Origin of the sequence: Candidatus Galacturonatibacter soehngenii (genome assembly GCF_008830185.1) — a bacterium.
GTDB classification, from domain to species: Bacteria; Bacillota; Clostridia; order Lachnospirales; family Lachnospiraceae; genus Lachnotalea; species Lachnotalea soehngenii.
Genome location: NZ_WAGX01000004.1, coordinates 980,412 through 1,033,779, shown reverse-complemented (window position 1 = coordinate 1,033,779; position 53,368 = coordinate 980,412). Strand labels below are relative to the sequence as shown.

General features: G+C 33.7%; 48 protein-coding genes and 1 rRNA gene (1 of these 49 running past the window's edge). 45 read left to right on the top strand and 4 right to left on the bottom strand.

Features of this window, described 5'->3' with window-relative positions; translation table 11 throughout:
- The 7 genes from F7O84_RS07370 to ung form a co-directional block, all read left to right on the top strand.
- A 23S ribosomal RNA gene (locus F7O84_RS07370) occupies positions 1-1,344 on the top strand; the annotation flags it as partial.
- A 354-nt stretch (positions 1,345-1,698) separates the two neighbouring features.
- The gene (locus F7O84_RS07365; protein ID WP_151143647.1) at positions 1,699-2,598 is read left to right on the top strand and encodes a chemotaxis protein; all 900 of its coding nucleotides are present in this window, start codon (positions 1,699-1,701) and stop codon (positions 2,596-2,598) included.
- Positions 2,599-2,677: 79 nt separating this feature from the next.
- On the top strand, positions 2,678-3,481 hold the full coding sequence (locus F7O84_RS07360) for a hypothetical protein (RefSeq protein ID WP_151143644.1): 804 nt from the start codon (positions 2,678-2,680) through the stop codon (positions 3,479-3,481).
- 40 nt (positions 3,482-3,521) lie between these two features.
- On the top strand, positions 3,522-5,228 hold the full coding sequence (locus F7O84_RS07355) for a hypothetical protein (RefSeq protein ID WP_151143641.1): 1,707 nt from the start codon (positions 3,522-3,524) through the stop codon (positions 5,226-5,228).
- Between the two features lie 157 nt (positions 5,229-5,385).
- Positions 5,386-6,006 (top strand): imidazole glycerol phosphate synthase subunit HisH, encoded by a 621-nt coding sequence (gene hisH, locus F7O84_RS07350; RefSeq protein WP_151143638.1) that lies wholly within the window; start codon positions 5,386-5,388, stop codon positions 6,004-6,006.
- Positions 6,007-6,768: an imidazole glycerol phosphate synthase subunit HisF gene (hisF, locus tag F7O84_RS07345; protein ID WP_151143635.1), complete on the top strand. Its 762-nt coding sequence runs from the start codon at positions 6,007-6,009 to the stop codon at positions 6,766-6,768. It begins immediately after the preceding gene.
- 22 nt (positions 6,769-6,790) lie between these two features.
- Positions 6,791-7,465 carry a uracil-DNA glycosylase gene (gene ung / locus F7O84_RS07340; protein WP_151143632.1) on the top strand — a complete coding sequence of 225 codons (675 nt, stop codon included), beginning with the start codon at positions 6,791-6,793 and terminating at the stop codon, positions 7,463-7,465.
- Positions 7,466-7,552: 87 nt separating this feature from the next.
- Here the strand turns inward: ung and F7O84_RS07335 are convergent, their stop codons facing one another.
- Entirely contained in the window at positions 7,553-11,803 is a 4,251-nt protein-coding gene (locus F7O84_RS07335; RefSeq protein WP_151143629.1) for a 2-hydroxyacyl-CoA dehydratase, read from the bottom strand.
- Positions 11,804-12,064: 261 nt separating this feature from the next.
- On the opposite strand from F7O84_RS07335, the gene F7O84_RS07330 reads away from it, so the two are divergent.
- From F7O84_RS07330 to F7O84_RS07190, 30 genes are all read left to right on the top strand, one after another.
- Positions 12,065-12,310, top strand: coding sequence for a LysM peptidoglycan-binding domain-containing protein (locus F7O84_RS07330; protein WP_151143626.1), 246 nt, complete (start codon positions 12,065-12,067; stop codon positions 12,308-12,310).
- Between the two features lie 317 nt (positions 12,311-12,627).
- Positions 12,628-13,569 carry a magnesium transporter CorA family protein gene (locus tag F7O84_RS07325; protein ID WP_151143624.1) on the top strand — a complete coding sequence of 314 codons (942 nt, stop codon included), beginning with the start codon at positions 12,628-12,630 and terminating at the stop codon, positions 13,567-13,569.
- 26 nt (positions 13,570-13,595) lie between these two features.
- Positions 13,596-14,405, top strand: coding sequence for a rhomboid family intramembrane serine protease (locus F7O84_RS07320; RefSeq protein ID WP_151143621.1), 810 nt, complete (start codon positions 13,596-13,598; stop codon positions 14,403-14,405).
- Between the two features lie 117 nt (positions 14,406-14,522).
- Positions 14,523-15,962 carry a pyruvate kinase gene (pyk, locus tag F7O84_RS07315; RefSeq protein WP_151143618.1) on the top strand — a complete coding sequence of 480 codons (1,440 nt, stop codon included), beginning with the start codon at positions 14,523-14,525 and terminating at the stop codon, positions 15,960-15,962.
- Between the two features lie 138 nt (positions 15,963-16,100).
- Positions 16,101-16,634, top strand: a complete 534-nt coding sequence (locus F7O84_RS07310) for a cyclic nucleotide-binding domain-containing protein (protein ID WP_151143614.1) — start codon at positions 16,101-16,103, stop codon at positions 16,632-16,634.
- Between the two features lie 482 nt (positions 16,635-17,116).
- Positions 17,117-18,502 carry an ABC transporter substrate-binding protein gene (locus F7O84_RS07305; protein ID WP_151143611.1) on the top strand — a complete coding sequence of 462 codons (1,386 nt, stop codon included), beginning with the start codon at positions 17,117-17,119 and terminating at the stop codon, positions 18,500-18,502.
- Positions 18,503-18,585: 83 nt separating this feature from the next.
- Positions 18,586-19,677 carry a glycoside hydrolase family 88/105 protein gene (locus tag F7O84_RS07300; protein ID WP_207708042.1) on the top strand — a complete coding sequence of 364 codons (1,092 nt, stop codon included), beginning with the start codon at positions 18,586-18,588 and terminating at the stop codon, positions 19,675-19,677.
- 29 nt (positions 19,678-19,706) lie between these two features.
- On the top strand, positions 19,707-20,642 hold the full coding sequence (locus tag F7O84_RS07295; RefSeq protein WP_151143606.1) for a carbohydrate ABC transporter permease: 936 nt from the start codon (positions 19,707-19,709) through the stop codon (positions 20,640-20,642).
- Between the two features lie 6 nt (positions 20,643-20,648).
- On the top strand, positions 20,649-21,506 hold the full coding sequence (locus F7O84_RS07290; RefSeq protein WP_151143603.1) for a carbohydrate ABC transporter permease: 858 nt from the start codon (positions 20,649-20,651) through the stop codon (positions 21,504-21,506).
- 209 nt (positions 21,507-21,715) lie between these two features.
- Entirely contained in the window at positions 21,716-23,272 is a 1,557-nt protein-coding gene (locus F7O84_RS07285; RefSeq protein WP_151143600.1) for a glycoside hydrolase family 28 protein, read from the top strand.
- An 11-nt stretch (positions 23,273-23,283) separates the two neighbouring features.
- Positions 23,284-24,120: a sugar phosphate isomerase/epimerase family protein gene (locus F7O84_RS07280; RefSeq protein WP_151143598.1), complete on the top strand. Its 837-nt coding sequence runs from the start codon at positions 23,284-23,286 to the stop codon at positions 24,118-24,120.
- A 44-nt stretch (positions 24,121-24,164) separates the two neighbouring features.
- A complete protein-coding gene (locus tag F7O84_RS07275; RefSeq protein WP_151143595.1) occupies positions 24,165-25,172 on the top strand; it encodes a LacI family DNA-binding transcriptional regulator in 1,008 nt (335 codons plus the stop codon).
- Positions 25,173-25,424: 252 nt separating this feature from the next.
- Entirely contained in the window at positions 25,425-27,542 is a 2,118-nt protein-coding gene (gene nrdD / locus F7O84_RS07270; RefSeq protein ID WP_151143591.1) for an anaerobic ribonucleoside-triphosphate reductase, read from the top strand.
- Positions 27,543-27,711: 169 nt separating this feature from the next.
- Positions 27,712-28,200, top strand: a complete 489-nt coding sequence (nrdG, locus tag F7O84_RS07265) for an anaerobic ribonucleoside-triphosphate reductase activating protein (protein WP_151143588.1) — start codon at positions 27,712-27,714, stop codon at positions 28,198-28,200.
- A gap of 46 nt (positions 28,201-28,246) precedes the next feature.
- Entirely contained in the window at positions 28,247-28,678 is a 432-nt protein-coding gene (locus F7O84_RS07260; RefSeq protein WP_151143585.1) for a dUTP diphosphatase, read from the top strand.
- A 204-nt stretch (positions 28,679-28,882) separates the two neighbouring features.
- The gene (locus F7O84_RS07255; protein WP_151143582.1) at positions 28,883-29,536 is read left to right on the top strand and encodes a response regulator transcription factor; all 654 of its coding nucleotides are present in this window, start codon (positions 28,883-28,885) and stop codon (positions 29,534-29,536) included.
- On the top strand, positions 29,533-30,240 hold the full coding sequence (locus tag F7O84_RS19185; RefSeq protein WP_243140834.1) for a hypothetical protein: 708 nt from the start codon (positions 29,533-29,535) through the stop codon (positions 30,238-30,240). The genes F7O84_RS07255 and F7O84_RS19185 overlap by 4 nt, the downstream gene beginning before the upstream one ends.
- A complete protein-coding gene (locus F7O84_RS19180; protein WP_243140833.1) occupies positions 30,162-30,923 on the top strand; it encodes a HAMP domain-containing sensor histidine kinase in 762 nt (253 codons plus the stop codon). Before F7O84_RS19185 ends, F7O84_RS19180 begins: the two co-directional genes overlap by 79 nt.
- Before the next feature lie 82 nt (positions 30,924-31,005).
- A complete protein-coding gene (locus F7O84_RS07245) occupies positions 31,006-31,893 on the top strand; it encodes a hypothetical protein (RefSeq protein ID WP_151143579.1) in 888 nt (295 codons plus the stop codon).
- Between the two features lie 162 nt (positions 31,894-32,055).
- Positions 32,056-32,634 (top strand): hypothetical protein, encoded by a 579-nt coding sequence (locus F7O84_RS07240; RefSeq protein ID WP_151143575.1) that lies wholly within the window; start codon positions 32,056-32,058, stop codon positions 32,632-32,634.
- A 445-nt stretch (positions 32,635-33,079) separates the two neighbouring features.
- Positions 33,080-33,610, top strand: coding sequence for a GNAT family N-acetyltransferase (locus tag F7O84_RS07235; RefSeq protein WP_151143572.1), 531 nt, complete (start codon positions 33,080-33,082; stop codon positions 33,608-33,610).
- 391 nt (positions 33,611-34,001) lie between these two features.
- Positions 34,002-34,733 (top strand): CRISPR-associated endoribonuclease Cas6, encoded by a 732-nt coding sequence (gene cas6 / locus F7O84_RS07230; protein ID WP_151143569.1) that lies wholly within the window; start codon positions 34,002-34,004, stop codon positions 34,731-34,733.
- 15 nt (positions 34,734-34,748) lie between these two features.
- Entirely contained in the window at positions 34,749-36,434 is a 1,686-nt protein-coding gene (gene cas8a1, locus F7O84_RS07225) for a type I-B CRISPR-associated protein Cas8b1/Cst1 (RefSeq protein WP_207708041.1), read from the top strand.
- Positions 36,424-37,284 (top strand): type I-B CRISPR-associated protein Cas7/Cst2/DevR, encoded by an 861-nt coding sequence (cas7i, locus tag F7O84_RS07220; protein ID WP_151143566.1) that lies wholly within the window; start codon positions 36,424-36,426, stop codon positions 37,282-37,284. Before cas8a1 ends, cas7i begins: the two co-directional genes overlap by 11 nt.
- The gene (gene cas5b / locus F7O84_RS07215; protein WP_151143563.1) at positions 37,271-38,005 is read left to right on the top strand and encodes a type I-B CRISPR-associated protein Cas5b; all 735 of its coding nucleotides are present in this window, start codon (positions 37,271-37,273) and stop codon (positions 38,003-38,005) included. Before cas7i ends, cas5b begins: the two co-directional genes overlap by 14 nt.
- 498 nt (positions 38,006-38,503) lie before the next feature.
- On the top strand, positions 38,504-39,466 hold the full coding sequence (locus F7O84_RS07210; protein ID WP_151143560.1) for a beta-ketoacyl-ACP synthase III: 963 nt from the start codon (positions 38,504-38,506) through the stop codon (positions 39,464-39,466).
- A gap of 73 nt (positions 39,467-39,539) precedes the next feature.
- Positions 39,540-40,964: a spore germination protein gene (locus tag F7O84_RS07205; protein WP_151143768.1), complete on the top strand. Its 1,425-nt coding sequence runs from the start codon at positions 39,540-39,542 to the stop codon at positions 40,962-40,964.
- Between the two features lie 160 nt (positions 40,965-41,124).
- Complete coding sequence (locus F7O84_RS07200; protein WP_151143557.1) at positions 41,125-42,000, top strand: DegV family protein; 876 nt, start codon at positions 41,125-41,127, stop codon at positions 41,998-42,000.
- Positions 42,001-42,072: 72 nt separating this feature from the next.
- Complete coding sequence (locus F7O84_RS07195) at positions 42,073-42,762, top strand: CBS domain-containing protein (protein WP_243140832.1); 690 nt, start codon at positions 42,073-42,075, stop codon at positions 42,760-42,762.
- Between the two features lie 178 nt (positions 42,763-42,940).
- Positions 42,941-43,183 carry a hypothetical protein gene (locus F7O84_RS07190; protein ID WP_151143555.1) on the top strand — a complete coding sequence of 81 codons (243 nt, stop codon included), beginning with the start codon at positions 42,941-42,943 and terminating at the stop codon, positions 43,181-43,183.
- Between the two features lie 101 nt (positions 43,184-43,284).
- Here the strand turns inward: F7O84_RS07190 and F7O84_RS07185 are convergent, their stop codons facing one another.
- The 3 genes from F7O84_RS07185 to F7O84_RS19420 are packed head-to-tail and all read right to left on the bottom strand — an operon-like array spanning position 43,285 to position 44,412.
- On the bottom strand, positions 43,285-43,890 hold the full coding sequence (locus tag F7O84_RS07185) for a manganese catalase family protein (RefSeq protein WP_151143552.1): 606 nt from the start codon (positions 43,888-43,890) through the stop codon (positions 43,285-43,287).
- On the bottom strand, positions 43,890-44,141 hold the full coding sequence (locus tag F7O84_RS07180; RefSeq protein ID WP_151143549.1) for a spore coat protein CotJB: 252 nt from the start codon (positions 44,139-44,141) through the stop codon (positions 43,890-43,892). Before F7O84_RS07180 ends, F7O84_RS07185 begins: the two co-directional genes overlap by 1 nt.
- A gap of 19 nt (positions 44,142-44,160) precedes the next feature.
- Positions 44,161-44,412: a spore coat associated protein CotJA gene (locus F7O84_RS19420; RefSeq protein WP_320411219.1), complete on the bottom strand. Its 252-nt coding sequence runs from the start codon at positions 44,410-44,412 to the stop codon at positions 44,161-44,163.
- A 166-nt stretch (positions 44,413-44,578) separates the two neighbouring features.
- Here F7O84_RS19420 and F7O84_RS07170 point away from each other — a divergent pair, with 166 nt between their 5' ends.
- From F7O84_RS07170 to F7O84_RS07135, 8 genes are all read left to right on the top strand, one after another.
- Positions 44,579-46,387 carry a glycerophosphodiester phosphodiesterase gene (locus F7O84_RS07170; RefSeq protein ID WP_151143546.1) on the top strand — a complete coding sequence of 603 codons (1,809 nt, stop codon included), beginning with the start codon at positions 44,579-44,581 and terminating at the stop codon, positions 46,385-46,387.
- Between the two features lie 10 nt (positions 46,388-46,397).
- Positions 46,398-46,904: a VanZ family protein gene (locus F7O84_RS07165; RefSeq protein ID WP_151143543.1), complete on the top strand. Its 507-nt coding sequence runs from the start codon at positions 46,398-46,400 to the stop codon at positions 46,902-46,904.
- A gap of 5 nt (positions 46,905-46,909) precedes the next feature.
- Positions 46,910-48,247 carry an MATE family efflux transporter gene (locus F7O84_RS07160; RefSeq protein WP_151143540.1) on the top strand — a complete coding sequence of 446 codons (1,338 nt, stop codon included), beginning with the start codon at positions 46,910-46,912 and terminating at the stop codon, positions 48,245-48,247.
- 113 nt (positions 48,248-48,360) lie between these two features.
- Positions 48,361-49,359, top strand: coding sequence for a polysaccharide deacetylase family protein (locus F7O84_RS07155; protein WP_151143538.1), 999 nt, complete (start codon positions 48,361-48,363; stop codon positions 49,357-49,359).
- A gap of 236 nt (positions 49,360-49,595) precedes the next feature.
- Entirely contained in the window at positions 49,596-51,047 is a 1,452-nt protein-coding gene (gene gltX, locus F7O84_RS07150; protein ID WP_151143535.1) for a glutamate--tRNA ligase, read from the top strand.
- A gap of 196 nt (positions 51,048-51,243) precedes the next feature.
- On the top strand, positions 51,244-52,119 hold the full coding sequence (locus F7O84_RS07145) for a YitT family protein (RefSeq protein ID WP_151143532.1): 876 nt from the start codon (positions 51,244-51,246) through the stop codon (positions 52,117-52,119).
- 291 nt (positions 52,120-52,410) lie between these two features.
- Positions 52,411-52,794 carry a GntR family transcriptional regulator gene (locus tag F7O84_RS07140; protein ID WP_151143529.1) on the top strand — a complete coding sequence of 128 codons (384 nt, stop codon included), beginning with the start codon at positions 52,411-52,413 and terminating at the stop codon, positions 52,792-52,794.
- Positions 52,795-53,368: the 5' portion of an ABC transporter ATP-binding protein gene (locus tag F7O84_RS07135; RefSeq protein ID WP_151143525.1), read on the top strand. 284 nt of this gene lie beyond the right edge of the window; the window shows 574 of its 858 coding nt (coding positions 1-574); the start codon lies at positions 52,795-52,797; the stop codon falls past the right edge of the window.

Sequence of the window (53,368 nt, the reverse complement as noted above, 5' to 3'; positions counted from 1 at the left end):
GTGGACCGAAATTAAAGTAGGGAAGTGTGTGAGCTAGCTGCCAAGAAAAGCCGCTATTGTTTTTATTGTACCCGTACCGTAAACCGACACAGGTGGATGAGGAGAGAATCCTAAGGCCGACGGGAGAAGCATTGTTAAGGAACTCGGCAAAATGACCCCGTAACTTCGGGAGAAGGGGTGCCTGGTGAAAGCCAGGCCGCAGAGAATTGGCCCAAGCAACTGTTTAGCAAAAACACAGGTCTATGCAAAACCGAAAGGTGAGGTATATGGGCTGACGCCTGCCCGGTGCTGGAAGGTTAAGGGGAGAGGTTAGCGCAAGCGAAGCTTTGAACTTAAGCCCCAGTAAACGGCGGCCGTAACTATAACGGTCCTAAGGTAGCGAAATTCCTTGTCGGGTAAGTTCCGACCCGCACGAAAGGCGTAATGATTTGGGCACTGTCTCGACAATGCACCCGGTGAAATTGAAGTACCAGTGAAGATGCTGGTTACCCGTGCCAGGACGGAAAGACCCCATGGAGCTTTACTCCAGTTTGATACTGGGATTCGGTACTGCATGTACAGGATAGGCGGGAGACTAGGAAGGTATGACGCCAGTCATACCAGAGTCGTTGTTGGGATACCGCCCTTGCAGTATTGGATTTCTAACTAGCCACCATAAACTGGTGGGAGGACAATGTCAGGCGGGGAGTTTGACTGGGGCGGTCGCCTCCGAAAGAGTATCGGAGGCGCTCAAAGGTTCCCTCAGAATGGTTGGAAACCATTCGCAGAGTGCAAAGGCATAAGGGAGCTTGACTGTGACACCGACGGGTGGAGCAGGTAGGAAACTAGGACTTAGTGATCCGGTGGTATAAAGTGGGATTGCCATCGCTCAACGGATAAAAGCTACCCTGGGGATAACAGGCTTATCACTCCCAAGAGTTCACATCGACGGAGTGGTTTGGCACCTCGATGTCGGCTCATCGCATCCTGGGGCTGAAGTAGGTCCCAAGGGTTGGGCTGTTCGCCCATTAAAGCGGTACGCGAGCTGGGTTCAGAACGTCGTGAGACAGTTCGGTCCCTATCCGGCACGGGCGCAGGATATTTGAGAGGAGCTGACCTTAGTACGAGAGGACCGGGTTGGACGAACCGCTGGTGTATCTGTTGTCTACCAAAGGCATGGCAGAGTAGCCAAGTTCGGAAGGGATAAACGCTGAAGGCATCTAAGCGTGAAGCCCCCCTCAAGATGAGATATCCCATAGCGCAGGCTAGTAAGACCCCTTGAAGACTACAAGGTAGATAGGACAGAGGTAGAAGTGCAGTAATGCATGTAGCTGACTGTTACTAATCGGTCGAGGGCATGACCAAAGAGCTTAGCAGGTGAGAGCTTGTTAAGGGAGTCGTCATACATTATTCGAATTTCATGTGCAGTTTTGAAGGTATGTTAATATAGTAATTTATATTTAATAGATAGAAGCGGACATTCTTAATAAAATAAGAATGTCTATTTTTGTTATATCATCTGTATCTCAATATAATTTTTAGATTTTTTTTATGAAATACGTTACCAGTTTTTTGGGGAATCAAATCTCATAATTAGCAGAAAGATTAAATTATATTTTATAAATTGTTTATAAAATCGGATATATCTTTTCGCTTTTTTATGCTATAATAAGACAAATATGAGTTTTTGGAAAGTTACAAAGAGAGGAAGGTAGAGATATGGATACAAATATACTACTAGAGAATGGTACAAATGAATTAGAGGTATTAGAATTTACTCTTGGAGGTAATCATTATGGAATTAATGTTGCCAAAATCAGAGAAATTTTAACGTTTCAAAAAGTAACTCCGGTTCCAAATGCGCATCCTTGTATCGAAGGTGTGTTTATGCCAAGAGATACTATGATTTCTGTTATTAATCTAAAAAAGGCAATTGGTATAAATAGTAATGCAGATGACGAAGGATTATTTATTATAACCAATTTTAATAAATTAAATATTGCATTCCATGTGGATTCAGTGCTAGGAATTCACAGAATATCATGGGCAGATATAATAAAACCAGACCAGACGATTAATACAGCTGGAAATGGTGTATCAACCGGTATTATTAAAATAGAGGATAAGCTAATTATTATATTAGACTTTGAAAAGATTGTTACAGATATAAGTCCTGAAACAGGTCTTAAGATTTCAGATATTGATGCATTAGGTGAAAGGCAAAGAAATGATTCTCCAATACTCATTTCAGAAGATTCTCCCCTTCTTTGTAAATTAATTACAGATTCATTGAAGAAATCAGGATATAATAATTTAATTGTAACAGATAATGGACAAGAGGCGTGGGATAAACTATCGCAATTTAAAAGAGAAGGAACGTTAGATAAAAAAGTAAAATGTGTTATTACAGACATTGAAATGCCAATTATGGATGGACATAGATTAACCAAATTAATTAAGACAGATGAAAAATTATCAAGACTTCCAGTCGTTATCTTCTCATCACTTGTTAATGAAGAAATGCGAAGAAAAGGCGAACAGTTAGGTGCAGATGCACAGCTTTCTAAGCCAGAAATAGGTAATTTAGTTTCAGAAATTGATAAACTGTTAGCAAAATAGAGCTAGAAAAGTTCTTATCAGAAGTGAAAACGATAAGAACTTTTTTTGGTAAGAATAGTAATAAGAAAAGGAAAAAAGTATGTCAGCATCAAAAGAAGATATAGTTAATCGGATAAAAGAATCAAAAAAGATATTAATCGGAATTGGAGAAGAGTTTTCGAATAAAGATATCTCCTATCAATCCAGTAATGTATATCAGATTTTTAAAGAAAAAAAAGAAAAAGAGTTAGAAGATGACAAAGTTGACTGGATGATAGAAACAATAAAAAATTATTATATCCATTCTGAGATTGGTATTGATCATTTACAAACAGGACAAGCCTATCGAGAGTTGTTCAATATAATTCAAGATAAAGATTACTTTATAGTAAATATGAATACAGATGGATTACTTGAGAAAGTTGGATTTAATCATGAGAAAATTGTATATCCATGTGGTAGACATAATCAATATCAATGTTGCAACAATTGCAATAATAAGGTAGTAGACGCTGATGAAATTGATAAAGAAATAATAGCTTTGATTTGTGATAAACAAGTTAAGCTAAGAGATATTAAACAACCTAGATGTATTCAATGCGGCGAAAATCTAGTATATAACAGCGTTCAAAATAGTAATTACTGTGAAGAAGGATATCTAGAACAATGGAAGAGATATACAGAATGGACTTCACTAACACTGAATCAAGAGCTATGTGTTCTTGAATTAGGAGTTAACTTTAAGTATCCAACTGTGATTCGATGGCCTTTCGAAAAGATTGCATTTATTAATAATAAAGCTCATTTTATTAGAATAAATGAAAAATTTAACCAAGTTAGTAGTGAGTTAGCAAATAAGGCTATTACAGTAAAAGAGAGTGCGAAAGCTTTTTTATTAAGATAATATAGGGTATTAACTTGTTATATTGAGCGGAGGAAGATATATGGGACAAGAAGATTACTTAAATAATCTATTAAATTCTATTGTGGATGGAAAAGAAGAGAGCAAAAAAACAGAGAAAAAAGAAGAAGAAATGTTGGCAGATGCATTAACTAGTGAGAAAGCAGATGCGTTAAAAGATGAATTTACAGATTCTGAAGAAGGAATGGAAGATGTATTTGCAGATACGAAAGAAGAAGCACTTATAGATGTATTTGCAGATACGGAAGAAGAAGGAATGGAAGATGTATTTGCAGATACGGAAGAAGAAGCACTTATAGATGTATTCGCAGATACGGAAGAAGAAGGAATGGAAGACGTATTCGCAGATGCTGAGGAAGAAGGGTTGGTAGATATATTTGCAGATACTGAGGAAGAAGAAGGGTTGGTAGATGTATTTGCAGATACGAATGAAGACGAAGTATTAGAAGATGTAATTGCAGATACGAAGGAAGAAGGATTGGTAGATGTATTTGTAAATACGGATGAAGAAGTATTAGAAGATGTAATTACAGATACCAAGGAAGAAGAAGGATTGATAGATGTATTTGCAGATAATCAAGAGGAAGAATTGTTAGAGGACATATCTGTGAATGAAGGTGAGACTGTTGAAAGTGATATTTCTATAAAAGACGAAGAGGATATTAATAATGAAACAGTTGAGCTTGAAAAGGAAAGTGATACCTTATTAAACAGTATTGATGATATATTGGGAAGCCTTGATACAGAGGTAGAAGAAGGTGCTACGGATAGAGTAGAGGAAGAGTCTAATGAATCAAATGAAGAAGACATATTTGCCGTGTTAGGTGAATCACAAGACTCAATTGAGGTTTCGAGTCAATCAGAAGATTTTGCTGAACAAAGTCTTTTTGATGACGATTTGATGAAGTTATTAGGTGAAGAGGATCTTTCAGGGGAAGAAGTCTTTTTAAGTGTTGATGAGACAGAAGCAGAGCTTGCAAAGGACAAAGATGCGAAAGCACAAGAAACAAAAAGTTTGAAGAATGACAAAAAGCCTGGTTTGTTTGCAAAACTATTTAAAAACAATGAAGAATCGTCAAATGACCAACCCCTAGAAGAGATAACGGCTAAAGAAAAAAAGAAAAAAGAAAAAAAGGTTAAGCCTCCAAAGGAAAAGAAAGCTAAGAAAGAAAAAAAACCGAAGAAGCCAAAGGTAAAAAAACCAGAAATTATTGAAGAACCTTCAGTACCTTTACATAAAGGCCAGGTAATAGCTATATTTGTTTTGTGTATTTCAATTGTCATCCTAATTATATCTGGTTCCAATCTGATTCCTTATAGTATTAGTATTTCTACTGCAAAAGGTTATTATGAAAGAGAAGAATATACAAAGGCCTATTATGAACTAGAAGGATTAGAGATTCAGAAAAAGGATTTGACCTTTTATAATAAATTACAAACGATTATGTTTTTAAAAAATCAACTGGATTCCTTTTATACCTATGAAAGAATTGGGTTAAACCAAGAGGCGCTTAGTGCGTTATTAAAAGGTGTATCAAAGTATGACGAACATTATGCTAGAGCACAGCAATATGGAGCAGATGCTTTTTATGACCGTATATTAGGCCAAATCGAGAAAGAACTAACTGAAAAGTATAATGTATCGTTAGAAATGGCAAGAACGATAAATTTAGCTGAAGATGCTACGTCATATTCTGTACAAATAAAGAACATTACAAATAACCACTAAAATCATTTATAAAACAAAGCAGATGTCCATCTGCTTTGTTTTACGTTAGTACTTAAAAAAAAGCAAGAAAAATATAGGATTTTTAGAGAGAGTGTTTTATAATAAGTATAATTAATAAAAATATTGTATAATCACTCATAGGATTGTGGAGGTTAAAATGATAGGAATAATTGACTATGATGCTGGTAACTTAAAAAGCGTAGAAAAAGCCTTAAATTTTTTAGGAGAAGAGGTAGTTGTTTCTCGCGATGCAAAAATACTACTTGGTGCGGATAAAGTAATTTTACCTGGAGTAGGTGCATTTGGCGATGCTATGAGTAATTTGAGAAAGTTTGAACTAGATAAGGTGATTTATGAAATAGTGGAAAGTAATAAACCTTTTCTTGGAATCTGCCTAGGACTTCAATTATTGTTTGAACGAAGTGATGAGAGTACGGGTGAAGAAGGATTAGGGGTGTTAAAGGGAGAAATTCTTAGAATACCAGAGCAAGCAGGTTTAAAAATTCCTCATATTGGATGGAATTCCCTAACCCTTATGAATCAAGGGAAATTGTTTAAAGGAATTGAGAACGAATCCTATGTATATTTTGTACATTCCTACTATCTAAAGGCAATGGATGACAGGATTGTAACTGCAACTACAGAATATAGCACGACGATTCATGCATCGGTAGAACAAGAAAATGTGTTTGCGTGCCAATTCCATCCAGAAAAGAGTAGTAAGATTGGTTTGAAAATACTTGAGAATTTCGCAAAACTAAATAAGGAGGAAAAATAGATGCATACAAAACGAATCATTCCTTGTTTGGATGTGTGTAATGCAAGGGTAGTTAAGGGCGTTAATTTTGTAAATTTACAGGATGCAGGTGATCCGGTTGAAATAGCAGCAGCTTATGATAAAGCAGGAGCAGATGAATTAGTATTTCTTGATATTACGGCTACATCCGATGCAAGAAATACCGTGATAGATATGGTTAGAAAGGTTGCTAAGAAGGTTTTTATTCCATTCACAGTCGGTGGAGGGATTCGAAGCGTTGAGGACTTTAAAGCGATTCTTAGAGAAGGTGCAGATAAGGTTTCCATTAATTCATCAGCAATAAACAATCCCAATTTGATTCGTGAAGCGGCGGACAAGTTTGGAAGTCAATGTGTTGTGGTTGCAATAGATGCCAGAAAAAGAGAAGATGGATCTGGATGGAATATTTATAAAAATGGTGGAAGGCTTGATGTTGGAATTGATGCAATAGAATGGGCAATGCAAGTAGATAGGCTAGGAGCTGGTGAGATATTACTGACCAGTATGGATTGCGATGGGACAAAAGCAGGATATGATATTGAACTAACTCAGTTGATCGCACAAAAGGTGTCGATACCAGTCATCGCATCAGGAGGAGCTGGAACAATGGAACATTTTCATGAAGCATTAACAACAGGGAAAGCGGATGCTGCTTTAGCGGCTTCCTTATTTCATTATAAAGAATTAGAGATTAATCAGGTAAAACAATACTTAAGGGACAAAAATGTTCCAGTAAGGCTATAATTAAAGCAAGAGAGGTGATAATATGCCACCGATTACAAATGATTGGTTGGAACCATTAAAAGAAGAATTTGGCAAGGAGTATTACAAGAATTTGCATAAAAAGGTTGTGGAGGAATATAATACAAGACTGATATTTCCACCAGCAGATGATATATTTAACGCATTTCATCTAACCCCTCTTAGTAAGGTAAAGGTTGTTATACTAGGACAAGACCCTTATCATGATAATGGACAGGCTCATGGGGTCTGCTTCTCAGTTAAGCCAGAGGTGGATATACCTCCTTCCTTAGTAAATATTTATAAGGAGCTGCAAGAGGATTTGGGCTGTTATGTACCAAACAATGGATATTTAGTGAAATGGGCAAAACAGGGTGTGTTATTGCTAAATACGGTACTTACAGTAAGGGCACATCAGGCTAATTCTCATCGTGGGATTGGATGGGAGGAATTTACAGATGCGGCAATTCGTATCCTAAATGAACAAGATCGCCCCATCGTATATTTGTTGTGGGGAAAGCCTGCACAAAGTAAAAAGGTAATGCTAAACAACCCCAATCATCTTATTTTGGAGGCGCCTCATCCAAGTCCTTTATCTTCTTATCGAGGATTTTTTGGATGTAAACATTTTAGTAAGACGAACGCATTTTTACAGGCAAGGGAATTAGAGCCAATTGATTGGCAAATTGAAAATATATAATACATAAACAAAGCTAGATTTCCATTCATTAGAAATCTAGCTTTATTTAATCTATAAAAAGATAATGGTTTGAGAATTTTAGGAACATTAATTTTTTGTGTAAAGATTTTTATTTGCAGTGGAAAGCATAAGCTTAATACGATTAAGCTGATTTACTTCACTAGCACCTGGATCATAATCAATTGCAACAATATTTGAAAGAGGATATTGATGTCTTAGTTCCTTGATTACACCCTTACCAACAACATGATTTGGAAGACAAGCAAAGGGTTGTGCACAAACGATATTATTGGTTCCACTATGTATTAGTTCTAGCATTTCAGCAGTTAAAAACCATCCTTCACCTGTCTGATTTCCGAGGGAAACGAAGTCTTTTGCCATATCAGCAAGCTTATCAATGTTTGATGGAGGTGTAAAGTTTTTGCTTTTCTTTAATGCCTGGTATGCAGAGCCACGAAGAAATTCAATTGCTTTTATTCCTAAGCGGCCTTTGATTGCGGTTGACTTTTTAAAACCTAATTCGTTTGCTTTAAACTCTGTATTTTTAAAGCAGTATAAGAAGAAATCAATTAGGTCAGGTACCACCGCTTCCGCGCCTTCTGCTTCTAGTAATTCAACTAAATAATTATTGGCTGATGGTAAGAACTTAACAAGGATTTCACCAACAATTCCAACCTTTGGTTTCACTTCATTTGTAATTGGTAGATTATCAAAATCTCTCACAATCTCTTTGCACAAACGAAAGAATTTAAAGTAAGAAGGATTTTTACCTGACACAAATTCAGAACACGTTTTCACCCATTTACGATGTAGCTCGTTTGCAGAGCCAGGAACTTTTTCATATGGACGCATATGATATAAAGTACGCATAAAGATATCGCCAAATATCAGTGCAAATACACCTTTCTTTACCATATCATATGTAATCTTAAATCCAGGATTTCCTTCTAAACCGCTTAGGTTTAGCGAAATGACAGGAATTTGAGGATAACCGGCTTTCTCTAATGCTCTTCTGATGAAACCAATGTAATTGGAAGCTCGACATCCACCACCTGTTTGGCTGATAATAACAGCGGTCTTTTCAAGGTCATACTCACCAGATAATATGGCATCCATAATCTGTCCAACAACCATTAGAGATGGATAACAGGCATCATTATTTACATATTTAAGCCCTACATCAACAGATGACTTATTGTCATTTCCAAGTACTTTAATGTTATAACCACAAGATACCAACGCAGGCTCTACTAATTCAAAGTGAATTGGTGACATCTGAGGGCAAAGTATAGTATAATTTTTTCTCATTTCCTCTGTAAAAACAACACGGTTATATGCAGAAGAGTGAACTTGTCGATTAAACTTTTTTTGCTCACGAACACGTAGCGCTGAAATAAGTGAGCGAATACGGATTCGAGCAGCCCCTAGGTTGTTTACCTCATCTATTTTAAGAACGGTATATATTTTATCTGATTTTGACAAAATATCACTTACCTCGTCTGTTGTAACGGCATCTAGGCCGCAACCAAAAGAATTTAATTGAATCATGTCCAAATTCTCTTTGGTTTTAATGTAGTTAGCAGCCCCATAGAGCCTTGAATGATACATCCATTGATCCATAACCAAAAGAGGACGTTCTACTGGCTCTAAATGGGAAATAGAGTCTTCTGTGAGAACAGCTATTCCATAGGAGTTAATCAACTCAGGAATTCCATGATTGATTTCAGGATCAATATGGTAAGGACGTCCAGCTAAAACAATACCACGTCTTCCAGTTTCTTCTAAATATTTTAAGGTTTCTTCTCCCTTTCGTTTGATATCTTCTCTAGAGCGAATTAATTCTTCCCACGCTAAATCAACCGCTTGTTTTATTTCATCATAAGAAAGATTAAAAGCATCTAATGATTTTACCAATTGAGGAATAATCGTTTCTTTGCTTTCAAAAGAAAGAAACGGATTTTTAAAATTAATGTCTCCTCTAGCAATTTCATCGATATTATTTTTAATATTTTCCGCATAAGAAGTTACAATCGGACAATTGTAATGATTGTTGGCTTCTTTAAATTCATTACGCTCATATGGAATACATGGATAAAAAATAAAGTCTACACCATGTTTAATCAACCACATGATATGACCGTGTGCTAATTTAGCTGGATAACACTCGGATTCACTTGGTATGGATTCAATGCCTAACTCGTATATCTTACGTGTGGAATCAGGAGATAAGACAACCTGAAACTTTAAAGTATGAAAGAATGTAAACCAAAATGGATAATTCTCATACATATTAAGAACTCTTGGAATACCAACAGTTCCGCGAATTGCATCTTCTTTAGGCAATGGTTCATAGGAAAACGTTCTTTCGTATTTGTATTCAAAAAGATTAGGTATATTATCTTTATTCTTAACCTTACCAATACCACGTTCACAACGGTTGCCTGTAATGTATTGGCGTCCACCTGTAAATCGATTAATCGTTAAAACACAGCTATTAGTACAAGCTCTGCAACGACTCATTTTAGTATCAAATTCCAAGGCGTTAATTTGATCAATCGAAAGCATGGTACTTTCTTTTGTATCAGTAAGTTCATAACGTTCCCTAGCAATTAAGGCAGCTCCAAAGGCCCCCATAATTCCAGCGATATCAGGACGAACTACTTCACATTTTGATATTTTTTCAAAACTTCTTAAAACAGCATCATTGTAGAAGGTTCCACCTTGTACGACTATTTTCTTTCCCAATTCTTTTGGATCTGAAACTTTTATAACTTTAAATAAAGCATTCTTAATAACAGAGTATGCAAGACCAGCAGATATATCGTCAACGCCAGCACCTTCTTTTTGTGCTTGTTTTACTTTTGAATTCATAAAAACCGTACAGCGTGTTCCTAAATCAATTGGATTCTTGGCAAATAGAGCAGTTGTTGCAAAATTTTCTACTGTGAAGTTTAATGATTTGGCAAAGGTTTCAATAAAGGAACCACAACCTGCTGAACAAGCTTCATTCAGTTGTACACTGTCAACTGTCTGGTTTTTAATTCGAATGCACTTCATATCTTGTCCGCCGATATCTAAGATGCAGTCAACTTCTGGATCAAAAAATGCAGCAGCATAATAATGAGAAACGGTTTCAACTTCACCTTCATCCAGTAATAAAGCAGCCTTTACAAGTGCTTCACCATAACCAGTAGAACAAGAATATGCGATTTGAGCCTCGTTAGGAAGTTTTGCATATATTTCTTTTATAGCTTTCATTGCCGTTGCCAAGGGACTTCCGTTATTACTACTATAAAACGAATAAAGTAAAGCTCCGTCTTCGCCAATTAAAGCAACCTTAGTTGTTGTAGAACCAGCATCAATTCCTAAGAAGCATTTGCCTTTGTAGCTTTCTAAATCACCCGTTTTTACATGGTGATGATTATGACGTGCTTCAAACTTTGCATATTCTTCTTCGGAAGAAAAAAGAGGTTCTAAACGCTCAACCTCGAACTCCATCTTGATACTTGTTTTCATTTTATTTTTTAAATCAGATAAAGAGATTACTGCATCGCCTTTAGATGTTTGAGCAGATCCTATGGCAGCAAACAAGTGGGAATGACTAGGTGCAATAATATGCTCCTCATCAAGATTTAACGTACGAATAAATGCTTCCCTTAGTTCGGATAAAAAGTGCAGTGGGCCTCCCAAAAATGCAATATGACCTCGAATTGGTTTACCACAAGCTAAACCGCTGATTGTTTGATTGACAACCGCCTGAAAGATAGAAGCAGATAAATCCTCCTTTGTAGCCCCTTCGTTGATTAAAGGTTGAATATCTGATTTGGCAAATACACCACATCTTGCAGCGATTGGATAAATTGCTTTATAATTTTTTGCATATTCATTAAGCCCCATAGCATCTGTTTGTATTAAAGAAGCCATTTGGTCTATGAAAGAACCAGTTCCGCCAGCGCATATACCGTTCATACGTTGTTCAACCGAACCACCAGAAAAATAAATAATTTTTGCATCCTCTCCACCTAGTTCAATTGCGACATCAGTCTGAGGCGCATAGTCTTGTAATGCAGTCGATACAGCGATTACTTCTTGAACAAAGGGAATATTTAAATATTTCGAAAGAGTTAAACCACCAGAACCTGTAATAACAGGTGTGAGTGTAAGCTCTCCAAATTGTTTGTAAGCTTCTTCTAGTAAGGATGCTAAAGTCTCCTGAATATTAGCAAAATGTCGTCTATAATCAGAGAATAATATATTATTCTTTTCATCTAAAATGGCTATTTTGACAGTAGTTGAACCAATGTCAATGCCCAATGGATATAGTGTTTGATTTTTCATATAATTATTACAGTTCGTTACTGTTACCTCCTAGCAAAATTAAGTGAAACTTGATTTAGATGGGGCTTGGTAGTCGTCATCAGACAAATACAAGATTCGGTACTATTATACGACATTGATTCTGCAATTACAAATACTAAATTTGTATAGCGGTTTGATCACGCATTATAATAAGAAAAAATACATATAAAATTGTGTAAAATTGCAACAAATTATGGTCAAAAGAATATTATATAGAGAAATGAAAAAGAGGAATGCTTTATGGATAATTACAATAATTTAAACACAAATAACTCCCAAGCTTATACAAGGTGTATTAATAATTGCAGATGCAGAGGGTTTTATTATGTAATAAAAGAAGGAGATACTCTTTATAAGATTAGTAGAACTTATGAAGTGAGTGTATCAGACTTAATTATGGCAAACCCTTACATCAATGTTTATAATCTCCAGATAAATGATGAAATCTGTATTCCAAAGATGATTTCTGTCGAAACATCTATGTAAATATTCGTACATCTATGTAAAATATGTGACTTACGATTGACAAAAGTGGACGCAGAAATTATAATGGTAGCGACAAGAAAGTTTGTGTAATGGAGCTTTCACTTCATGTGAAAGCTTTTTTACAGAATAATTGTAAGAAATACAAGATATATCACTTATTTAATCTATTAATTAAGAAGAAAGGAAGTGTATTCTCATGGAAGGTGTGCCGAGGAATAATTACTTAAATTTAAACAGATAATTAGGGTAAGACATTGGCACAGACTGACATTGTCTTATTCTAGTAAACTAATAAGACAATGAAAGGAGTAAATTCCATGATCAGGATTTTTAGAACAGTTGATGAAGGAATACAAGAAGTGAATGAAATTCAGGAGGGATGCTGGGTTGCATTGACAGATCCGACAGCTACGGAGATACTTGATATTTCGAATCAATATAACATTGATGTGGAGCATTTAAGAGCGTCTTTAGATGAAGAAGAACGTTCGAGAATTGAAGTAGAGGACAGGTATACCATGATTTTAGTTGATATACCTATAATTGAGGAGAGGAATAATAAGGATTGGTATGTGACGATTCCACTTGCTATAATTATTACAGATGAATTGATATTTACAATTTGTCTAGAGGATACACCAGTGTTAGGTGCATTTATGGATGGACGAGTAAGGAATTTTTACACATACAAAAAGACAAGATTCATACTACAGATGTTATATAAAAATGCAACAATGTTTTTGCACTATCTTAGAATCATTGATAAAAAAAGTGAAGTGATTGAAAGAAAGCTTCATGTGTCGACGAAAAATGAAGAATTAATAGAGCTTCTAGAATTGGAAAAGAGCCTAGTATATTTTACGACATCATTAAGATCTAACGAGGTTGTTTTGGAGAAATTACTGAAAACAGAAAGTATAAAAAAATACCCAGAAGATAGAGAATTATTAGAAGATGTAATTATTGAAAATAAGCAGGCAATTGAAATGGCAAATATTTATAGTGGTATTTTAAGCGGTACGATGGATGCATTTGCTTCAGTTATTTCCAATAATTTAAATATTGTGATGAAATTCTTAGCTACAGTAACAATTGTTATGTCAATACCAACTATGATAGCAAGCTTTTATGGTATGAATGTAAATCCAGATGGTATGCCTGGAGCATCAAGTCCGTTTGGTTTTGCATATGTAATTGTATTTTCGTTGGTGATTACAATTATGCTGGCATTGTTCTTTGCCAAAAAAGATTTGTTTTAATTAATTTGTAGAAAGGTGCTAATAACATGAATTTATTAAACAAGCTTGAAAGAAAATTTGGTAAATATGCAATACATAATCTAATGTATTATATTATCATATTATATGGTATTGGAACAGTGTTGGATATGGTTGCACCTGAGATTTATTTCAATTATTTATCTTTAAATGCTGCAGCTATACTAAGAGGACAGGTTTGGAGAATTTTTACATTCCTTATTCAAGGACCAGGTGGTAGATTATTTGCTATATTAGCGTTGTATTTGTATTACATGATAGGCACCAATCTAGAAAACCAATGGGGAGCATTTCGATTTAATATGTATTTTCTGGTTGGAATTTTAGGACATGTTTTGGCGGCGATTATTGTCTATTTAATTACAGGAAAGTCATATTTATTGGGTACATCTTATTTGAATTTTTCACTGTTATTTGCATTTGCAGCCACGTATCCCAATATGCAGTTTTTATTGTTTTTTATTATACCGGTAAAGGCCAAGTGGTTAGCATTGTTTAATGGAGCATACTTTGCTTATATGCTAATAACTGGGAATATTGCCACAAAGATTTGTGTCGTGCTATCATTTGCAAACTTTCTTATATTTTTTCTGGCTACAAGAAACTATAAAAGGATGTCTCCACATGAGATACATCGTAAGCAAGTGTATAAAAGAGCCGTTTCACAACAAAAAGGCATTACCAAACATAAATGTGCTATTTGTGGCCGTACAGAAGAAGATGGTGATGAGTTAGAGTTTCGATTTTGTTCAAAATGCGACGGCAACTATGAATATTGCCAAGATCATCTATTTACACATAAGCACATAAAAAAATGATTCATTTAGGTTTAAATTGGCCTCTTATACAATGATGTATGAATATAAGAGGCTCATATTATGCATAATGTCAACGATAAAGACACGATTTATGTGTCCGCTTTAGGAGGTAAAATTATGAAGAAAACAAAAATAATTTGTACAATGGGACCAAACACAAACGATAGAGATTTGTTAAAGGCGTTAGTCCAAGAAGGAATGGATATTGCAAGATTCAATTTTTCTCATGGTGATTATGAGGAACAAAAGGGCAGAATGGATTTGGTTAAAAGTATTAGAGATGAACTTCAGATTCCAATTGCTATATTGCTAGATACAAAAGGTCCAGAAATCAGAACAGGTCTCTTAAAAGATAATAAAAAAGTAGAATTAAAAGAAAACGATATTTATACTTTTACTAGTGAAGATATAATTGGTGATGAGACAATAGGACATATCACATATGAAGGACTTGCAGAGGATTTAGAGGTTGGAAACAAAATCCTTGTGGATGATGGTTTGTTAGAATTTGAAGTATTAGAAATCAATGGAAAACAAATCAAATGTAAGGTTATCAATGGTGGTGAGCTAGGAATGAGAAAAGGTGTAAATGTACCTAACGTAATTATTAAGCTTCCAGCACTTACACAAAAGGATAAAGAAGATATCATTTTTGGTATTGGACAAGACATTGATTTTATTGCAGCATCTTTTGTCCGTTCAGCTGAATGTATTAAGGAAATTAAGGCAATATTAAAAGAACATAATGCAGAGCATATTAATGTTATTGCCAAGATTGAAAATGCAGAAGGTATTAATAATATTGATGAAATTATACATTATTCAGATGGTATCATGGTTGCCAGAGGAGACTTAGGTGTTGAAATCGCAGCAGATGAACTTCCTTATTTACAAAAAATGATTATCAAAAAATGTAATGAAAAGTACAAACCAGTTATTACTGCAACTCAAATGTTAGATTCTATGATTCGTAATCCAAGACCTACCAGAGCAGAAGTAACAGATGTAGCCAATGCTATTTATGATGGAACAGATGCAGTTATGCTATCCGGAGAAACGGCTGCAGGTAAATACCCTGTTGAAGCTTTAAAGATGATGGTTAAGATTGCTAATTCAACAGAGCAACATTTAGATTATGAAAGATTAATTCAAAATAAAGCAATGCATAGAAAGAAAAGTATAGCAAGTGCAGTTGGATATTCAACTGTTAGTACTTCACATAACTTAGATGCTAAGCTAATTGTAACACCTACCATATCTGGTGCAACTGCAAGATTAGTATCAAGCTTTAAGCCTAGTGTTTCTATTATCGGTATCTCGCCTAATGAGAGAACTTTAAGAAAAATGCAGATTTACTGGGGAGTTACACCAATTATTTCAACAGAGAAAGAAGAATCAACAGAAGATATTATTGCAAGAGCATTAAATATTATTAAAGAGAAAAAGTATGTGGAAAGCGGAGATGTCGTTGTATTAACAGCAGGTTCACCTGCACCTAGTATTGAATGTGCAGATGCACCAATTAGTAATATGATGCGTGTAAGTGTAATAGATTAATACTCAAATTACTGCGGAATATAATAACTTTTAACAAAGTAAGATTATTGATGAAGTTAAATGAAGTATATTATAATGTTCTCAATAGCGTTAGAATGTTAATAGCTAGAAGTATTCTAACATCAAGGAGGCATTTTTATGGACTTGTCTAAAATGAACAAGGTAGGTCATTCAAAGGTTTATGATACAAATAATATCATTTTAGACGAACAGTGTACGGATACTACAATTTATATTGTATTGCAAGGTGAAGTAGAAGTAACAGAAAAAGCTAGAAATTCTATTTTTCACATAAAAACTGGAGGATATTTTGGAGGGATACCAATTATTCAAGATTCGATTCGACTCTATACCGTAAAGGCTTTGATGGATCAAACAATTGTTTATCATATACAAGCTAGCACATATGGTAGTCTGATTGATAAATGTCCAGAGATTTATGTCAAAATATTTGCAAATCTTTTAAAGCATGTAAGAGAAGGAATTGATGAGCTCAATAAAACTGACCCTGTAGCAGCAACACTATATAAATTAAATTCAATTTATGCAAGAATTAATCTTTTAAAAGAGTCTGATTTGGAAGATATGGTAAAAGATGATTTGAATTATACAGTATTTGTTATGCGTTTTTTAAGTGATTTAAGTAATAAATTAAATTTAAAAATTATTTAAAGTAAGAGAGAAGGTATACAAGGTATACTTTCTCTTTTGAAATTAGAAATAGTACTGATAAAACAACTAGTGCATATCTCTTTGAGAGTTTACCTAATGTTTTGACAACGATTGCAACAATTAAAGACAGATATATCTTATAAAGACAAAAACCATGAGTGAAACTCGATTTTTGTTGAAGAATAAGGAGTGGTTTGTCAGTAATTATCAAATTATAAAACATTGCAAAAAGCCTTGATAGCATTGGTAACGTTTGCAAAATGCAAAAAAAGTGTTGTGAATTTGTACAAAAAATAAGTGTTACATATAGTAAAATGCACAGTTGACATTATAAAACAGTAATGTTATAGTTAAAAAGTAAAAAGAAACTTGCATGAATGACTAAAGAGACGGTTAAATAACTAATTCAATAGCATTTATGCCTATTTTTTACAAAATATTGCAAACCTTTGCAAAGATAAAACAAAAGGAGAGATAATGGTATTATGAAAAAGGCTAAAAAACTAGTTGCCCTATTAATGGCATCAACAATGGCACTATCATTGGCGGCTTGTGGATCTAAAACAGATTCAAAAACGTCAGACGCAACAACTGATACATCAAAAGATGCAGCAGCTGATACATCAAAAGATGATGCAAAAGACACTGCTACAGATTCAGCAGATGGTAAAACAGTAATCACGTTCTCATGGTGGGGTGGTGATTCAAGACATGAAGCTACAATAGCAGCTGTTAATAAGTTTATGGAACTTAACAAAGATATTGAAGTAAAAGTAAACTACGGTGCATGGGACGGTTGGGAAGAAAAGATGGCAACTGGCTTTGCAACTGGTACAGGTTCCGATGTAACACAGATCAACTGGAACTGGCTTACTTCATTTAGTTCAGACGGAAATGTTTTTGCTGATTTGAACGAATATAAAGATATTATTGATTTAACACAGTTTGATCAGACAAAATTAGACTTATGTACAGTAGCAGGTAAGTTACAAGCAGTTCCTGTATCAATGACAGGTAGAATTTTCTACTGGAACAAAGCTACTTTTGAAAAAGCTGGTATTGCTGTACCTACTTCATTAGAAGAGTTGAAAAAAGCTGGTGAAACTTTTAAGACTAAATTAGGTGATGATTATTATCCACTTGCTATGGGTGAACTTGACAGAACAATTCTTATGGTTTATTACTTAGAGTCTGTATATGGAAAACCATGGGTAGAAGATAATAAATTACAGTATACAGAAGAAGAAGTTCAAAAAGGTTTAGAATTCATTAAGTCACTTGAAGATTCACATGTAATTCCTACAATCGAAACAATTACTGGTGATGGTGCAGATTCACTTGATAAGAACCCTAAATGGATGAATGGCATTTATGCAGGTATCTTTGAATGGGATTCATCAGCTTCTAAGTTTGAGTCAGCTTTAGAAGAAGGACAGGAATTTGTTGTTGGTGATTATTTTAAAGATATGGGTGAGTACCAAGGTGGATTCTCTAAAGTTTCTTTAGGATTCTCTATTGCTGAATCAGCAGCAAACAAAGAAGCATGTGCAAAATTGGTTAACTTCTTATTAAATGAAGAAGAAGGCGTTAAGATTATGGCTTCTGAAAGAGGTATCCCTCTAAGCAAAGCTGGTTTACAGATTTGTACTGATAATGATTTATTAAATAAAACAGTTGCAGAAGCAAATGGAAAAGTTCTTGCTTGGACACAATTTGCATTAGATCCTAAATTTGAAGATGCTAAATTAAAGAACAACCCAGATGGTGTTTACTATGACGTAATGCAAGGATTAAGTTATGGTGACTATGATTTAGCTACTGCTACTACAACTTTGATTGATGGAATTAACGCTGTATTAGGTAACTAATTTTAAGAATATTATATTTTGAACCAAACATGTCGCTGGATGCTACGGTTTCCTGCGACATGTTTAAAGATAAGGAGAAAATTATGAAGTTCGACCAATATGTAGAATATCATTTGGCCCATTTCGAAAATGCGAAATCTGATTGGAATTATGAAGATGGATGTGTTTTGGTGGGATGTGTTCAATTATATCAGGCAACAGGAAAGAGCATGTATAAAGAATTTGTAATTGAATACATGAAAAAATTTATTAATGATGATGGAACAATCAATCATTTTGAAAAAGAAAATTACAATATTGACAGTATACATACTGGTAAAGTATTATTCTTTTTATACGAAGAAACCAAAGAAGAGAAGTATAGACAAGCAATTGAAATTTTGATGGATCAGCTTAGAGATCATCCACGTACAAAGTGTGGTAGCTTCTGGCATAAGAAAATTTATCCAAATCAGATTTGGTTAGATGGTTTGTATATGGCACAACCATTTTATATGGAATATGAGACAAAATATGAGAACAAAGAACATTATGAAGATATTGTAAATCAGTTTAGAAATGTAAGAAAATATATTTATAATGAAGAAAAATCTTTATACTATCACGCTTATGATGAAGCGAAAATCCAAATATGGGCAGATAAGGAAACAGGAAAGTCTCCTAACTTTTGGTTAAGAGCGATGGGTTGGTATTTAATGTCTCTTGTGGATACAATGGATGTAATGTCAAAAGAGATATTTGAGCAATATAAAACATTAGAAGGTATTTTTAAAGAAGCTGTAAAGGGAATTTTACAGTATCAGGATAAGGAAAGCAAATTATTTTATCAGTTAATTGATAAAGGTGATATAGAGGGTAATTACTTAGAGACTTCAGGCTCTGCCATGGTTGCATATGCAATTATGAAGGGATGTAGAATCGGAGCATTATCAAAAGAGAAATATCAAAGTATTGGTGAAGAGATACTCAATTCGATTATCGACCGAATGTTAATAGAGGAAGATAATGTACCAAAACTGAGTCAAATTTGTTCGGTTGCAGGCCTTGGACCTAAGAATGAAAGAGACGGAAGTGTGGAATACTATTTTTCAGAACCAATTGTGTGTGATGATCATAAAGGATCAGGGGCTTTTATGATGGCATATGCGCAGATGCTTATGCTTAGAGAAGCGTAATTCGTATATTTATATAAGGAGGATTTAAAATGGCCAAACAAGCTAATGCTACACACGTTGTGCCTACTCAAAAAAAAGGATTTAAAAGATTTCTGAAAGAAAACATAGGTTTCTTTTTTATTCTTCCTTGGCTGATAGGTTTTATCATTTTTAAACTATATCCATTTGGTTCATCATTGGTATATAGCTTTACAGATTATCATTTGTTCAATGGTATTTCGAAAGTTGGACTAATGAATTATGTTGATATTTTTACCGATGCTAAGATTATGAAAGCTTTTAATGTAACATTTAAATATGCATTTATTACAGTTCCTCTTAAATTAACAGCGGCTTTATTTATCGCCTACATATTAAATTTTAAGATTAAAGGTGTTAATTTATATCGAACAGCTTATTATATTCCGTCTATTCTTGGAGGGTCTGTAGCAATCGCTGTTCTTTGGAAGGCGCTATTTAGAGATGAAGGACTTATTAATACATTTTTAGGATTCTTTGGTGTAGATGGACCTAATTGGTTATCAGATACCAAATGGGCGTTATTCATTATTTGTTTGTTAAGAGTCTGGCAATTTGGTTCTGCAATGGTAATTTTCCTTGCAGCGTTAAAGGGTGTTTCAGGAGATTTATATGAAGCAGCTGCCATTGATGGAGCCGGAAAATGGAGACAATTTTTTAGTATTACAGTTCCATTAATTACACCAGTAATTTTTTACAATCTTGTAACACAGCTATGTCAGGCGTTCCAAGAATTTAATGGACCATTTATTATTACCAAAGGTGGACCAAGAAGTTCTACAACATTAATTTCTTTACTCGTTTATAGTAATGCGTTTAAGAGTTACCAAATGGGTATGGCTAGTGCTATGGCTTGGATTATGTTTATTATTGTAATGATTCTTACTGTAGTTGCATTTGTAAGTCAGAAGCATTGGGTATATTACTCAGATGATGATGGGAGGTAGAAATTAATGGAACTAGGTAAGAAAAAAATAATTAGTACCATTTTAAGATATGTTGTCCTAACAGCTGTTGGCTTATTAATGGTTTATCCGTTAATTTGGATGTTTGGTGCAACTTTTAAAGTGAACAATGAGATTTTTAGCGGAATTGGTTTTATTCCTAAAAATCCAACTTTAGACGGATATAAAAATGCCATGAAAAGTTATGGTGGCGAAATTAATCTTATGAAATCAATGTTCAATACCTATTCGTATGTTATTCCTAAAGTAGTATTTACTGTTGTATCAGCAACCGTTACTGCATATGGATTTGGAAGATTTAAATTTAAGGGAAGAGATTTCCTATTTGCTGTTTTGATGTCCACTTTATTCCTACCACAAGTAGTATTAAATGTTCCTCAATACATTTTGTTTAATAATTTTGGATGGGTAGATTCTAGTTTGTATTTACCAATTATCGTTCCAACCATATTTGCAACAGATACTTATTTTGTATTTATGTTAATTCAGTTCCTTCGTAACGTACCGAAAGAATTGGAAGAAGCAGCTAAGATTGATGGATGTAATGTGGTACAGACTTTGTGGAAGATTATTGTACCAATGCTCAAACCAGCTATGGTTTCTTGTGCATTGTTCCAGTTTATGTGGTCATCAAATGACTTTATGGGACCATTGTTATACGTTTCCACACCAGCTAAATATCCTGCTGCAATCTTTGTTAAGTTGTCCATGGATGCTGATACAGGATTTGATTGGAACCGTGTTTTGGCAACTTCATTGATTTCAATTATTCCATCTTTAGTAGTATTTTTCTTAGCTCAGAATACTTTCGTTGAAGGTATCTCAGCTGGTGGAGTAAAGGGTTAATAACTAAGTAATAAATAATGCAATGAAAAAAGAAGATGGGATGTAGCAAAAGCTATATCCCATTTTGACTAATCAATTTTATAAATAATAGAAAAACAGTTTAGCAAAGTGTATTCTTATGGTATAATTTACTGGGAATTTAAGTTGCACTACGGTTTGGTTTGCATCACAAATGAAAAGCATGAATGAATTAATAGGTGGTAAAATTTATGAGACTTAATTTACTTATGAAAACAGCACGAAGTGTATCGTTTGAAATAGAAGATGGAAGTGTAGTATTTACAAATCAGAACTATTATATTTACATCAATGATGAGTTCTATGCAAAGACAAATAAAGTTGTAAATAGTTTATTTGAGTTAAAGCCAGATACAAATTATAAAATATCGGTATGTAATGATAATGAACAGTATGAAATTCTTGAATTTACAACTGACTATGAATTTGTAACATTAAATGTTGTAGATATGGGGGCAAAGGGAGATGGTGTTAACGATGATACTAGCTTCATCCAAGCTGCAATCATGGCTTGTCCTCCTAATAGTAGAGTACTGATTCCAAGAGGTATTTATAAAGTAACAAGTATTTTCTTAAAAAGTGATATAAATATTGAAATAGCAAAAGATGCTGTTATCTTAGCTGAAACAGATAGAAGTAAATTTGCTAAGTTAGAAGGTTTGATTGAAAGCTATGACGAACAGTCCGAATATAACTTAGGGACGTGGGAGGGCAATCCTCTTCCTATGTTTGCAGGTATTCTTACAGGAATTAATGTTAGTAATGTTACTTTATATGGTGAAGGTCTCATAGATGGTAATGCGAGTTTTGACAATTGGTGGAAGAATGCTAAAGTGATGAAGGGTGCATTTCGTCCTAGATTATTATTTTTGAACCGATGTAATGAAGTTTCGATACAAGGGATTCAATTTCAAAATAGCCCTGCTTGGAATATCCATCCATATTTTAGCGATAATCTTAAATTTATTGATTTAAGAATTGAGAATCCTCAAGATTCACCTAACACAGATGGATTAGACCCTGAATCTTGTGAAAATGTTATCATTTACGGAGTACAGTTTTCACTAGGTGACGACTGTATAGCTGTTAAATCAGGTAAGATTTATATGGGATCAAAGTATAAAAAACCTTCAAAAAACATAACGATTAAGCAATGCCTTATGCAAAATGGACATGGGGCCGTTACCGTTGGAAGTGAGATGGCAGGTGGAGTTAAGAATCTTCTCGTAAAAGATTGTAGATTTGTTCATACCGATCGAGGGCTTAGAATCAAAACAAGACGAGGTAGGGGAAAAGATGCTATCATAGATGATATAATCTTTGAAAATATCGTTATGGATCATGTTATGACCCCGTTGGTATTGAATTGCTATTATTTTTGTGATCCAGATGGTCATACAGAATATGTTTGGTCAAAAGAATATCACGAGGTGGATGAAAGAACCCCACTGATTAAAAAACTGTTTTTTAGAAATATCAAATGCGAGAATTGCCATGTAGCGGCTGCTTATTTTTATGGATTACCAGAGCAAAAAATTGAGCTGATTGAAATGGAAAATATCTCCTTTGAGTTTTCAAAAAACTGTAAGAGTGATGTACCTGCCATGTTAGATGGAATAGAACCTTGTAGTAGACTTGGCATCTATGTAAACAATGTCGAACAATTAGTCATTCAAAATGTAGACATTAAGGGGCAAATGGGGGAGCCGTATATACTTAATAATATTAACTCAATAAATAAAAAATAGGAGGTAGACTTATGCAGTTAGGTATAAGATTACACGATACGGTAGATTTACCATTAGAAGAGAGACTTGCTAATGTAAATAAACAAGGATTTCAATGTGCACATGTTGCATTAAAAAAAGTAATTTCAGAGTATTCGGCAGAAAATGCTGCATTGACACCAGGACTTGCTATGTATCTTAAAAAGTTATTTGCAAAAAATGACGTGGATATAGCAGTTTTAGGGTGCTATTTGAATCTGGCAACACCAGATGAAAGCGAATTAAAACAATCAATAGAAACGTATATGGCCAATATACGATTTGCATCTATCTTAGGTTGCGGAGTAGTTGGTACTGAAACTGGTGCGCCAAATACAGAATATAAAACGGTTCCAGAGTGTAAAAGTGAAGAAGCATTACAAACTTTTATTACGAATCTAAAACCAATTGTAAAATATGCAGAACAAATGGGTGTCATTGTTGCAATTGAGCCTGTAGTAAGACATATTGTGCATAGTCCGAAAGTAGCACGACGTGTATTAGATACGATTATGTCTCCTAATTTGCAAATTATTCTTGATCCAGTAAATCTACTTGATATCAACAATTATGAAGATAGGGATGCTATTATTAACGAAGCAATCGAATTATTAGGAAAAGATACCGCCGTAGTTCATATAAAGGATATCATAGTTGGCGAAGATGATTTGGTTTCGGTTGCTGCTGGAACAGGAATCATGAATTACGAGAATTTATTAAGATTTATGAAAAAGGATAAGCCATATATTCATGCTACCCTCGAGGATACCAACCCGAATAATGCAGTGCAAGCAAGAAAACATATTCAAGAAATATGGGATAACTTATAGAATATAAATAGCTGTCTAAATAAAAATTAAGTAGGAGAATGGAAATGGCAGTTACAATCAAGGATATAGCAAAAATAGCAGGGGTTTCTTATTCAACCGTTTCTAGAGCTTTAAACGGAGGGGAGAATGTCAAACCTGATAAAAGAGAATTGATTATGAAAATTGCGAAGGAAGAGGGCTATGTTCCAAATCAAGCCGCGATTAACCTAAAGCTTTCGAAGGCACATACTTTAGGTTTGTTTTTATCGACCATTAGTAAATCAACATCTCCTTACGTACTACATGACGTAGTATCAGGTATTTATTCAGCCGTTGGTAGTCGTTATAGCGTAATTGTCAAAGGAATTGATTTGCAGGAGCCAAACACATTAAATTCTGCTATATTTGATGGTCTAGTGATTTTAAGTCAGAGAACTGATGATTCAGCTTTTATTGAAGAGGCCATAGCCAAGAAGATTCCGTTGGTTGTAATAAATAGACCGGTTTATTACGGCGTATCTAATGTTTTGACAGATGAAGCGCAGGGAATGAAAAAGGCAATGGAGTACCTACTAGATAATGGGCATAGGAATATTGCCATTATTGAATCAACACAAAATTTAGATTCTACCAGAGCAAGGCATAGAGGATGGGTTCAAGCAGTAGAATACTGTGGCTTAGATCCAAAGAGTATGCCGATTGCAGTGGGGAATTATCGTTTCCATAGTGGTTATTTGGCTGCAAAAGAGTTATTAGTTCATAAACCGACTGCGATTTTATGTTTTAATGATGAGATGGCGCATGGTGCTAGAAAGGCAATATTAGAGGCAGGATTATCCGTTCCTGACGATGTTTCCTTAATTGGCTTTGATAATTTAGATGCGTCTAGATTTTCTGATATGCGACTTACTACAATTGAACGAAATATGCTTAAAATTGCAAAAACTGGTACCGAGGTATTGCTAAAAAAGATAGAATGTGGTGATACTTCCTGCGAAAGAATATATCTGGATACACAGCTTATTATAAGAGAGACAGTAAAGGATATTCGAACTGGAAAGGTAGCTCACTAAAAAGGATACACTCAGAATATGAGTGTATTTTTTTATAAAGAAAGTGATAGAATTCAATTAATTAGTTATCATATTGTACTAATTTATATTACAAAATGTAGTGAATATGAATCTTGACTTGGATAGGTATAAGTGTTAATATATCTTAGGTGAACACATTATATAGTATGTGCGAATATCAGATATACCAAATGTAGTATATTTAAAAAATTAATACACATGGATAAAATTATTAGAATTGAGGGATGAAGAATGGTTGTAGTCAAAAAAGACGGTACCAAGGAAGATTTTAATGTGCAAAAGGTGGTAGTTGCAGTAAATAAATCAGCATATAGAGCCTTAATTAAATTCACAGAGGAAGAATTAGATTATATTTGTAAATTTGTTGAAGAGAAAACCAAACAAATGAATGTTGAAGAAATCCATATTTCTCAAATGCATAATATTGTTGAAAGTGCGTTGGAATCAGTAAATCGTACGGTAGCACAAAGTTATCGCGATTATAGAAATTATAAACAGGATTTTGTTCATATGTTGGATGAGGTTTATAAAAAGAGTCAATCCATCATGTACATTGGAGATAAAGAAAATTCCAATACAGATAGTGCATTGGTATCCACCAAAAGAAGTTTAATTTTTAATCAGTTGAATAAAGAACTGTATCAAAAGTTTTTCATGACAACAGAAGAGATTCAGGCTTGCAGAGATGGTTATTTATACGTGCATGATATGTCTGCTAGAAGAGATACCATGAATTGTTGTTTATTTGACGTGAAATCGGTCTTAGAAGGCGGCTTTGAAATGGGAAATCTTTGGTATAATGAGCCAAAAACCCTAAATGTAGCATTTGACGTTATCGGTGATATTGTATTGAGTGCGGCAAGTCAGCAATATGGTGGTTTCACAGTCCCAAGTGCTGATACTATTTTGGAGCCTTACGCAGAAAAATCCTTTGCACAATTTACTGAGAAATACATGAGAATGGGCTTAACGAAAGAAGCAGCAGAAGAAGAAGCATGGGCGGATGTATTAAATGATTTTGAACAAGGCTTTCAAGGATGGGAATATAAGTTTAATACCGTAGCTTCTAGTCGAGGCGATTATCCATTTATCACGGTAACAATTGGAACAGGAACAGGAAGATTTGCTAAGTTGGCAAGTATTACGATGTTAAATGTTAGAAAGAATGGGCAAGGTAAGAAAAATTGTAAGAAGCCAGTTTTATTTCCAAAGATTGTATTTTTATATGATGAGAAGCTACATGGCGAAGGCGGCTTGCTAGAAGAAGTATTTGAAGCAGGAGTGGAATGTTCTTCAAAGACGATGTATCCTGATTGGCTAAGCCTTACTGGACAAGGTTATATCGCAAGTATGTATAAGCAGTACGGTGAGATTATCAGCCCTATGGGATGTAGAGCATTCTTGTCTCCATGGTTTAAGGAAGGCGGAATGGAGCCAAAGGATGAAAATGACAAACCAGTCTTTATTGGTCGATTTAATATTGGTGTAGTAAGTCTTCATTTGCCGATGATTTATGCAAAAGCAAAACAAGAGGGGAAAGATTTTTATCAGGTTCTAGATTATTATCTAGAATTAATTCGTAATTTACACCTTAGAACCTATGATTATTTAGGCGAGATGAAGGCTTCTACAAATCCTCTTGCTTATTGTGAAGGAGGTTTCTATGGCGGACATCTTGGTATTCATGATAAGATTAAACCAATTCTAAAGACGGCAACCGCTTCCTTTGGTATTACGGCATTAAATGAATTGCAACAGCTTCATAATAAAAAATCGTTGGTAGAAGATGGTCAGTTTGCGTTAGAAGTACTTGAGTATATTAATAAGAAGATTGAAGAATTTAAAAGAGAAGATGGCAAATTATATGCTATCTATGCAACACCAGCTGAAAACTTATGTGGATTACAGATACAGCAATTCCGTAAAAAATATGGCATCATTGAGAATGTATCGGATCGAGAATATGTAAGCAATGGATTCCATTGCCATGTAACAGAGGATATTACACCGATTGAAAAACAAAACAAAGAGTATCGTTTTTGGGAGCTATCAAATGGCGGTAAGATTCAGTATGTAAAATACCCAATTAATTATAACATGGAGGCAATTAAGACATTAATTCGTCGTGCAATGGATATGGGCTTTTACGAAGGCGTTAATTTGTCCTTGGCTTATTGTGATGATTGCGGACACCAAGAGCTTGAGATGGATATTTGTCCAAAGTGTGGAAGTAAAAACTTAACCAAAATTGATCGTATGAATGGCTACTTATCTTACTCCAGAGTAAAAGGTGATACCAGATTAAATGATGCAAAAATGGCTGAAATTGCTGAAAGAAAGTCAATGTAAATAGTATTTGTAGGACTAATGTGGGATTGAAAAATTATATATACCCAAATATAATATGGAAATAGAGTAAAAGCATGAATAAGAACTCTAACAGCAAGGTGTTAGAGTTCTTATTGTGACATCAAAGCCTTTAGTTTTAAATATACGGAAGAATAACATGGAGGACACAATGCGATATCATAATATTACGAAGGAAGATATGTTAAATGGAGATGGATTAAGAGTAGTGTTATGGACAGCAGGATGCAGCCATGGCTGTAAGGGATGCCATAATACGATTACCTGGGATGCCAATGGTGGACTTGCTTTTGATGACGCAGCAAAAAAAGAATTATTTGACGAATTAGACAAAGATTATATATCCGGGATCACCTTTAGTGGTGGGGATCCATTACATAATAATAATAGAGAACAAATCAAAGAACTAGCAGAAGAAATCAAACAAAAGTACCCAAAAAAGACTATATGGTTATACACGGGATACCTGTGGGAGGATATAGCGGATTGGGATATTGTAAAAAGCCTTGATGTGGTAGTAGATGGAAGATTTGAATTAGACAAAAGGAATGTGCAGCTTCATTGGAAAGGAAGCTCAAATCAAAGAGTGATTGACGTACAACAGACGCTAAAAAAGGGAACGGTAGTATTGCATGCTTAAGAGTTAAGACATGCCACCCAATGTGAGATAGAAGAATGGAGATAAGATGGAACATATAAAGATAAAGTATTTTACGGAGGAAATTAACAAGGTTGAGAAAATTGTAAAAGGAGATTGGATTGACCTTAGAGCAGCTGAGAAAGTAGAGTTAAAAGCAGGAGAATTTAAGTTAATACCACTTGGAGTAGCAATGCAGTTACCAATCGGTTATGAGGCACATATTGTTCCAAGAAGTTCAACCTATAAAAATTTTGGAATCATTCAAACTAATTCAATGGGAATTGTGGATGAAACCTATTGCGGTGATAACGATCAATGGTTTTTCCCAGCGTATGCGTTAAGAAACACAGTAATTGAAGTGAACGACCGTATTTGCCAGTTTCGTATTATGGAACATCAACCAGAGATTGAATTTTGTGTGGTTGAAACATTAGGAAATGAAGATAGAGGCGGAATTGGAAGTACTGGTAAGAATTAAGAGAATAATAAAGAGAATAATAAAGTAATAAAATAAACGCGTTATATGACACCGACTTAGGAGACTAGGGCGGTGTCGTTTTGCGTTCTTAGTTTTTCTTATTCTCTATCAATTATCATAACAATTTATTAAGAATGATGAAAAGACTTTACAACTTCATAACAAAGCCTTGATAATATAGATGAGATAGGGAGGTTGATATCGTTGGCATTTATTTTAATTATTGAGGATGAAGTTGCAATTAATGAATTGATAAAAAGAAACTTACAATTGGTGGGGCATCAATGTAATTCTGTATATGATGGTAGAGAAGCAGTAACCGAAATGAATAGGCAAACTTACGATATGTTAATTCTAGATATTATGTTGCCTGGACTAGATGGATTCGAGGTAATCAGACAATCCAATCATACCCCCACCATTTTTTTGACTGCCAAAAACAGTTTGTCGGACCGAATCAAGGGATTTTCACTTGGAGCAGACGATTATTTGACGAAACCTTTTGAGATGCTTGAGTTACTGGCTCGAGTAGAAGCCGTTTTGAGACGAACCAAAAAGACAGCAAACCGTTTTGAACAGGGAGATGTAAAAGTTGATTTTGATAGTCATCAGGTGTTTTGCAAAGACAGACTAATTGAGTGTACACCAAAAGAATATGAATTATTAGAAGTTCTTGTCAATAATAGAAACATTGCGCTATCGCGAGAAAGGCTTCTTGAATTAGTATGGGGGTACGATTTTGAAGGAGATACAAGAACCGTTGATGTCCATATCCAAAAGGTGCGCAAAAAACTAGGTTGGGAAGACAGAATCAAAACTGTGTACAAGCTAGGGTATCGATTGGAGGTGCAAGAGTGAAACAAAGGACTTTTTTAACCACACTCTTGCTTTTTCTATTCTTTTTTAATCTTGGTATTTTTATTGTTTCAGTCATTATGTTTCAAGGAGAGATTAAGCGTGCCAAAGAAAGAAGCTTAGGAGAGCACTATTTTATAACATCTGCAATTATCAAAGATTTTAGTGCAATGAAAGAAAGAGATATTGATATCGATTCTTCTATTATTGATTTGCTTAAACCTTATCAATACCTGTTAGGGAATTCGGATTGTATTGAGTTATATAAAGATAAAGAGCTTTTTTATTCCAGTCAAAATGAGATCGTACAAAAGAGTAATCTATTAGAGCCACCAGATGGTGGAGACCGTTTGGTAACCATACAAAAATCAAATGGAATGTCATACGCTATTGTTTATGGTAAGTTACCAACCCCTCATCAATCTTATATGTTGGTTTACATTCATGATATAACTGATATCATAAAAGCTTGGAGTCATCTTAAGAATATATTGTTTTTTATTGGATTTATTCTATCCATTTTTCTAGCTCTTGGGCTTATGCTAGTATTGAACCGTATTTTTAGACCACTTATGCAGATATCTCAGACCTCAAAAAGATTGCTAACGGACAATATGATACGAGACTTTTGGTATCTGGACAGGATGAGCTTTCTGAAATGGCACAAAGCTTTAACCATATGGCAGAGGAAATTCAAAGACAGATGACGAGGCTAAGAGAGGAAGCAGAAAAAAAACAGCAATTTGTTGATAATTTTGCCCATGAGCTTCGCACCCCTTTAACAGCGATTTATGGGTATGCGGAATATATGCAAAAGGCCGTGATTTCGGAAGATGATCGATTGTCAGCACTTAACTATATTATGTCGGAAAGTAGGCGTTTGCAAACGGTTGCCTTTCAACTACTCGAACTTGCGAATCTTCAAAACAATCAAATTGCGATTGAAGAGTTGAAGTTAATGAGCCTATTTGATGTGGTAAGAAAGACGATTTATGTAAAGTACAGGGAAAAAAATATAAAAATAAAATTTGTAAATGAGATAAAAACAATCAGGGGAGACACTTATTTAATGGAAAGCTTACTCATTAATCTAATTGATAATGCCGCCAAAGCATGTGAAGAGAGTGGAAGTATAGTAGTAAGTGCAGTAAATGAAGAGGGAAAGAAGGTTATTATGGTACAAGATAATGGGAAAGGCATGAGCGCTGAAACGCTTGTACAGATTACGGAACCATTCTATCGGGCAGATAAATCACGAAATCGAAATGACGGTGGGGCAGGTTTGGGACTTGCACTTTGTAAACAAATTGCATTAAGCCACAATGCAAAATTAAGTTTTGAAAGTAAACTAGGAGAAGGTACAACAGCAAAAATATGTTTTACAACTTAATAATAACTTGATGATAATTTCATAATTTGTGTTTTATATACTGGTTCTTGTAAAACAAATAAATGAAAAAGGAGATATTTACATGAGGAAAACAAAAAAACCAGTAAATAAGAAAATGAAAGGATTACTTCTAGCAGTAGGAATACTTGGAGTTAGTACAGTGTTATTTCAAGGATTCACACAAGTTGCAACAGCGGCAGAATATAACAAGACTAGTATAGTTCCAACAAGTTATGCCACTTTAGAAGAGAAATCAATTGATACAAAGAAAGAAATGGTATCGGAAGGATACAAAAAAACAAATTACACAGTAAAAGATAACGCTCTTGAAAACTACCGAAAACAGACACCAACTAGCAAGGATATGACAAAAGAAGAGGCAGCAGAAGCTGGCGCACAGGGGTTGTGGAATATTTATGGCATTAGTCTAGAAGGAGAAGTGGTTGAAATGGGATATCAACCAGCAAACGAAGATTATCCTCGTTCTTCTTGGTGTGGAGATGTTTATATTGAAGGGAAACTACTTTATGGTTTTGAAGTTGATTCTGTAACAGGGGAAATATTTAGTGTTTTTTACAATCGAACACTTGGAAAAAAGGTAGCTGTGGGTTTAGATTTAGACCTTCATAATGATAATGGGGGAGAGTATCAAACACTTGTAAAAGAAACAGCGGAAAAGTTTAATATAGTCAATGGTACTGTTGCGTCCGTAAAATATAACTGTCAAGGGACTCAAAACGACGATCCAGACATTACTTTTGACATTACAGGAGAAAACGGAGAGGTTGCTCAGCTGACATTCTCACGATATGACAAGGCATTGTTAAATATTACTTTTAACGGTAGACAGCAATATGTTCTAAAATATGTTGAAAAAATGGATAGAGAGATAGAGATGAATGAATCTAAAAGAGAAACAAGAAAAATGGATGACAATGAAATACAAGAGTTAATATTAGAAGAGAATTAAAGGTTAATGGGAATTAAAACAGATGGCAAAATTGTGCCGTCTGTTTTCGGGTCAATTATAAAAACTAAAAAATTAAACACTTAAACATATATATCTATTAATAAATAAAAGCTTTTTGCCGAAATAATAATTAGTAAATAAATGGAAAGAAGCGGATCCTAGATGAGAATATCAAATATAAAAGCATTGATACAAGGAAGTTATTATCAATCAAATAAAAGTCAGGTTAAAGAAGCGCAAAAAAGTGGAACGATTACCATTAAAAGAAGCTTTAACGCATCTAGGACCTTGGCACAGTTGGCAAGTGCACGAACAAAATCACAAGTAAGTGCAGTTGAGCGCATGGTGAGAGCCCAATTACCTGCAATGAAAAAACAAGCTGGAAGTGAAGAGGCTGTAAGGCTTATGAAATATGTAATACAGAAAGCAAATGCAAAAAGAATGGCTCTCTCAAAAGAAGAACGGTTGGATAATAATCGTAAAGTTGCAAAAAGCGCAAATAATAAAAAGCAAGAAGCAAGGTTTAAAAGTGAGCTAATTAAAAGGCGCATGGGAAGAAAAAGAAAAGAAGTCGTAGACGCTTTAAATGCACCTGATGTGTTTGACAAGAAGAAATACGACACGTTTACAATTGCCACACAGGAGGAGAAGGCAAATTCTTTTGATGTAAGGTGTGATTCCTTTGGTGCAGTTGCTCAGGCGAATAAAAGTGTTGGAGCAGCAATTGATACGTTATTGTAGTAAAAAAAGAAATTAAGAGCTTATATATTGAGTTTCATATTAAAAAGTATGCTTATTATCAGTATTTACATAACTGAAATAAGCATATTTTTTATGACAGTGTTTACGAAAGATAATTTGATTTATAATAAATTGAATAAGTAATTGTGTTATCAATTTATTCATTTTCATTACTAAATAAAAAATTGTATTAGTTAGCATACAAAATAAGTTACTTGAAGATGTTAATAGACAGGATGGAGGAGATAGGTTATACTTAATATATGAAATGCATAGTCAGATATGTTAGATTTGGATATAAGTAGAACCATAGTGGAATGTAAATATGATATTATTAGTTGTAAAAAACTAAATATGTATAAGTAGAACCATAGTGGTATGTAATAAATTTAGGCTATTAATAAAGACTTTAACCATCGCAATGAATTTGTAAGGGGGTTGATTTATGGACGAAATCAAATTGATTATACCATCATTAAAATATGGAGAAGATATTTTTAAGTTTAGGCAAGAACTGATTGAAGCAAATGATGTAGATTCTTTTGCTGGATGTGGAAGTTTGAGAAAATGCTCTAATATTAAAGAATACTTGAATGTTCTTTCCAAATTAATGAGTCAAAACACCTGCCCTGATGGTATTGTTCCATGCAATACATATATTGCTGTTCAAGTTAAGGATAGCAGAATTGTTGGTATAATTGACCTTAGACACCACATTGATCATCCTATTTTGGGACTTTGGGGTGGACATATTGGATATACAGTTCGTCCATCTGAACGTGGGAAAGGAATTGCAAAAGAAATGCTACGACTTAATCTACAAAATTGTAGGGAAAGAAATATTGAGAAAATAATGATTACTTGTAGCCGTAACAACACTGCAAGTGAAAAGGTCATTCTTTCTAATGGTGGTATTTTTGAAAAGGAAGTTATTGTGGACGGAGAACACATAAAGCGATACTGGATAACTCTTTGATAGACTTTAATGGGATAAACGTACATTGTTTAACTTCAATTCATAGTTAGTAAAGATATATGGTAAAAAGAGATAGATAAATAAAAAATATGGTGAAAAAGGGTCAGTAGAACAAAAACTACTGACCCTTTTTGATGTTATTTGTACCAATTACTTAACTGCAATACATATCGTGAAATAATATAATTTAATAAAATTAGTCTAATATATAAAGCAATTATTTTGTTGATAATTCGTTATACAATTTCCAGAACTTGGGTTAAAATGTATTATATGGTCTAAAGTAATAGAAAAAAAGGTAAATGGAACCAGATAAAGAAAGAAAAAGAGTGTATTATAAAGAGCTTAAAATAATGTTAATGAACACATAAAGACTCAAGGGGGTGCATAGATGAGATTTTTAATAACATTTCAGCTAAAAGAAAAAGAAATACCAAGTGATTATCGAAGAAAGTTTATATCCTTTTTAAAAAAATCATTTGAAAATTATGATAAGGATATTTTTAATAAATATTATAGAGACAAAGATCCGATTGAAAAGCCCTATACATTTTCGGTGTATTTAGGAAAAGCATTATTTTCAAAAGATAAGGTGATATTAGAAAAAAATAAAATTCACTTTACTTTCTCAACCATTGATATAGAAACAGGATTACATTTTTACAATGCAGTATTAGGAATGAAAGGAAAAGAATTTTATATTGAGAAGACCAACAGTATGTTGTTAGAAGAACTACGTCTAATACAGGAAAAGGCAATTATAAAGGAGAGAGTTATATTTCGTACAATTTCCCCGATTTTAATCCGAGAGCATAATAAAGAAACCAATAAGGATTGGTATTATAGTTTTGAAGATGAAGAAAGTATTTCTATTTTAAAACGAAATATGAAATATCAAGCGGTTCAGTATTTTGGGAAAGATGCAGAGTATGATGTAGAGCAAATGGATATTATTCCACTAAATGTAAAGAAATTAGTAATCAATCATTATGGAGTTTTTGTGACAGGAAATGTAGGTAGCTTTGAACTGAAAGGGAAACCGTACCTGCTGGATTATTTTTATAAGTCAGGAGTGGCAAGCAAAAAAAGTGAAGGTTTTGGGTTATGCAATTTAGTGGGGTAAGTTGGAGGTGATATTTTGGAGGATGGTATAATTCAGCTAAGACTGGGGGATTGGTTATACAATGCAGGTATTGTTGGAATAGTCAATATTTTAGAGCATGAAAGAGAGGATAGTGCAAAATACGCTGGAAGGGAAGTAAGTTTTGATATCTGTGAATTAGAAAACTTTGAGGAAAAGTTTTTTAATTATTTCATTGATACCTATGAACCAATGATTGCTTGGAAAAAGGTGATTTCATATAAAAGTCAGATCGAAGTCTTTGAAGGGGAAAAGTTTCAAAACTTTAACGAAAAATCCCTAGAAGAATTTAATAAATATATTGAAAATTTAAAACGCTATTTAAAAAGCAATAGTCATGTCGCTGCTTATGAATTAATTGAGGAAAAATATCCTGTGTTAGAAAGAGAAAAAGAACTTAAAAAAATACAGTTAAAGAAAAAGGAACTATTGCAAGATAAAATTCCAGAGATTAAGTTAGAAATAAGTAAAATAAAAGAAATAATTAGATTTTATGAGAAGCCACAAGCGAAAAAGTATATTGCAGGAAAGAATGTAATTTATAATGTGATTAGAAATGGATGGAATGGTGTATCTATTTTAAATCCGCAAACAAAAGAAAAAAATATGTATAAGGATTATAAAAAATATTTTCCGCAGGATGCCCTAAATTATATGAAAGCAGATAAAAGTAAGTTTAAATATGAGTGTTTTAACTGTCATGCTCCAATTGAAAATTTAAATATAGAGATGGGATTTTTGAATGCAAGCGGATTTGATTCAAGTCGAAAGCCATCGCATGTGTGGAATTATAATAATGATATTGCAATCTGCCCAGTCTGTAAATTAGTTTATTCTTGTGTTCCAGCAGGTTTTACGTATGTATACAATAGAGGTATTTTTGTAAATGCCAACAATTCAGCAAGCAGTATAGTTCGGATATCACAAAAAATGAGAGAACTGATGTTAAAAGATGAAGGTTTGACTCCTAATACAACTTATAAAAGTCTTATTGCAGCAATCCAAGAAAAAACAAATGATTCTTTTCGATACGAATTATCTGATATTCAAGTGGTACGATATGAAAATGAAGTTTACCGTTTCAATATTTTATCTAGACAATGTGTAAATGTAGTGAGGGATTCAAAGAAAGAATTAGATCGAATTATTAAGTCAAGCTATAAGGAAGGCGACGAGTATATACGGTTATATGAGGAAGTAGTAAAAAAGCTTTTCAATAATGAAAATCAATTTTTACTTATACATAGACTTTTGGTATATAAATTAAGTAAACCAAATAACGAGATTTTCTATAATGTCGGAAACATTATGGATGTAATTACGATTAATTTTACTTATTTGAAGGGAATTACAAGCATGAGAGATGTGGAAAAAGAAGATTTAAAGGCTTATAGTAGAGCAGGATATTATCTTAAGAAAGACTATAAGAATAAACATTCTGAAAATAAACTAAAGGGAATTACTTATCGTTTATTAAATGCCTTAAAAACAAACAATCAGGGAATGTTTATGGATACGATATTAAATTGTTATCTCTATATCAAGAAGCAGGTACCTTACTTTTTTACAGATTGTTTAAAGGACAAGGAACGATTTAAAATGATTGGCTATTCATTTGTAAGCGGTTTGATTGATGGGGAAGATTCGACCGAGAAAGTAGAGGAGAATATTAATGGAAAATAAAGGGTTAATGCTATCAATGATTTTTGAGGCAGAGAGTGCAAATTATGGAGAAGGAGTTGGAAATATTGCGTCATTAAAAAAAATGGCAAGAGGGGCAGGAGAACAGTATACCTATATTTCACGACAGGCAATTCGTTATAATATTATTCAACAATTAGGTGAAAAAAATACACCCACCAGAGTAGAGAAAGATGTGGTACAATTTGCACCAGATGCAACAATAAAAGATTATCCAGAAATAGATTTTTTTGGGTATATGAAGACGGAAAAGGGAGCGGATAGCAAAATACGCTCTGCAGTTGTACGTCTATCAAATGCTATTTCCCTAGAAACATTTAAGGGTGATTTAGATTTTCTTACCAATAAAGGTTTAGCTGAGCGTACAACTGGAATGAAAGGGATGAATATTGCACAAGCAGAAATTCACAGATCCTACTATCGTTATACGATTACGGTAGATTTAGAGCAAATTGGAATTGATGATGAAATCGAACTAGCGAAGGAGGAAAAGGCAAGAAGGGTGAATAAACTACTGGATACCATAGCACTACTTTATCGCGATATACGAGGAAGAAGAGAGGATTTAAAGCCGTTGTTTGCAATTGGAGGTGTGTATGATGTGAAAAATCCAATCTTCCAAAATATTTTAGAAGTCAAAGAGAATAAAATTGTAATTGAAGCAATTAAAGATGTTATGTTTGACTCGATTGAAAAAGACACATTATGTGGATTAATTAAAGGGAAATTTGGTAACGATGAAGAAATCATAAAAGAATTAGGGGCTGTTAGTATGCCGGAACTTTTTAAAAAGTTAAAAGTAAAGGTTAGTGAATACTATGAAAGCAATTAGGTTAAAGATAGAACAAGAACTTGTAAACTATAAGGTACCGACTAGTTTTCAATTGAAGGAGACCTATCCTCTTCCCCCTTATTCTACGGTTATTGGCATGATTCATAATCTCTGTGGATACAAGGAATATAAGCCTATGAAGATTAGTATTCAAGGATATTATCATTCCAAAGTTAACGATTTATATACAAGGTATGAATTTAAGCCAGGATTAAAATATGAAAAGGGACGACATCAACTAGATATCAATGGTTATGGAATAGGAAAAGGAGTAGCAACGGCAGAACTTCTTAGTGAAGTTGAACTCTTAATACATATTGTACCAGATAATCACAAATTATTGGATGAAATAGAGCAAAGATTAAAATTTCCAAAGGAATATCCTGCTCTTGGCAGGCGTGAAGACCTTGCGGTCATACGTGAGTTGAAAGTAGTGGAGGTTGACTGGAAAGACAAAACTATACAGATGAATTTACCAAATAGTTATGCTGCATATATTCCAATTGATTTAGAGAGTGAAAATAAAAGTGAATTAAAAGATGGTGGGACAAGGTATACACTAAATAAGAATTATGAGATTGTAAATGTAGGAACAAATAAAAAACCAAAACTTTTTCGAAAGTGGGTAAAAAAAGAAGTAATTTATAGTTCACAAGTTAGAGTAACAAGAAAATCAAAGGTTTTGGTGGATGAGGATCAAAATGTATTATTTTTAGCGTAAAAAGGGAAAATAGTGACTTTAATCTTATGTGGGAAACAGGAGTATTTCGAAAGAATACTTACATATCAATTAAAATAAATAATTAGAATAAGCGAATACATTTTGATATCAATTCATATGAAAGAATTTTCGACAAAAAACATTTTATTAAGGAAGTTTTATATACAACATGGTAGAATAATAAAGGAATATGCTGGAATGTGAAACTTAAATCTGCTAATAATATAAATATTTTTTATTAAGTAGAACCATAATGGAATGTAAACCCAGTTTTATGTTGAATAATTTATACAATTAAATCATAGTAGAACCATATTGGAATGGTCTGAGATTTCTATTCATTTCTGTGAGTCCTCAAAGCATTCCAGTTTAATTCCGCTTGACAAAATTCCTAGAAAGCAATATACTTATCACAAAATAGTTTGATTATCAAAGTAATTTATAGAAGAATCTAAAATTGGATATTTAAAGTATAAACATATGCCGAAAGGAGCATTTATGGCAGCAAGAATTATAGGAACCGGAAGCGGACTTCCTGAACATATAGTAACGAATGATTATTTATCGACAGTGGTAGATACTAGCGATGAATGGATTCGAGAACGAACTGGAATTCGAGAACGTAGGATTTCAAAGGGTGAGACAACTAGCGATTTAGCGTCAAAAGCTGCGAAGCAGGCCCTTGAAAGTGCTGGTATGTCTAGCGATCAAATAGAGCTTATTCTCGTAGCAACGTTTACCGCAGATAGTCATATGCCAAGTACTGCTTGTCTTGTACAACAAGAAATAAAAGCGACTAACGCAGTTTGTTTTGACATCAGTGCAGCATGTACGGGATTTGTATATGCACTAAGTTGTGCCTATGCTTATATACATGCAGGGATGTATAAAAATGCGTTGGTTATTGGGGCAGAAACCATTTCAAAGACAATTGACTGGACTGATCGAGGAACTTGTGTTTTATTTGGCGACGGTGCAGGTGCAGTGGTGGTGCAAGCAGATGAATCGGGTAAAATGACTTTTGTGCAAGGATCAGATGGAAGTAAGGGAAGAGCTCTTACTTATTATGGTAAAAGCATGAATAATCTTTTGACAAGTTTAAATGATAATAATTCCTATATTTCTATGGATGGGCAGGAAGTATTTAAGTTTGCAGTTAAGAAAGTACCTGAGTGTATGGAAGAGTTATTTGTCAAAACCAATGTAGATATTGATGAAGTAAAGTATTTTTGTCTACACCAAGCAAATAAAAGAATCATTCATTCGGTTGCCAAAAGACTAAAGCAACCAGAAGAGAAATTTCCAATAAACCTTGATAAATATGGCAACACCTCAGCGGCTAGCATACCGATACTGCTGGATGAATTATACAAAGACAATCGTATTCAAAAAGGAGATAAATTCGTTATTTCAGGCTTTGGAGGAGGTCTTACGTGGGGAGCAGCACTGATTGAATGTTAAAAAATAAATGCATAATTCGTCTGGAATCTGGAACAATATATACCAATTAAATGAAAAAGAGGTATGTATTGGTATGAATGAAAAAATCAGCGGTGAATTACAGCTAAACATCAATCGATTAAATCAAACCTTGTTTGTAGGAAAAAATTATGATCTAAAGTATCGTACACTCCATGTAGGTGGAAAAGATCTTTGCGTTTATTTTATAGATGGTTTTTTAGATGATCATACAATGGAGAGATTGATGGAAACCTTCTTAACCATAAAAAATGAAGATATGCCAGAGACACCTCATGAATTTTCTAAGAAATATATTCCATATGGTTCAGTTAGTTTAGCAGATGACTATGAAAAGATAATTACTGCTATTTTATCTGGAATCTCCTGCCTTTTTATAGATGGTTATGAAGAAGCAATTATGATTGATTGTAGAAACTACCCGATGAGAGGTGTGGAAGAGCCAGTAAAAGATCGAGTGCTTAGAGGTTCACGAGATGGATTTGTAGAGACCATTGCATTTAATACCGCTTTAATTAGGCGCAGAATACGATCTCCTGAACTCGTAATGGAGATGTTATATGTTGGTGAAAAGTCTCAAACAAATGTAGTTATTTCCTATTTAGATAGCCGAGTAGACCATGAATTTTTAGATAAATTAAGAAAAAGAATCAATGATATTGAGGTAGACTCTCTTACCATGAACAGCCAAAGTTTGGCAGAATGTCTTTATCAATATCCTTGGTATAATCCTTTTCCAAAATATAAGTTTTCTGAAAGACCAGATACAGCAGCAGCTTGTATTTTAGAAGGAAATGTTGTCATTTTAGTTGATAATTCGCCATCTGCAATGATAACGCCTTCTTCAGTATTTGATATTATAGAAGAGGCAGATGATTATTATTTTCCGCCTGTTACTGGGAGTTATCTTCGATTGACTAAGTTCCTTGTCAATTTTACTAGTATGGCTATAACTCCGGTATGGTTATTGCTGATGCAGAATTCGGTTTTGGTACCAGAGTGGCTTAAATTTATCATGATTAACGAAATGATTAATGTACCGTTAATCTATCAGTTTTTAATCTTAGAAGTTGCGATTGATGGACTTCACCTTGCGGCGGTAAATACTCCTAATATGCTTACCACCCCGTTAAGTATTATGGCGGCTCTGGTCTTGGGGGATTTAAGTGTTTCGTCAGGGTGGTTTAATTCAGAGGTTATGCTTTATATGGCATTTGTGGCCATTGCTAATTATTCACAGCCGAATTTCGAATTAGCCTATGCATTTAAATTTATGCGAATGATTACGCTAGTGTTAACAGCTATTTTTAATGTATGGGGGTTTGTAATTGGTTGGATTATAACAATTGCAGCGATTGTATTTAATAAAACAATTGCTGGAAGAAGTTATTTATATCCTCTGTTTCCATTTAATTTAAGGCAGTTCTTAAAACGCTTCATTAGAGTAAGATTACCACATAACGATAAAGGTCTTCGATAGGAACAAATTTTAGATGAAAGAGTGGTAATGTTTAGTAAAATATGATATAGTTTGATTGAAACCGACAGCTTTATAAGTTGTCGGTTAAAAATATTGATTAACACAGTAGATAGTTTCATTTAATAACTAAAAGAGTTAGTACTTAAGTGGGAGGATGAGCATGCGTAATTTTGTAATAACAACAGATACGACTTCAGATTTACCGAAAGATTATATTAGTAAGCATAACATAACAGTATTACCTTTAACTTATGTTCTAGAAGGTATTACATATACACAGGATAATGGTTTGGAATTTTCAAAGTTTTATGAAAAAATGAAAAATGGATCAATGCCAACCACATCCCAGGTGAACCCAAGTCAGGCCAAAGAGATATTTGAAAAGTTATATAAAGAAGGATTTGATATTTTGCATATTGCCTTTTCTTCAGCTTTAAGTGGCAGCTATAGCAGTGCTAAAATAGCAGCAGATGAGATGACTGAGGAGTACCCAGATTGTAAAATTATGGTTGTTGATTCTTTATGTGCTTCTTTGGGAGAAGGTCTTTTAATTCATAAGGCGTCCATGCTAAAAGAAAGTGGAAAAACAATTGATGAGGTAGTAGAGTGGATTGAAGCAAATAAACTTCATGTTTGCCATAACTTTACTCCTATGGACTTGTTTCATCTATACAGAGGTGGACGTGTTTCTAAAACTGCAGCTATTTTAGGGACAATGATAAATGTTAAGCCGATTTTACATGTAGATAATGAAGGAAGATTAATTCCGATTGGCAAAGTAAGAGGTAGAAAAAAATCATTGACGACATTAGTTGATAATATGGAAAAACAAATTGGTGCTTATGTAGAAGAAAATAAACGTGATGGTGTGTTTATTGGGCACGGTGATACGCCTGAAGATGCACAGTTTGTTGCTGATTTAATTAAAGAGCGATTTGGAATTGATTCGTTCTTAATTGATTATGTAGGACCTGTTATTGGTGCTCACACAGGACCAGGAATTTTAGCTTTATTTTTCATGGGAGAAGCACGCTAAAACATCATTACAGGAAAGTGTTATTGCATAAAATTGCTAAGGATATAAAAATAAGGTATAATATAAGTATAAATGATATTACATGTTTCTTTTAAAGAAAGGACGGTAGAATTTATGCGTGTTAAGGCAATTATGATTCCCTTCCACAACTTAACCTGTATTAAATTAACAGATACGTTGGAGAAGGCAATGGAAGTAATCGATGCAAATAATTTATTATCTTTGCCAGTAGTGGATGGAAAAAAATTTATCGGTGTCTTATCAAAACAGTACACGTATGAGTATTTTTTTAAAAATTGGCAGGAAGATAAAGAAAAATTCTTAAAAATGCCAGTTTCTATGTTAATGAAAGATAAAGTAGAGACAATCTCTGAAAACATCCGTATTGAAGAAGTTGCAGTTATGTTTATTCATACAAAGGTAAGATTTATTCCGATTGTAGACTCCAATGATAAATTACTTGGTATTATAACTCAACAAGCAGTCTTTAAACAATATCAAAAGATGTTTGGGCACAGGCACAATTCTTTTGTTATTTATACGTATGATTATCGAGGTGTGGTTGCTAAAATTATGGAGACAATCGCCAAAGCAGGTGGAGATGTTCGCAATATGATAGTATCTCGCACTGAAACAATGGATTTGGTGGAGATTTTCTATCGAATCGAATGTAAAGATTTCCATAAAGTACTAAAAGCATTGGAAAAACAAAAGTTTGATGTGAGAGATATCAAATATGAGATAAAAGAAGAGAAGCAATAATTATTTCTATGCGTAACAATCAAAGAGTACCTAGGTGGTGCTCTTTTTTTGCTGTTTTCTAATCCTTTTCTAGTTTTGTGACATCAAAAATAGGATACAGAATGATACATGCATATATGGTATATTTTTGTTGTAAAAGTTTATTGATTATTAATAAGATTAAGAAAGGAATTAAAACATGAAAAAGAAAGATTTAATAAAATTTGGCTTGAATGAGGTTCAAGCAGATAAAATAGTAGAAGAATATAAAAAAGCTTTAAAGGATTCAATTCCTAAAGCACGACTTGATGAGGTGATTGCGGAAAGAAATGCGTTAAGGATTTATACTGAGGAACAGAATAAAAAAATATTGAACCTAGAACAACGTATTCAGAAAAGGGAGGAAAAGAATATGACCCTATTAAGACTTTTAATGGAATAACATATTTGTACATTGCCCAATGTTAGGTATATATTTAATATCTGTATAGAATAAGAGCATTGCAAAAGCAGCAATGCTCTAAAATATTCATAATCGTTTCTCTATTTTTTGCATGTATCAAACTCAGGGTTAAAAGCATAAAAGTTTTTTGCGTCAAGATTGTCTTGAACAATTCTAAGTCCTTCACCAAAACGTTGAAAATGAACGACTTCTCTTGCACGCAAAAAGCGTATAGGATCACATACTTCAGGGTCATGTATTAATCTTAAGATATTATCGTAGGTCGTTCGCGCCTTTTGTTCAGCGGCCATATCTTCTACTAAATCAGTAATGGGATCACCTTTTGACTGGAAATATGTTGCAGTGAAAGGAGTGCCGGAAGCAGCGACTGGATAAAGAGCAAGCGTATGATCCACATAATATTTATCGAAGCCACTTGCTTTGATTTCATCAATAGTTAAATCTTTCGTCAATTGATGTACAATAGCACAAACAATTTCCATGTGAGCCATTTCTTCTGTACCAATATCTGTTAATAGTCCACTTACATTACTATATGGCATGCTATATCTTTGTGATAAATATCGTTGTGAAGCTGCTAATTCTCCATCTGGACCACCAAACTGCGTAATAATAATCTGCGCTAATTTAGCATTAGGCTGTGTAATATTTACTGGATATTGAAGTCTTTTTTCATAATTCCACATTATTTACATCCTCCTTCCCAAGGCATCGGACCAGAAGCCCATTCCCACTTTTTCGATGGCGTAGCAGTATCGATTGTTAATGGACCAAAGTATTGGGAGTATTTTTCTAAAAGACTGCGTCTTACTGGTAATAATTCATTGATGCATATAAGAGCTTCTTCGTCCATTGGGTGCGTATCCAAAAAGAGAGTACAATCATTAATTGCAAAGCTTACCATATCAATCTTATTGAGTAGACTTTTTCTATCCATCCTATTATTGTTATTCACTTTAGCAACACCTACTTCCCAAGAAAGGCTTATTTAATTCAGGAAATATAGTACCAACTTCCAAACCTTTATCTAAATCATATATTTTATTCCAATGTTGCCATGGGACATAGCACATTGCTAAAGCAAAATCATCCAAACAGTCATGACTTGGCATAACCTGTGTTGGACTCATTTTTTGTTTATATCCGCAGCCACAAGATGGATTTGCGGTTCTAGGGTTTAAATAAGATTGTTTATTGTAGTTATCCAAAAGTAAATCTCCTTAAAATGTTTTATTTCATTGTTAGTTTATGTAGGGGATTATAATTGGTTAATAAAAGTTGAGAGAAATGAAGAAATAAAATTGACTATCATAAAAAAGATGATAGAATATATTAAGAATCAATAAATCCTTTAAAGATGTGGGAATATGTGGAATGTTATTTCTTATAAAAAATACTTGGAAAATTTTAAAAGGAAACGTTACAGAATTAGTTGTTTTTTTATTATGCTATCACGCGGCTTCCATTTTAATCATATATAACTTTTATTCATCAAGCATAGATTTTGCTTTAAAGAAAGTTGGATATAGCTATATAACAGTAGAAAATGTAATCCAATTTATCAACAATCCAATCTCAGTCATGCTAATAATAGCTAACTTTTTGATTATGTTGTTATTAATTGGTTTTGAAATCATCTGCCTATTGGAAAATTATAGGGCAGTTAACCATAATGTAAAGTTAAAAGCCTATGATATATTATTGATCGGAATTTTTAAAACTGGAAAAATAATAAAAGAAGGGAATTTGGTAAATTTAATACCTGGTTTACTTATACTTCCATTTATATGCATCCACTTTATTATTCAGGAGATTGCAAATATAAAAATACTAAATTATCTAGCACAATATGTATATGATAGTTTTCGATATAAAGAGATTCTCTATCTTATTATTGCAGCAATCGTCATAGTTAGTTTACTATCTGCATTTATTATGCCTTTTGTTGTATTAGGGGAAAAGAATGCTAAAGATGCGATTATAATTAGTTTTCAGGTTACAAGAAAAAAGGCAAAAAAATCTTTTCGATACTTAATTCAATGGAATATATTGCTATCAGCCGTTATATTAATGATCTACGGAATTGCTATAGTCGTTGCTGCATTTTTTGTATCTCTTGTATATAAAGAAGATGTTGCACTTGCGAATCTATTGATTTTATGTGATTGGTTAAAATTAATAGCAGGAATACTGAGTAATATAATTGGAATAGCAGGAAACATTGCATTTATTTATAGTACTTATCATTTGTATCGTTTTCATGTAGCTGTAGAGGAAATAGATGAACTATATGATTATACCGCAATTACAAACCATTCATTAAAAAAAGTTACCATTATGATTGGTCTATTTATGGTCTGTGTCGAAGGATTTTATAGCTATCAGATGTTAGAAAAGAGCACAACCATAGCAAAAGAAGTATTGGTAACAACACAAATAACAGCACATAGGGGTGGTGCTTCTTATGCCCCTGAAAACACAATGGCAGCACTGAAAGCCGCAATTGAAGTAAAGTCTGATTATGCCGAGATTGATGTGCAAGAAACAAAAGATAATGTAGTTGTATTGCTTCATGATTCCAATCTTAAACGAACGACAGGTTATAATAAATTTATTTGGGATGTGAATTATGAAGAGGTAGAAAAATTAGATGCTGGTATAAGATTTGGAAGAAAATTTGAAGGAGAAAAAGTACCAACACTGGATGAAGTAATTAAGTATTGTAAAGGAAAAATTAACCTTAATATAGAGATTAAAAGTAATGGTCATAATAAAAATATTGTTGAAAATGTATTAAAAGTAATAGAAGAAAACAATGCGAAAGATTTTTGTGTTATAACTTCAATGGACTATTCTTTGTTAAGTGAAGTTAAAGAACAAGAACCCAGTATAATAACGGGATATATTTTGAAAATGGCATTTGGTAATTTTGAAAATAAGATCAATGCAGATTTTCTTAGCATAAAACATACCTACGCATCAAAAAAAGTAATAACGGCTGCTCATAATTCTGGTAAAGAGGTTCATGTTTGGACTGTAAATTCAAGAAGTGATATTGAGAGAATGAAGTTACTAGAAGTAGATAACATTATAACAGACAGACCTGTAACCGTACGAGAAGTATATGCAAGTGAAAAAAATGGTGCAGGTTTTATAGAACTACTAAAAATTATAACAAGATAGGAAGAAACATATGATTAGATTATTAAAACCATTTTCTTTTTTACCTGCATTCTTAATGATATATATGATTTATTCATTTTCATCAGACAATGGTGTAGAATCGTCAGGTCTGAGCTTTAAAGTAAGTGAAAAAATTGTAGTTACCGTAGATAAAGTGATGAAGCTTGATTTAAGTAGTGAACAAATTCATTATTATAAACAAAGAATACATTATCCTGTAAGAAAGGCTGCGCATATGACAGAATATGCACTTCTTGCTATTTCGATTGCTTTTCCACTCTATGTATATGGTGTAAGAGGAATTGGACTCTTAATTCTGACAGGAACGGTGTGTGTATCCTTTGCCATACTGGATGAATATCACCAATCCTTTGTCGCTGGACGAACAGGGTCAGTAAAAGATGTGGCAATTGACTCAATTGGTATAATATGCGGAGTAATTTTTGTACGTATTGTGGGTTGGACAGGCAGAATGACTATATTTAGACCAAGAAAGAAGAAACATAAGAGGAGATAGTAAAAATGACAAATGATATGACAGTGGGCAATCCAAGAAGCCTTATTTTAAAATTTGCAATACCACTCATCATTGGGAATATATTTCAACAATTTTATAATGTAGTTGATTCAGCAGTAGTAGGTCGTTTTATTGGCGTAAATGCACTTGCAGCAGTTGGAGCAACAGGTTCTGTAGTTTTTTTAATTATGGGAGTTGTAATGGGAATGACGAGTGGATTTTCCGTACTCATTGCCCAAAGTTTTGGTGCAAAAGATGAAAAAAGAGTTCGTCATTTTACCGTAATGTCAGGTTATTTATCTGTTATAATCACCATTGTACTAACGGTAGGAACGCTGTTAGGAATTGATAGCATACTACGATTAATGAAGACACCTGATGACATCTTTGCAGATTCAAGTTTGTATATAAAAATAATATTTGCAGGCATAGGAATAACTATGCTATATAATATGCTTTCGGCTATACTTAGGGCAATAGGAGATAGTAAGACACCATTGATATTCTTAGCCATTGCCTCTGTTATAAATGTAGTGTTAGATTTGCTATTTGTGGTGGTTTTTAAGATGGGAGTAGAAGGTGTTGCGTATGCAACCGTTATTGCACAAGCGGTATCAGCTATTTTATGTCTTGTATATATGATTAAAAAATATCCAATACTTAGAATTGGTAAAGAAGATTTAAAATTTTCAAGTAACAGTGCTTTTAATTTAATGAAAATAGGAATTCCAATGTCATTACAATTTTCTATAACAGCCATTGGGGTTATGATTATTCAGGCAGCATTAAATGTTCTAGGTTCTCTTTATATTGCAGCATATACAGCAGCTTCAAAGGCACAACAAATTGTTACACAGCCATTTGCTTCCTTGGGGGCAACTATGGCTACCTATGTAGGACAAAATACTGGAGCTGGTAAAATTGATCGTATCAGACAAGGAATGAAAGAAGGTATTAAGATCACATTAATCTATAGTGTCCTTGCAGCTGTGTTTTTAATATTTTTTGGGAAATTACCTGTAAAAATGTTTGTTTCAGGAGGAGAAAGAGAAGTTATTGATGCGGCACAACATTATTTTAATATTGTAGTGGGCTTCTTCCCAGCGCTTGGACTTATTTTTATTTATAGAAATACGCTGCAAGGTCTTGGAGATGGCTTTTTTCCAATGATAGGAGGAATTTTTGAACTAATAGCCAGAGGAGTAGTGGCATTTACACTTGCCCAATTTATGGGGTATGCAGGAGTATGCTTTGCAGATCCTGTCGCATGGGTAAGTGCATTGATTCCAATTATACCCGTATATTACATAAGAATCAAAAAGATGTCTACATGGAAAAATTAAGGATTATGTAATGCTTAAGTAATTGGATTGTAAAATATATCGTCTATGATAATACTAAAACTTGTCAATTTATGTCATGACAGGTATGAATTATATAAAACAAAGGAGAATGTATGAAGAATAAAAAGTACTTAGTTCTATTAGTAATGGCAGCAGCTTTGGCGACAGGCTGTGGGAATAAAGAGACAAAAACAATTGATACAATGGCAGAAACGCAAATTCAAGACAAAAACGACGTCACTACAGGTGAGAATGAAGTAGACGAAGTGGAAAACGGTGTAGAAGCTACAGAGCCTAACAATGATGAAGTACCTGATTCTACGAAGGAACAAGATAGCGAGCCAGAGGAGAAGCAAGAACAAGAAGAAACAAAAGAAATTGAACAAATTTCATTAGACGGACTTGATACGGAGACAAAAGGCTGGGGTCCAGGCGGAAATGTCAATGATAAAAATGTTCCGACAGGTGCTACTATGTATCAGAATAAATATGGGCATTTGGGAGCTGACTTTGTTCGTACGGATTCTGATGCAATCTTTTTAACCTTTGATGAAGGATATGAGTATCCAGAAGCGAATTCCCCAACTGGAAATACGGCTCAAATATTGGACATTTTAAAAGAAAAAAATGTAAAGGCTGTATTTTTTGTAACACTTCCATATGCAAAAACGAACCCAGATTTAATCAACCGAATGATTAACGAGGGACATATTATTGGTAACCACAGTGTGAATCACCCTTCCAACGGATTACCATCTTTGGCAACGGTTGAAGATCAACAAAATGAATTAACAGGCGTTCATGATTACCTGCTTGAAAATTATAATTATAAAATGAGCCTGTTTCGTTATCCAACGGGCGCCTTTAGTGAGCAGTCACTTGCTATTGTTCATAATTTAGGTTATAAGTCCATTTTTTGGAGTTTTGCATATAAAGATTGGCTAACAGATGCCCAACCTGATAAAACAGAAGCACTAAAGACTATGAAGGAAAAACTTCATCCAGGAGCAATATATTTACTTCATGCTGTTTCAACCACGAATGTTCAGGTATTAGGTGATTTCATCGATGCAGTTAAAGCGCAAGGCTATGAAATTCAGCCATATGAATAAGCCGATAGCCGTCAGATTAAATTCTGGCGGTTTTTCTATTGTATTTCGTTAATTTTTGAAAAGAGAGGCTAATACTTTATCTTGATGATTGGCAAAATAAAGTGTATAATAGCCAACATAGGTCGACAAGATGAACCAGCAAGAAGTTTCATTTGTTAAATAGTGTTATAGTTTGATTTTGGTTTTGCTATAACGTAAACGAAGCAGGAATAAATTGTGAATAGGAGATTTGTGAAATGAAAAAGGTAAGAACCAGATTTGCACCTAGTCCAACAGGAAGAATGCATGTTGGAAACTTAAGAACAGCATTGTATGCATATTTAATTGCAAAACATGAAGGTGGAGACTTTCTTTTAAGAATAGAGGATACAGATCAAGAACGATTTGTTGAAGGTGCATTAGAGATTATTTACCGTACCTTAGAAAAAACTGGGTTAGTACATGATGAAGGACCAGATAAAGATGGTGGAGTTGGTCCTTATGTGCAAAGTGAAAGGCATGAACAAGGCTTATATCTAAAGTACGCAAAAGAATTAGTTGAAAAGGGTGAGGCCTACTACTGTTTTTGCGATAAAGATCGATTAGAAAGCTTAAAGCAAGAAGTGGCGGGAAAAGAAATTGTAGTTTATGACAAGCATTGCCTCTCACTTTCTAAGCAGGAAGTGGAGGAAAAATTAGCATCTGGTGTACCTTATGTAATCAGGCAAAACAATCCAACGAGTGGAACCACAACATTTTCTGATGATATCTATGGTGACATTACGGTTGATAATTCTGAATTAGATGATATGATTTTAATCAAATCAGATGGCTATCCAACTTATAATTTTGCCAATGTGGTAGATGATCACTTAATGGGAATTACACATGTGGTTCGAGGAAATGAATACTTATCTTCTTCACCAAAATATAATCGTTTATATGAAGCGTTTGGTTGGGAAGTACCTACTTATGTACATTGTCCATTGATTACAAATGAAGAACATAAGAAGTTAAGTAAAAGAAGTGGGCACTCCTCCTATGAAGATTTAATTGAGCAAGGATTTTTAACGGAAGCGGTAGTTAATTTTGTTGCATTGTTAGGCTGGAGTCCAGAAGACAATCAAGAAATTTTTTCTTTGAAAGAATTGATTGAGAAGTTTAATTATCATCATATGAGCAAAGCACCAGCTGTATTTGACGTTGTGAAACTAAAGTGGATGAATGGTGAATACATGAAGGCAATGGATTCTGATACGTTTTTTGAAAAAGCGCAGCCTTATTTAAAAAAAGTACTTACCAAAGATTTTGATTTGAGAAAGATTGCCGATATGGTAAAGACTAGAATTGAAGTTTTTCCTGATATTTTAGAGTTGGTTGATTTTTTTGAAGAGCTGCCAGAGTATGATATCGCAATGTTTACTCATAAAAAAATGAAAACAAATACCGAAACATCATTAGAAGTGTTAACAGATCTACTACCTGTATTGGAAGCACAAGACGATTATAGCAATGATGCTCTATATGCTTTATTATTAAGATATGTGGAAGAAAAAGGCTATAAGAATGGGTATGTTATGTGGCCAATTCGAACAGCAGTATCTGGTAAACAGATGACTCCAGCAGGAGCAACTGAAATTATGGAGATTATTGGTAAAGAAGAATCAATCAAGAGAATTAAAATTGCAATTGAAAAGCTAAGTAAATAAACCCTTTTTAAAGTGTCTGCGAAGCAGACACTTTATTATATAATAGGAAAGATGCAGATAAAGATAGCAAATATTACCAACTGATTCTTTTCTCTGCACTCTTGATGGAGTATAATAAGGGTAGTTCTAGGAGATAAATAGTAAAAAAATGTAACATGTGTCTTTTGTCACAAATACGTATAATGAGGTTATTTGAATGAATATACAAGAAAAACGTAAAGTACTAAGAAAAGATATCTTTCGAATTCTATTGATCATTGTTGCTTCAGTTATAATGTCTATAAACTTAAATAGTTTTGTAGATGCGGGGGGATTACTGCCAGGAGGCTTTACAGGGCTTACAATTTTGATACAAGAAATCACGAAAGAATTCTTGGGATTTAAAGTATCGTTTGCTTTTGTTAATATATTATTAAACTCCATACCAGTTTTTGTAAGTTATAAGTGTATTGGTAAAAAATTTACGATATTCTCTTGTATTATGATAATTTTAACCAGTATATTTACAGATATCATTCCTTCGTATCCCATTACGTATGATATTCTGTTGATTAGTATTTTTGGTGGAATGGTATCTGGCACTGCCATAAGTATGTGCCTTTTTGCAGATGCTACAAGTGGAGGAACTGACTTTATTGCTATATTTTTATCCAAACGATATGGTATTGATGCATGGAACTATATTTTGATAGGAAATGCTGTTATTTTACTTGTTGCAGGATATCTATTTGGGTGGAATAAAGCGTTATATTCCATTATTTTTCAATTTACTTCTACGCAGATGCTTCATTTATGCTATAAAAGATATAAGAAAAATACTTTGTTTATCATCACGCAATACCCAGAAGAAGTGGCAAAGGCAATAAGTGAAACAACCAGACACGCTTCTACCACATTTCATGGTTTTGGAACCTATGAAAAAAAAGAAAGAACATTAATCTATTCTGTAGTTGGAAGAGAAGAAGTAAAAAAAGTGGTATCTAATATTAGGGAGGTTGATGATAAGGTATTTATTAATATTATCAAAACAGAACAACTTGAAGGTAATTTTTATATAAAACCAAATGATTAAATAATCTGTTATGATGTATTGAAACAAGGAGTCATTATGATATATATAGTAGAGACGGTACGTATTTATTATGACTTTTTAAAAATTCGAAAGAACAATTTGAATAATTAACCAAAATAAGCAGTCTACAACCTTGACAGGATCAAATGGATACTGCTTTTTTTGTACATAAATATCTAAAATAGATATTTGTTTTCTCTCATTTATCATTGACAAAAGCTTAAAAAGAAATTATACTGTGTATTAAAGACATATACAGTAATACACATAAAAGCACAGTTGGAGGTTATCTTGAATATAATAATATCAAATGTGAGTGAAACGCCTATTTATCAACAATTAAAAAATCAGATTAAAGAAGCAATTTTAACAGGTGAAATTCAAGATGGTGAATTATTGCCTTCGATTCGAAATCTTGCTAACGAAACAAGAGTAAGCGTTCTTACAACCAGAAGAGCGTATGATGAACTTGAGGAAGAAGGATTTATAAAGACCGTACATGGAAAAGGGACATTTGCAATATCGAACAATCTCGAATTACTCAAGGAAGCGAGGCTTAGGCAAGTTGAAGAGAAGTTATTAGAAGCGTACCAGATTGGAAAGGCGATTGGAGTAACAAAAGATGATATGCAGACAATGATGAATATTTTGTATGATGAAAATGGAGGTAGTTAAATGGATTATGTAATCGAAATCAACGGTTTAGAAAAAAGTTATACAAAAGGAAGTCAAATATTAAAGGGGATTGACTTTAAAATAGAAAAGGGAATTGTGGCAGGATTTATTGGGATGAATGGTGCAGGCAAGACCACTACCATTAAATTAATGCTTAATCTGATAAAGAAAGATGCAGGCGAGATTAAATTATTTGGCAAAGACTTAAATGAAAATGAAAAAGAGATAAAAAATAGAATCGGTATTGTTTTTGACCAAGGATATCTTTATGAAGATTTGAAATTATCAGATATGAAAAAAATATTTGCGGGAGCTTATAGCAATTGGGATGAGGATAATTATAAAAAATATATTACCCTGTTTCAGCTCGATGAAAAACAAAGAATAAAGCAGTTATCAAAGGGAATGAAAATGAAATTTTCTCTCGCATTGGCTTTGTCACATCATGCTGATTTACTAATTATGGATGAACCAACCTCTGGATTAGATCCAAAGGTTCGAAATGAATTTATAGATATGATTCGTACCTTCATGGAAGAAGACGGAAAAACGGTATTTTTTTCAACTCATATTA

What these genes read in the sequence shown, in the direction of transcription:
- F7O84_RS07365 (WP_151143647.1), top strand. Translation starts at nt 1,699, where the DNA reads ATGGATACAAATATACTACTAGAGAATGGTACAAATGAATTAGAGGTA.
- F7O84_RS07360 (WP_151143644.1), top strand. Translation starts at nt 2,678, where the DNA reads ATGTCAGCATCAAAAGAAGATATAGTTAATCGGATAAAAGAATCAAAA.
- F7O84_RS07355 (WP_151143641.1), top strand. Translation starts at nt 3,522, where the DNA reads ATGGGACAAGAAGATTACTTAAATAATCTATTAAATTCTATTGTGGAT.
- hisH (WP_151143638.1), top strand. Translation starts at nt 5,386, where the DNA reads ATGATAGGAATAATTGACTATGATGCTGGTAACTTAAAAAGCGTAGAA.
- hisF (WP_151143635.1), top strand. Translation starts at nt 6,007, where the DNA reads ATGCATACAAAACGAATCATTCCTTGTTTGGATGTGTGTAATGCAAGG.
- ung (WP_151143632.1), top strand. Translation starts at nt 6,791, where the DNA reads ATGCCACCGATTACAAATGATTGGTTGGAACCATTAAAAGAAGAATTT.
- F7O84_RS07335 (WP_151143629.1), bottom strand. Translation starts at nt 11,803, where the DNA reads ATGAAAAATCAAACACTATATCCATTGGGCATTGACATTGGTTCAACT.
- F7O84_RS07330 (WP_151143626.1), top strand. Translation starts at nt 12,065, where the DNA reads ATGGATAATTACAATAATTTAAACACAAATAACTCCCAAGCTTATACA.
- F7O84_RS07325 (WP_151143624.1), top strand. Translation starts at nt 12,628, where the DNA reads ATGATCAGGATTTTTAGAACAGTTGATGAAGGAATACAAGAAGTGAAT.
- F7O84_RS07320 (WP_151143621.1), top strand. Translation starts at nt 13,596, where the DNA reads ATGAATTTATTAAACAAGCTTGAAAGAAAATTTGGTAAATATGCAATA.
- pyk (WP_151143618.1), top strand. Translation starts at nt 14,523, where the DNA reads ATGAAGAAAACAAAAATAATTTGTACAATGGGACCAAACACAAACGAT.
- F7O84_RS07310 (WP_151143614.1), top strand. Translation starts at nt 16,101, where the DNA reads ATGGACTTGTCTAAAATGAACAAGGTAGGTCATTCAAAGGTTTATGAT.
- F7O84_RS07300 (WP_207708042.1), top strand. Translation starts at nt 18,586, where the DNA reads ATGAAGTTCGACCAATATGTAGAATATCATTTGGCCCATTTCGAAAAT.
- F7O84_RS07295 (WP_151143606.1), top strand. Translation starts at nt 19,707, where the DNA reads ATGGCCAAACAAGCTAATGCTACACACGTTGTGCCTACTCAAAAAAAA.
- F7O84_RS07290 (WP_151143603.1), top strand. Translation starts at nt 20,649, where the DNA reads ATGGAACTAGGTAAGAAAAAAATAATTAGTACCATTTTAAGATATGTT.
- F7O84_RS07285 (WP_151143600.1), top strand. Translation starts at nt 21,716, where the DNA reads ATGAGACTTAATTTACTTATGAAAACAGCACGAAGTGTATCGTTTGAA.
- F7O84_RS07280 (WP_151143598.1), top strand. Translation starts at nt 23,284, where the DNA reads ATGCAGTTAGGTATAAGATTACACGATACGGTAGATTTACCATTAGAA.
- F7O84_RS07275 (WP_151143595.1), top strand. Translation starts at nt 24,165, where the DNA reads ATGGCAGTTACAATCAAGGATATAGCAAAAATAGCAGGGGTTTCTTAT.
- nrdD (WP_151143591.1), top strand. Translation starts at nt 25,425, where the DNA reads ATGGTTGTAGTCAAAAAAGACGGTACCAAGGAAGATTTTAATGTGCAA.
- nrdG (WP_151143588.1), top strand. Translation starts at nt 27,712, where the DNA reads ATGCGATATCATAATATTACGAAGGAAGATATGTTAAATGGAGATGGA.
- F7O84_RS07260 (WP_151143585.1), top strand. Translation starts at nt 28,247, where the DNA reads ATGGAACATATAAAGATAAAGTATTTTACGGAGGAAATTAACAAGGTT.
- F7O84_RS07245 (WP_151143579.1), top strand. Translation starts at nt 31,006, where the DNA reads ATGAGGAAAACAAAAAAACCAGTAAATAAGAAAATGAAAGGATTACTT.
- F7O84_RS07240 (WP_151143575.1), top strand. Translation starts at nt 32,056, where the DNA reads ATGAGAATATCAAATATAAAAGCATTGATACAAGGAAGTTATTATCAA.
- F7O84_RS07235 (WP_151143572.1), top strand. Translation starts at nt 33,080, where the DNA reads ATGGACGAAATCAAATTGATTATACCATCATTAAAATATGGAGAAGAT.
- cas6 (WP_151143569.1), top strand. Translation starts at nt 34,002, where the DNA reads ATGAGATTTTTAATAACATTTCAGCTAAAAGAAAAAGAAATACCAAGT.
- cas7i (WP_151143566.1), top strand. Translation starts at nt 36,424, where the DNA reads ATGGAAAATAAAGGGTTAATGCTATCAATGATTTTTGAGGCAGAGAGT.
- cas5b (WP_151143563.1), top strand. Translation starts at nt 37,271, where the DNA reads ATGAAAGCAATTAGGTTAAAGATAGAACAAGAACTTGTAAACTATAAG.
- F7O84_RS07210 (WP_151143560.1), top strand. Translation starts at nt 38,504, where the DNA reads ATGGCAGCAAGAATTATAGGAACCGGAAGCGGACTTCCTGAACATATA.
- F7O84_RS07205 (WP_151143768.1), top strand. Translation starts at nt 39,540, where the DNA reads ATGAATGAAAAAATCAGCGGTGAATTACAGCTAAACATCAATCGATTA.
- F7O84_RS07200 (WP_151143557.1), top strand. Translation starts at nt 41,125, where the DNA reads ATGCGTAATTTTGTAATAACAACAGATACGACTTCAGATTTACCGAAA.
- F7O84_RS07195 (WP_243140832.1), top strand. Translation starts at nt 42,073, where the DNA reads ATGATATTACATGTTTCTTTTAAAGAAAGGACGGTAGAATTTATGCGT.
- F7O84_RS07190 (WP_151143555.1), top strand. Translation starts at nt 42,941, where the DNA reads ATGAAAAAGAAAGATTTAATAAAATTTGGCTTGAATGAGGTTCAAGCA.
- F7O84_RS07185 (WP_151143552.1), bottom strand. Translation starts at nt 43,890, where the DNA reads ATGTGGAATTATGAAAAAAGACTTCAATATCCAGTAAATATTACACAG.
- F7O84_RS07180 (WP_151143549.1), bottom strand. Translation starts at nt 44,141, where the DNA reads ATGGATAGAAAAAGTCTACTCAATAAGATTGATATGGTAAGCTTTGCA.
- F7O84_RS07170 (WP_151143546.1), top strand. Translation starts at nt 44,579, where the DNA reads ATGTTATTTCTTATAAAAAATACTTGGAAAATTTTAAAAGGAAACGTT.
- F7O84_RS07165 (WP_151143543.1), top strand. Translation starts at nt 46,398, where the DNA reads ATGATTAGATTATTAAAACCATTTTCTTTTTTACCTGCATTCTTAATG.
- F7O84_RS07160 (WP_151143540.1), top strand. Translation starts at nt 46,910, where the DNA reads ATGACAAATGATATGACAGTGGGCAATCCAAGAAGCCTTATTTTAAAA.
- F7O84_RS07155 (WP_151143538.1), top strand. Translation starts at nt 48,361, where the DNA reads ATGAAGAATAAAAAGTACTTAGTTCTATTAGTAATGGCAGCAGCTTTG.
- gltX (WP_151143535.1), top strand. Translation starts at nt 49,596, where the DNA reads ATGAAAAAGGTAAGAACCAGATTTGCACCTAGTCCAACAGGAAGAATG.
- F7O84_RS07145 (WP_151143532.1), top strand. Translation starts at nt 51,244, where the DNA reads ATGAATATACAAGAAAAACGTAAAGTACTAAGAAAAGATATCTTTCGA.